Here is a 44,153-nt window from a genome sequence, read left to right on the forward strand (position 1 = left end):
CCAACTCGTCGAGAAGCGGCAGGGAAGCAAGGCGGAGGCGGCGTTCTTGCAGTCTTTTGAGACTGGCTTGACTCTGGTCGATCTGACTGATCGAGATCTCATGCGGATGAGCGCCTTGGTGGAGGCGTACGCGAGTCTCCCTCTCGGTGCGGTGGACGCGTCCGTGATCGCCATCGCCGAACGGCTGGGTGTCTACGAGGCGGCGACCCTCGATCGCCGCCACTTCACGGTCGTCCGCCCCCGGCACACCGGCAGCCTCACACTGCTGCCCGAACGACTCTAGGGGGCCCGTCCCACGAGTCGGCGGGTCACTGGAGGGTGGGGCGGGTGGGTTTGTAGAGCCAGGCGTCGAAGAGGGGGGTGAGGGTTCTGCCGCTGAGCTTCTCGGCGAGCTTGATGAACTCGTCGGTGGTGACGCCGCCGTACCTGTGCTGGTCGGTCCAGGTGCGCAGCAGCAGGAAGAAGGTGTCGTCGCCGATCTTACGGCGCAGTGCCTGCAGGGTCATGGCGCCGCGCACGTACACCGAGTTGTTGAACAGGTCGTCGCGCTGGGCCGCGCCCGGGGGATATTTCCACATCGGGGCGTCCTTGGCCGAGTAGTAGTCCTCGAAGGTCTTCTGAGGGCTCGTCCCGCCGGTGTGCTCGGCCCACAGCCACTCGGCGTAGGTCGCGAAGCCCTCGTTGAGCCACAAATCCTTCCAGCGGGTGATGCTCAGGCTGTCGCCGAACCACTGGTGGGCCAGTTCGTGGGCGATGATGCTCTGATCGGGCTGGAAGCCGCCGTACATGGGCTTGGTCTGGTTCTCCAGCGCGTAGCCGGCGGAGAAGTCGTCGATGACCCCGCCCGTCGAGGAGAACGGGTAAGGCCCGAAGACCGTGGACCAGTAGTCGGTGACCTTGGCCGACGTGGAGTACAGCATGCCGAGGCCGTCGCGGAACGCCGGGTCGGTGGCGGCGTACACCGGGATGCCGCCGGCGGACTGGCCGGTCTTGACCGTGAACTTCCCGAGCGTGATCGTCGCCAGGTAGGTCGCCATGGGGTGCGCCTCGCGCCAGGAGAACGTCGAGCGGCCGCCGGAGGTGACCGGCGCGCCGCGCATCTCGCCGTTGGCGACGACCGTGACGCCGCTCGGGACCGTGACGTCGAAGTCGAACGTCGCCTTGTCGGCGGGATGGTCGTTGCTGGGGAACCAGGTGCGGGCGCCGTTGGGCTCGCTGGTGACGAACGCGCCGTCCTTGGTGGGGATGAAGCCGTAGGTGCCGAGGTTGGAGGAGTTGCGGACGGGGTCGGGCCGGCCGCCGTAGTCGACGGTGACCTTGAACACCGCGCCCTTGGCGAGCGCCCCGGCCGGGTGGATGACCAGCTCGTCGCCCTGTCGGCTGAACTTGGCGGGCCTGTCGTCCACGCTGACCTTGCGGACGGTGAACCCGTGCAGGTCGAGGTCGAAGCGGGACAGGGGCTGCGCGGCGCGGGCCCTGACGTCGGCGGTGCCCGAGAGGTTCTTCGACGTCGGGTCGTAGGACAGCTTCAGCCCGTAGTGCTCGACGTCGTAGCCGCCGTTGCCGTCGGTGGGGAAGTCGGGATCGCCGATGCCGGCCGCGCCGATCGTGCTGCTCTGCGCCTCGGGGGCGCCGGGCGCCGCGCTGGGTGCCGTCGCTCCGTTCGAGGCCGAGCAGGCGTTGAGGGCGAGGACCGTGACCGACAGCAGGGCGGTCGTCGTCCGCCGTGCACCCTTGAACCGCATGTCAGGCAGCCTACGTGAAGAACCGCAGGTCATCAGGCGTCCACCACAATGGTGGAGGCGGCTTTGTCGTGGAGGGCCTGCTTTTTTCCGTCGAACAGGATCCACAGCAGGTCGGCCACGCCGAGGCAGCACACCACGCCGAAGACGCCGTAGACGATCTCGCGGACCGCAGCCTGCCCGGCCGTGACGGCTTCTTGGGTGGGGAACTGCACGACCCGCAGGCGAAACAGCCTCTTACCCAGGGTCTGGCCGTTCCAGAAGGCCGTGAGCAGCCAGAAGTACAGGAACCAGATGACCGCGACGCCCACGCCGTTGACGGTGCGGACGGCCTCGATGGAGCCGTCGGCGGCCCGCTCGGTGACGGTGGCCGAGAACGGCGAGGTGAGCACGCCGACGATCAGGATGTCCACCAGGCCGGCGAACAGCCTGCGCCACCGCCCGCCGAGCGGCGCGCCCCAGGGCCCGTACGGCGGCCCGCCCTGGTCGTACCCTTCCCAGGGCCGCGCGCCGTACGGCTGTCCGCCGCCCGGCCCGTACAAGGGGCCATCCTGCGGACCGTACGGCTGTCCGCCTCCCGGTCCGTACGAGGGGTCGCCCTGCGGACCGTACGGCTGCCCGGCGTGCGGCCGGTACGGCGGCCCCTCGTGCGGTCGGTGGGGCGGCTCGTACGGCGGTCCCTCGTGCGGCTCGTGCGGCTCGTCCGGGGGACCGCCGTACGGCGGCTCGCCTCCTGGTGATCTCATGCGTGACTGATCGCCAGGAAGCGGTGACGCCAAACCGGGCCGGGGGCGGGCCCGGTCGGGCGCCGGTCACGGTCGTGCGGGGGCCACGGCCGTGACGGAGGCACGGCCACGTGGGGGGTTGCGTGGCCGTGCGAGGAGGGTCAGAGGTTGCCGCGCCGGGCCTGCTCGCGCTCGATGGCCTCGAAGAGCGCCTTGAAGTTGCCCTTGCCGAAGCCGAGGGAGCCGTGCCGCTCGATGAACTCGAAGAACACCGTGGGACGGTCCTGCACCGGCTTGGTGAAGATCTGCAGCAGGTAGCCGTCCTCGTCGCGGTCCACCAGGATGCGGTGCTTCTTGAGCTCCTCGATCGGCGCGCGGACCTCGCCGATGCGCGCGCGCAGCGCCGGGTCGTCGTAGTAGGAGTCGGGGGTGTCGAGGAACTCCACCCCGGCGGCGCGCATCCGCTCGACGGTGCGCACGATGTCGTTGGTGGCCAGCGCGATGTGCTGGACGCCCGGCCCGCCGTAGAACTCGAGGTACTCGTCGATCTGCGACTTCCTGCGGCTGACCGCCGGCTCGTTCAGCGGGAACTTGACCTTGCGGGTGCCGTTCGCGACGACCTTGGACATCAGCGCCGAGTACTCGGTGGCGATGTCGTCGCCGATGAACTCGGCCATGTTGGTGAAGCCCATGACGCGCTTGTAGAACTCCACCCACTCGTCCATCTTGCCGAGCTCGACGTTGCCGACGCAGTGGTCGACGGCCTGGAAGTACCTCTTGTCCGGCGGCTCGACCAGGGGCGCGGCGGGCGCGTAGCCCGGCAGGTACGTGCCGCTGTAGTTGGCGCGGTCGACCAGGGTGTGCCGGGTCTCGCCGTAGGTCGCGATGGCGGCCATGACGACCTTGCCGTGCTCGTCCTCGATGACGTGCGGTTCGGCCAGGCCCCGGGCGCCCGCGGCGACCGCGTGCGCGTAGGCGGCCTCCACGTCCGGCACGTCCAGCGCCAGGTCGATCACGCCGTCGCCGTGCTCGGCCACGTGGCGGGCGATCTCGGTGCCGGGGCGCACCGAGCCGCGCAGCTCGAAGCGCGCGCTGCCGGAGGTGAGCACGTACGCCACCTCGTCACGGCTCCCCGTCTCGGGTCCCTTGTAGGCGACCAGGCGCATCCCGAAGGCCGAGGAGTAGTAGTGGGCCGCCTGCTTGGCGTTGCCCACGGCGAACACCACCGCGTCCATGCCGTGTACGGGAAATACATCGCTCATGGGGCCACTTTCGGATGGAATGGCCTGAATGTGCAAGTGTTACCAGATTCGATGGGCAGATTGCCTAGCGGAGGCGGGCGGACACCGGTGATGCTGTACAGCATGACGATCGACGACCTGGACGCGCGGCTGATCGCGCTGCTCGCCCGCGAGCCGCGCGTGGGCATCCTGGAGGCGTCCCGACGGCTCGGCGTGGCGCGCGGCACGGTGCAGGCCAGGCTCGACCGGCTGACGGCGAACGGCGTGATCACCGGCTTCGGGCCGGACATCGACCCCGCCGCGCTGGGCTACCAGGTGACCGCGTTCGTCACCCTGCAGATCCGGCAGGTCAGCGGCCATGAGCCGGTGGGCGTGCTGCTCGCTTCCATTCCAGAAGTGCTGGAGGTGCACACGATCACCGGCGGTGGTGACATGCTGTGCCGTGTGGTCGCACTGAGTAACGCCGACCTGCAGCGGGTCATCGACCTGATCGTGGACGTCGAGGGGGTGGTGCGCACGTCGTCGGTGATCGCGCTCGACACGCCGGTCGCCTACAGGGTGCTGCCCTTGGTCGCGGACGTTCCCCGTCACCGCGGCCGCTAGGGTGCGCCGCACCGCCCGCACCGCCGGCAAGCCCGCACCGCCCGCATCGACGGCGCCGCCGGCGCCGCGGAGCCGGTGGGCCTCCGGTTCGCCGGGTCGGCCGGGGTCCGGTTCGCCGTGAGGCGGGTCGGACGGCCGCGGAGGGGTGCGGCACGTCGTCCCGCCACCCGGGCTCGACGGGCGACGCACCGTTACGTATCGTTTGCCGTAGACGATCCGCCCAGCTCGCGGGGGTAGCTGAGCCGTAGATCGGGGGTTGCGCCGTGCGGGACGCAGACAGCAAGCGCCGGTTCGGACGGCGCCTCCTCCGCCGTTTCGTGATCGTCGGCGGCATCGTCGTGCTCGGCCTGGCCGCCGTCTTCGCCGTAGTGTGGGTGCTCACTCCCATCCCCGACACCACGCAGAAGCTCGCCACCGCCCAGGGCTCGCTGATCTACTACCGCGACGGCAAGACCGTGCTCGCCCGGCAGGGCGTCAACCGCAAGAACGTCCCGATCGACAAGGTGCCCCAGGTCGTGCGCGACGCGGTCATCTCCGTTGAGAACCGCACCTTCTACCAGGACCAGGGCGTGTCGATCGGGGGCACGGCCCGCGCCATGTGGTCGACCGTCACCGGCAACCAGATCCAGGGCGGCTCGACGATCACCCAGCAGCTCGTCCGCAACTACTACAGCGGGCTCAGCCAAGAGCGGTCGGCCACGCGCAAGCTCAAAGAGATCATGATCTCGCTGAAGGTCGACCAGTCCAGGTCCAAGTCCTGGGTGCTGGAGCAGTACCTCAACACCATCTACTTCGGCCGGGGGGCGTACGGCATCCAGGCCGCCGCGCAGGCGTACTTCGGCAAGGACGTGAACAAGCTGACCACCGCCCAGGGCGCCTACCTGGCGGCGGTGATCCAGCAGCCGTCCCGGTTCGCCGCCCCGCGGGGCACCGACCTGGACGCCGCCAGGGCCCGCTGGCAGGACGTCGTCAGGGCCATGGTCGAGACGCGCGCGCTCGGCCCCGCCGAGGCCGCGACGCTGACCTTCCCCACGCTCGCCAAGCTCAAGAACCCGCTCTCGCTCACCGGGCAGAAGGGGTACGTCCTCGCCCAGGTGCGGGCCGAGCTGAACCGGCGCGGATACACCGACGAGGACATCCAGCAGGGCGGCCTCAAGATCACCACGACGCTCGACAAGAAGCTCATGGCCGCGGCCGAGCGCGCCGTCGAAGAGACCCTGCCCGAGGACACCTCGCACAAGGTGCGCACCGGGCTCGCGGCCGTCGCGCCGGACACCGGCGAGGTCGTCGCCTTCTACGGCGGCAGAGATTACGCCGCGAACCAGTACGACAACGCCTTCTCGGCGAAGGTCCAGGCAGGGTCGACCTTCAAGCCGTACACGCTGGCCGCCGCCCTGCAGAACGGCCTCGACCTCAACACCAGGGTCGAGGGCAACTCGCCGATCAGGGTCGCCTCGGCCAAGCAGCCCATCCCCAACTCGGGCGGCACGTCCTACGGCGCCGCCATCGACCTGGTGGAGGCCACGCGCAACTCGGTGAACACCGCGTTCGTCGACCTCGGGCAGAAGGTCGGGCTGGCGAAGGTCGCCAAGGCCGCCGAGGCGGCGGGCATCCCCGCCGACCAGATCGTCAAGCAGAAGGACTACCCGACCTTCCCGCTCGGCACGGCGTCGGTGAGCGCCGTCCAGCAGGCGTCCGGGTTCGCCACTTTCGCCGCCGACGGCGTCCACAGGGAGGCGCACGTCATCCGCTCGGTGACCAGCGCCAAGGGCGTCACCAGGAAGGTCACGGTCCCCGGCGTCCGGGCCTTCAGCGAGAGCACCGCCGCCGACGCGACGTTCGCGATGGAACAGGTCGTCCAGAGCGGCACGGGAACGGCGGCCCGCCTGTACGACCGCCCGGCGGCGGGCAAGACCGGCACCAGCGACTCCTCCGGCGCCGTGTGGTTCGTGGGGTACACCCCGCAGCTGTCCACCGCCGTGAACATGTTCCGCGACGACAACAAGACCGTGAGCGTCCCCGGGTACGGCGCGTTGTTCGGCGGGTCGCTGCCGGCGCAGGTGTGGCGGGCGTTCATGGCGGAGGCGATGGCGGGCAAGCCGGTGAAGGACTTCCCCGGCTCGGCGACCTACGACCCCTACCACGGCGGGTGGGGCGGCGACGGCCGCGACGCCCGCGACGGATGGGGCGGCTGGGGCGACACCGGCTGGGAGGGCGGCCCCGACGGCGGCGCCCCGCCCGACGAGCAGCCCACCGCAGGGCCGAACGGGCAGCCGGACGGCACCCCACCCGGCCGGGACCCGGACGGCCCGAACGGGGGCGGCCCCGAGGGCGGCGGCCCCGACGGCGGCCCGAACGCGGGTGACCCCAACGGCGGCGGCCCCGATGGGGACCCGAACAACGCGGACCCGCCGGCTCCCGACGATCTCCCGGTGGAGGCCCCGCCCCCACCGGGCTGACCCCGGAACGGCCCCAGTACGGAGCCCCAGTACGGAGCTCCAGTACGGAGCTCCGGTGCGGAGCCCCGGTACGGAGCCTCAGTACGGAGCTCCGGTGCGGAGCCTCGGCATGGTCTCCGGCGAAGGCGGCCTGCCGGTGGAGACCTCCGGCGTCCGCCCTCGCCTCCGCTGACCACGGGTCGCGGCGGGCGTGTGGGTCTCAGGAGGCGGGGGCCGCGCGGAGTTCTTTGGCGAGGTCGGCGGGGGTGGTGACCGGGGCCCGGCAGGTGAAGTGGCGGCACACGTAGGCGGCGGGCCGGCCGCCGACCAGGCCGCGGCCCTCCATCAGCGGCACCCCGCCGTCCCCGAGCGCGATCACCGTGCCGGGAGTCCCGGCCATGAGCGCGGTGCGGTGCAGGGCGATGGTGCGCGGGTCGTCGAGCGCGCCGGTGATCGCGACCTCGACCGGCCCCGCCAGGGCGGCCTCGGCCACGGCCAGGCCCCACCCGGCGAACCGCGCGTGCCGGTCGGCGAGCGTCGTCACGGTGCCCAGGGCGGCCTCGGCGGCCTCCCTGTGGCGCGAGGACCCGGTCAGCGCCCCGTACGACAGCAGGGCCCCGGCCGCGGCGAACTGCCCGGACGGCGTGGCCCCGTCGGTCGGATCCTGGGGCCGCTGGAACAGCCGCTCGCCGTCGTCGGCCGTGTCGTAGAAGCCGCCGCGCCCGTCGGGGAACCGGTCGAGCACCGTGTCCAGCAGGTCGCCGGCCCGGTCGAACCACCGGCTCTCCCCGGTGACCCCGTACAGGGCCAGCAGCCCCTCGGCGACGTCGGCGTAGTCCTCCAGCACCCCCGCGTTGGCGCCGACCCGGCCGTCCCGCGAGGTGCGGGCCAGGCGGGAGCCGTCCAGGTGCACCCGGACGAGCAGTTCGGCGGCGGAGCGCGCGGCGCCCACCAGGTCGCGCCGATCGAACAGCGCCCCCACCTCGGCCATGGCGGCGATGGCGAGCCCGTTCCACGCGGCCACCACCTTGTCGTCCCGGCCGGGGCGCACCCGGGCCGAGCGGGCCTTGAGCAGGTCTCTGCGCACGTCGGTGAGCACCGCCTGGTCGACCGGGTCGGACAGGAGCTGGAGCACCGAGGTCCCGTGCTCGAAGGTCCCTTCCTCGGTCACCGAGAACACCGAGGCCGCCCAGGCGCCGTGCTCGTCGCCGAGCGCCTCGCGCAGGCCCGCGGGCGTCCAGACGTAGAACCTGCCCTCCTCGCCCTCGCTGTCGGCGTCCAGCGCCGAGGCGAAGCCGCCCTCCTGGGTGCTCATCTCGCGCAGCAGCCACTCGGCCGTCTCGATGGCGACGCGCTTGGCCAGAGGGGAGCCGGAGGCGCGCCACCAGTGGGCGTAGACCCGCATCAGCAGGGCGTTGTCGTAGAGCATCTTCTCGAAGTGGGGGACGACCCAGCCGGCGTCCACGCTGTAGCGGGCGAACCCCCCGCCGATCTGGTCGTACATGCCGCCGCGCGCCATCGCGTCCAGCGTCTTCTCGGCCATCGAGAGCGCCCGCGGGGTGCCGTGCCTGAGCAGGAACGAAAGCACCATGGACGGCGGGAACTTCGGCGCCCCCCCGAACCCGCCGCGGGCGGGGTCGAAGGTGCGGGAAAGGTCTTCGACGGCCCGTTCGAGCACCTCGGGCGTCGGCGACGCGCCGCGCGGCAGGTCGGACCCCTGGCTCAGCGCCTCCACCACCTTGGTCCCCTGCGCGAGCACCTCGTCCCGCTGCCGGGTCCACGCCTGCGCCACTCCGGTCAGCAACTGCTGGAACCGCTGCCGCGGGAAGTAGGTGCCGGTGTAGAAGGGGTGGCCCTCGGGGGTGGCGAACACGGTCATCGGCCAGCCGCCCTGCCCGGTCATGGCGGTGGTGGCGTTCATGTAGACGGCGTCCACGTCGGGGCGTTCCTCGCGGTCGACCTTGACGTTGACGAACAGCTCGTTCATCATCCGCGCCGTCCCGGGGTCCTCGAAGGACTCGTGGGCCATGACGTGGCACCAGTGGCAGGCGGAGTAGCCGACCGAGATCAGCAGCGGCACGTCGCGCCTGCGCGCCTCGGCGAAGGCGTCATCGCCCCATTGGTACCAGTGGACTGGATTGTCCGCATGCTGCAACAGGTACGGACTCGTGGCGTCCTTCAGCCGGTTCATCAGACCTCTCCCGCGTCGGCGGAGCATGCGTCCTGTGCGGGGCCGGCCGGGCAGCGTGCCTCGCCGTTTCTCCCGCGCGACCCGTCACACAGTAGAGGGGCGCGTGTCGGCCGCCACGGGCGGTGTGCCCGCCGCGCGGTCCGTCCCTGCTCTCCTGACATCAGTGCCCCGGCCGGGCACGCATTCACCTCACCGGGCGGACGAACAGAATGTGCTCACCCCGAAGGCAGGGCCGGCCGGAGGCGGGAGCCTCGGGCGAAGGACGGCGGGAGGCGCTCAGGCGCCGTTCATCGCGGGCAGGGCCGCGCCGGGGAAGCCGGATGTGCGCCAGGTGTCGCCCGAGGCCGTCACCGCGAACGCCTCCACCCCGTCCAGTCCTTCCACCCATTTCCTGGCCGCGCGGCCCATGGCGAACGCGGCCGTGGCGTACGCGTCGATCATGGTCAGGTTCTCGCCGGTGAGGGTGATCGAGGCCAGTTCCGCCGCGGGCCGGCCGGTGTGCGGGTCGATGATGTGCGGCCCGCGCTCCGCCGTTCCCGAGGTCGCCACGGCGAACCTGGCGGCCGGGCCGGCCACGGCGAGCCCCGGGCGTCCCCCCGCCGTGACGGGCCGGACGGACGGAGGTCCCACCACCGTGGCGAGCCGGCCCGGGCGCAGGGGGTCGGCGACGCCCACCCGCCACGGGCGCCCGGGCGCCGCGGCCCCGGCGAGCTGGACGTCGCCGCCGCCGTTGACGCAGTGGTTCACGGCTCCGGCCCGCGTGAGCATGCGCGAGACCCGCTCGATGGCCCAGCCTTTGACCATGGCCGAGGGGTCCAGGCGCCCGCCGGGGCAGGCCGTGAAGTATCCGCGAGAGGCTTCCGCGGCCTCGGCGCACAGGCCGAGGATCTCCGTGACCTCCGGCGGGCAGTCAGCGAGTCCGATCTCGCCGCGGCCCAGCCTGCTGACCGGGCTGCCCGGCTTGTACGTCGAGAAGGTCTCGTCCACCCAGTGGAGCCACGCCACGGCCTCCGCGACGGCCCGCCGGACGCTCTCCTCCGCGACGGTCTCCTCCGCGACGGCCCGCTCGGCGTGCCCGTGGGCCTGCTCGGCGCGGCCGGCGTCGCTTCGCGTGTGCGCCCGGGCCGGCGCCTGGTCCGGTGTCCGGGCCGCGGCGAGGGGGGCGCGTACGTCCAGGGAGAAGACCGTGCCCATGGCGTGCTCGACGTGGCGCGTCACAGGCCCGCCTTGTCCAGGGCGCTCTGCAGCGACCGGATGTACCCGTCGCTGGTGTAGGTGGCGCCGGACACGGTGTCGATCTGGGCGGACTGCGCGGTGAGCGCCTCCTGCGTGAGGATGGGGAGCGCCCGCTCGTTGATGACGATGTCCCGCCGGTTGCCGTCGGGCGACTGGAGCACCTTGATCGCCGTCACCTTGCGACCCGAGAGCGTGACCTGCACCTGCACGGGGCCCCAGCGGGTGTCGGCGGCGTCCCCGGTGACCGCCTTGCCGCCGCCGGCGCCCGCGTTGGCGTCCTGACCGGCGCCGGGCCGCGCGGTGGGCTCAGGCGGCGCCTGCGTCGCGAGGCCGAGGCCGCCATCGTCGTCATCGTCCTGTTCGCCGTCGCCCTCGTCGTCCCCGCGGGTCGTGACGCCGCCGGGATCGCTCGCCTGATCGTCGCCCGCGCTGCCGCCGCCGTCTTGGACGCCGTCTCCCCGGGGGGCGCCGCCGCTCTGGGACAGCGCGGCCGGGCGGTCGGCCACGGCGGTCATCGCGTGCGGCTTGAAGGACAGCAGCAGCACCAGGCCCACTGCGGTGACGAGCACGGCCAATATCGCTCTGCGCATGGAGATCCTCTAGAACTCGAAAGATTCGTGGTGGATGCGCCGTTTGTGCACCCCGGCGGCGCGGAGGGCCGCGATCACGTCCCCGGTCATGCCGGTGGGTCCGCACACGTAGACGTCGTGGTGGGGGAGGTGGGGGACGAGCGCGGTGAGGGTCTCGGGGGTGAACGGCTCGCCGATCTGGTCGCGGGGGCCGACGGAGTAGTGCAGAGCCGCGCCCCGCTGGACGGCGATCGCCTCCAGCTCCGCTCGGAACGCCAGGTCATCGGCGTGCCTTGCCCGATACAGCAGGGTGAGGTCGCCGGGCTCGGCCGGGATCGACTCGAACAGGGCGCGCAGCGGCGTGATGCCCACTCCTCCCGCGATGAGCAGCACCTTGCGGCCCTTGCGGCGGGCGGGGGTGAACGCGCCGTACGGCCCTTCGGCGAGCACGCGGGTGCCGGGGCGCAGGCGGGCGATCTCACGGCTGTGGTCGCCCAGGTCCTTGACGGTGATCCGCAACCGGTCGTGCCGGGGCGCCGACGACAGCGAGTACGGGTTGGGCGACCACCACAGGTTCCTGGTCAGGAACCGCCACCGGAAGAACTGGCCGGGCTCGGCCCGCAGCAGGTCCAGCCGGCGTCCGGTGATGTGCACCGAGAAGATGCCCGGCCCTTCCTCGACGACGTCGCCGACCCTCAGCCGGTGCCGGAACGACTGCCGCAGCGGCGTGAGGAACCGGTACCAGACCAGCAGGACGGCGACTCCGACGTAGAGCGCGTACCAGGCCGCCTGGGCGAGCCGGGACGACATGAACTCCTCGCCGGTCGCGAGCTGGTGCCCGAAGGCGAGGTAGGCGGCCAGGTAGGTGTAGAAGTGCAGGTGGAACCAGGTCTCGTACCGCATCCGCGGCCGGACGGCGCGCGCCGAGACGATCCCGACGCCGATGAGCAGCAGCAGGGCCACGGTGGCCTTGAGCACGTCGGGATAGCTCAGGTTCAGCGTCACCGTCTCGCTGACCACACCGGTGCCGTCCGTCACCGCGTATCCCCAGATGATCAGCAGCATGTGGGCGGCGCACAGCCAGACGACGTACCGGCCGCCCATGGAGTGCCAGCGGGCCAGCCGGTCGGAACCCACCCCGCGCTCCAGCGCCGGGACGCGGGCCATGAGCGCGAGCAGCACCGCGATCGCGTACCCGGCCAGCAGCCCGGTGATCCGGCCGGCGCCGGTGAGCGTGTCGGCCGGCCCGGTGACGCCCGGGGTGTTCCCCCACCACAGTGCGAGCACGGCGACCGCGCCCGCGGCGATGACCGCCAGGACGGCCGCCGGGTGCGCGCGGGCGCCGCTGGGCGGAACGCCCTGGTACCTGCCCGTCGTGGTCCGCTCGGCGAAGGTGGCGCCCACGGAGTCTCCTTTCGTCCGATCCGTGACACACCGTGCCAGCCGAACTTCTCAATTCCCTCTGAACCCGAGCACACCAGGACGATTCATAGGATTCTCAGAGGTGGTTGAGAGGGACGGCGACGGTGACCGGGAGGACGCTGGTACCACTATGCGCGCGACTTCCCGTGATCTTCCTGAGCTGCTGCGCCCGGACGGGACGCCCGTCCGCGTGCTCGTCGTCGACGACGAGCCCGATCTGGCCGAGGTGCTCGGCGCGGTGCTCCGCTACGAGGGCTGGGAGGTGCGCACGGCGGCCGACGGCGCCGCCGCGGTGGCCACGGCCCGCGAGTTCTGCCCCGACGCGGTGGTGCTCGACGTCATGCTGCCCGACATCGACGGCCTTGAGGTGCTGCGCCGCCTGCGCGCCGAGGCGCCCCGCGTGTGCGTGCTGTTCCTCACCGCCAAGGACGCCGTGGAGGACCGCATCGCCGGGATCACGGCGGGCGGCGACGACTATGTGACCAAGCCGTTCAGCCTGGAGGAGGTGCTCGCCCGGCTGCGCGGGCTGCTGCGCCGCGCCGGCGTGGCAAGGACCGCCGAAGGCGACCGGCTGGTCGTCGGCGACCTGGCCATGGACGAGGACGCGCGGGAGGTCACCCGGGGCGGCGTGCTGGTCGAGCTCACCCCGACCGAGTTCGAGCTGCTGCGCTTCCTGATGCGCAACCCGCGCCGGGTGGTCAGCAAGGCGCAGATCCTCGACCGGGTCTGGTCCTACGACTTCGGCGGGCAGGCCCACGTCGTCGAGCTGTACATCAGCTACCTCCGCAAGAAGATCGACGCGGGCAGGCCGCCGCTGATCCACACCGTCCGGGGCGTCGGATACGTCCTGAAGCCATGAGCGGGCTGTTGCCGCACACGCTCCGGGCGCGCCTGGTCGTCGGCGCTCTGGCGCTGCTCGCGCTCGCCTGCGCCACCATCGGTGTGGCGACCTCGATCGCCCTGGACCGCTTCATGGTGGAGCGGGTGGACGAGCAGCTGACGCTGACCGCCGGCCGGTTCGCCGCCAGCCTGGAGCACCGGGAGGACTACGGCGAGCACGGCGACAGCCGGGGACAGGCGCCTGGCACGCTCGGGGCACGCCTGCTGGACGGCCGGGTGACCGACTCCGCCGTGGTGGCGCCCGACCACGCCGGTCTCACTCTGTCCGCGGGGGACGCGGCCGTGCTGGCGGGCGTCCCCGCGGACGGGCGGGGCCACACCGTCGAGCTGCCCACCCTGGACGACTACCGGGTCATGGCCATCGCGGGCGCCGACGGCGACGTCCTGGTCAACGGCCTGCCGCTGGAGGGCGTCAACACCACCGTGCACCGGCTGCAGCTCGCCGAGCTGGTGGTCTTCGCCGCGGTGATGCTGGTCGCCGGGGTATCGGGCACGATCGGGGTGCGGCTGTCGCTGCGCTCCCTGGAACGGGTGGCCGCCACCGCACGGCGGGTCAGCACGCTCCCGCTCGCCAGCGGCGAGGTCACCCTGCCCGGCGGCGTGCCCGACGAGGACCCGCGCACCGAGGTCGGCCAGGTGGGGGCCGCGTTCAACCGCATGCTCGGCCACGTGGGGGAGGCCCTCGCCGAGCGCCACGCCAGCGAGCAGCGGATGCGGACCTTCGCCGCCGACGCCAGCCACGAGCTGCGCACGCCTCTGGCCACGGTCCGGGCCCACGTCGAGCTGGCCCGGCGCAACCCCGGCGAGGTGCCCGAGCAGGTGCGGCACTCCCTCGAGCGCATCGAGGCCGAGTCGGCCCGCATGGGCAAGCTCGTCGACGACCTGCTGCTGCTGGCCCGGCTCGACGCCGGACGGCCGCTGGCCCGCGACCAGGTGGACCTCACCCGCGTGGTGATCGACGCGACGGGAGACGCCCGCGTGTCGGCCCCTGCCCACCGGTGGAGGCTGGAGCTCCCCGAAGAGCCGGTCACGCTGGTCGGCGACGCCGACCGCCTGCACCAGGTGGTCGCGAACCTTCTGGGCAACGCCCGCTCCCACACGCCGCCGGGCACCACCGTCACCGTCTCGGTCCGCGATCCCGGACCCGGCAAGGCCGAGCTCATCGTCGCCGACGACGGGCCCGGCATCCCCGAGGAGATCCGCGGCGAGCTGTTCGAGCGGTTCGTCCGCGCCGACAAGGCCCGTTCCCGCGCCTCGGGCGGCAGCGGCCTGGGCCTGGCCATCGTCAAGGCCGTGGTGGCCGCGCACGGCGGCACGGTGACCGTCGACACCAGGCCAGGTCACACCGCCGTCCACGTCCTGCTCCCCACCGCCTGAACGCCGCGTGTCCCTGGCGTGAACGCGTCACGGCACCATCCCGCCGTCCGGCGATATTGAAGATCTTGCTTGGATCCACGAGTTTCAGCTCCGAAGATTCACCGATCTCCGCCGCCCGCCGCCAGGCCGGCGGCACCCCCTGGAGAGCAGGAGCCGCCCCCTTTGCGTACCTGGACAAGACCACTACCGCGGCCGTGGCCGGGACGAGGAAAGGGCCGCCGTCGGGTGGCTCTTCTCACGGCCGCCGTCATGGCGGCGTTCACGTTCGCCGCGCAGCCCGCCTCCGCCGCTGGGGCGCCGCCCCGCGCCGCGGCGCAAGCCGCACCGACCCCCGCCCCGGCCGCGGTGGCGCCCTCCACCTCCGCCCCGGCCGCAGTGGCGTCTTCCTCATCTGACCCGGCCCCGGCCGCGGAGGCCCCTTCCACCCCTCAACCGGCCGGAGCGCCCGACCCCGCCGACGCGGCGGAGGCGGCCAAGGCGGCGGACTCGGCGCAGCCGTTGTGCGACGCCCCCGCGGAGGGCAGGTTCAGCTGCTTCGCCATGCGCCGCGGCCGGCCGGAAGGGGCCGCGCGCCGCATGGGCCCGATGGCCGCCGGGGCGACCCCCGAGGGGCACGGGCCCGCGGACCTGCTCGACGCCTACGACCTGCCGGCGGACGGCGGCGCGGGCGAGACCATCGCGGTCGTGGCCGCCTTCGACGCGCCGACCGCCGAGGCCGACCTCGCGGTGTACCGGGCCCAGTACGGCCTGCCGCCGTGCACGACCGCGAACGGCTGCTTCCGCAAGGTGGACCAGCGCGGCGGCACCGACTACCCGAAGGCCGACGGCGGCTGGGCCGGTGAGATCGCCCTGGACCTGGACATGGTCTCGGCGATCGCCCCTCGGGCGAACCTGCTGCTCGTCGAGGCCGACACCAACTACCCCGAAGACCTCGGTGCCGCGGTGGACCAGGCCGTCGCGCTGGGCGCCAGGTTCGTCAACAACTCCTACGGCACCGACCGCGAGTATCCCGACCAGGGAACGCTGGACGTGCACTACGACCATCCCGGCGTGGCCGTCGTGGCGGCCTCGGGCGACTTCGGCTACGGGGTCTCCTACCCGGCCGCCTCGGCGTACGTGACCTCGGTCGGCGGAACCTCGCTGGTGCGCGACCCCGGCGCCGGGCGCGGATGGTCCGAGACGGTCTGGAACTCCACCTGGAAGTCCGCCAACGGGATCGACCGATGGGGCGCCCCCGGTTCGGGCTGTTCGCAGTACGCGGTCAAGCCGGCCTTCCAGTCCGACACCGGCTGCGCGGGGCGGACCGTCGCCGACGTCGCCGCCGTCGGCGACCCGGTGACCGGCGTCGCGGTGTACAACAGCTACTCCGACACCGGATGGGCCGTCTACGGCGGCACCAGCGCCGCCTCCCCGATCATCACCGGTGTCTACGCGCTGGCGGGCACCCCGCAGGAGGGCACCGACGCCAACTCCTACCCCTACGCCGCGCACGACGCGCTCTACGACGTGACCAAGGGCGACAACGCCAGCTGCCCCGCGGGGCTGTGCGGATTCGGCTCCGAGCCCTCCTGCGAGCCCGCCTACCTGTGCGTGGCGGGCGAGGGATACGACGGGCCCACCGGGCTCGGCACCCCGAAGGGCGTCGCGGCCTTCCGCGGCGGCCCGCACGGGACGATCTCCGGCAAGGTGACCGACGCGGCCGCCAAGACCCCGCTGAAGGGGGCGCTGGTCCGGTACGGCGACTACACGGCGACCTCCGGACCCGACGGCGGTTACCGCCTGGCCATCCCGACCGGCACCTACACCGGCACCGTCAGCGCCTACGGGTACGGGCAGGCGTCGTTCGACGGCGTGACGCTGGAGGACGGCGCCGCCCTCACGCGGGACGTCGCGCTCACCCCGCTGCCCTCGCAGACCGTCTCGGGCGTCGTCACCGACGGCGGCGGCCACGGCTGGCCGCTCTACGCCAAGATCGTCGTTGACGGCGTGCCCGGCGCGCCCGTCCACACCGACCCGGCCACCGGCCGCTACAGCGTGAGGCTGCCGCAGAACGCGGCCTACAAGCTGACGGTCACGGCGAACTACCCCGGCTACCTGCCCGTCACGCGGACGGTGACGCTCGGATCCGCCCCGGTGACCGCGAATGTCGCCGTGCCGGTGGACGCCGCCAAGGGGAACGCCCCCGGGTACACCCTGGGTTACCACGGCGGGTCGATCCAGGACTTCGAGGGCCGGACGGCTCCCACCGGCTGGACGGTGAAGAACAACACCGGCAACGGCGGCTGGGACTTCGACGACCCGCTCGGCCGGTCCAACCAGACCGGTGGCGGCGGCGGTTTCGCGATCGTCGACGACTTCCACCACGGCTGGGGCGAACTGGACACCGAGCTGCGCAGCCCGTCCTTCGACCTGTCGGCGGAGAAGACGCCGGTGGTGGAGTTCGACACCCACTTCCCGCCGGCCCAGCGAATCAACGTCCCGACGGCCGACATGGACGTCAGCTTCGACGGCGGTGCGAACTGGTACACGCTGTGGCGCACGCCGCCGGGCATCGTCGGGCCCGAGCACGTGACGGTGTCCCTGGCGCCGTTCGCCGGCAAGCGCGACGTGCGGATCCGCTTCCACTACGTGGGCAGCCTCGGCAACATCTGGGAGGTCGACAAGGTCGCCGTCGGCACGCGCACCTTCGCCCCCGCGCAGGGCGGCCTGCTCGTCGGCAAGGTGACCGACGCCAACACCGGCGCGGGCGTCACCGGCGCCACCGTCTCGGTGGCGGGCACGGCGGCCCTCGCCACCAGCGTGGCCGCGCCGGAGGACCCGGCACTCGGCGACGGACTGTACTGGCTGTTCTCCCCGAAGACCGGCGAGCGGCGGATCACCGCCGAGAAGGCGGCGTTCCACTACCCGGCGACGACCACGCGGACGAAGGTCACCACCGGCGTCACCCGCGCGGACTTCCCGCTGAAGGCGGGACGGCTCGCGGTGTCCCCGGCGGAGCTGTCGGCCTCGGTCACCTGGGGCGCTGACAAGAAGCTGAAGTTCACCGTGCGCAACACCGGCACGGCGCCGGCCACGGTGAAGCTCGGCGAGCGGCCCGGACCCGTGTCCGACGCCTCGCCGCAGGCGGCAGGAGCGCCGCTCAACCGGGTGAAGGTCCCCCGCGACCAGATCACGCCGGACGGCAAGGCGGGCGCCACGGTTCCCGGCGCGGTCACCGCGAAGGGCGGCGGCGCCTGGCAGGCCGTCACCGACATGCCCCAGCCGTCCACCGGCATGGTCGCCGGCGCCTATGACGGCAAGCTGTACGCCGGCCTGGGCAGGATCCCGGAGACCACCAACTTCTCCGACCACTGGCTGTCCTACACCCCGAAGACCGGCGAGTGGACCACGCTGGCCGCTCCGGTGTACCGGCGGTCGACGGCGGTCGGCGGCTTCATCGACGGGCGTTTCTACCTCACCTCCGGACGTAACGGCATGGGTGGCACCGTCGAGTCCACGGAGGTCTACGACCCCAAGACCGACACCTGGCGGACCCTCGCCGCGAATCCGGCCGCGTACGGCTCCTCGGGCGCCGCGACGCTCGACGGCAAGCTGTACGTCGTCGGCGGCTGCCGCATGACCGACGGAGGCGCGGAGAGCTGCGACAACAGCGACGTCATGGTCTATGATCCGGCGGCCGACCGCTGGAGCAGGGCCGCGTCCTACCCCTACGGCGTCGCGGGCCTGTCGTGCGGCGGGATCGACGGCAAGCTGTACTGTGCCGGCGGCTTCAGCCGCGAGGGCACCCTGGCCAAGGGGCACGTCTACGACCCGGCCGCCAACGCATGGTCGCCGATCGCGGACATGCCGGTGGACCTGGCGACCTCGGCGTACGCCGTGGCGAACGGCATGCTGCTGGTCTCCACCGGCTACAGCATGAGCCTGGGCGCCGTCACCAACGAGGGGTACGCCTACGACCCGGCGGCCGGCGCCTGGAAGGCGCTGCCGAACGCCACGACGACGGCCGCCTACGCCGCGGGCGCGCCCGGGTTCTACCTGGTCGGCGGTCTCGACGTCGCGACCGGCCGGCCCAGCGCCCAGGTGGTGAGGCTCCCCGGATACGACCGGCCGTACGCCGACGTCCCGTGGCTGTCGGCGCGGGCGGCCACGACCCGGCTGGAACCGGGCCGCAGCACCACGGTGACCGTGGAGCTGGACGCCGGTGAGCGCGTCACCTCCGCGCTCACCGACTACACGGCCGCGGTGACGGTCGGGGGAGACACCCCCTACCCGTCGGCGTCCGTGCCGGTGAAGATGCGGGTGGAGCCGCCGAAGTCCTGGGGACGCCTCTCGGGCGCCGTGCACCGGCCCGACGGCACGCCTCTGCCAGGGGCGACGGTCCGCCTGGACACCGCGCAAGGCAGGCACACCCTCACCACCGACGCCTCCGGGCGGTACGAGGCGTGGCTGGACCGGGGCGCCGACCCGGTGCGGATCACGGTGACGGCCGCGGGCTACCGGACGGCCACCGCGGAGGCACGGATCAGCGCCGGCGCGGCCGTCGTCCGTGACTTCACCCTCCAGCCCGGCCAGAGCTGACCGGCCCGCGGCCGGACCGGCCCTCATGACCGGCCGGTCCCCGGAGGACACCACTCCGTCCCCGGGGACCGGCCCACCACACCGCCGGCGGCCGGCCCGGACGCCTTCCGGGCCCTACGTCGCGCCGGGGGGCCCGGCGGATGGTGGTGAAGAACGTCTCAATCGTGCGCGTCGGGGTCCCACCAGCCGCGGCGGGCGGCGAGGATGCCGGCCTGGAAGCGGCTGGTGGCCGACAGCCGCACCATGAGCGCCTGGATCCGGCGCTGGACGGTGCGGTGGCCCATGTCGAGCTGGCGGGCGATCGCCTCGTCCGGCAGGCCCAGAGCCAGCAGAGAGATGATGCGCCGCTCCTCCTTGCTGAGCGGCGGCTCCCCGTCGGCGCCCGCCGAGCCGGCCGCGGCCGCCCCGTCCGCGGCGTCCTGACCGAGCAGGAACGGCTGCGCCTGCCGCCACAGCATCTCGAACAGCGTCGACAGAGCGTCCAGCAGCGAGGAGGGATGCACCAGGATGCACGAGTCGAGCACCCGGGGAGTCGCCCGCAGCGGGATGAGCCCGAGGTCGTCGTCGGCGAGGATCATCTTCATCGGCACGTTCGCGAGGACGCGGACCTCTTCCCCGGCCGCGAGGCTCGCTTCGATGTGCCGGGTCTGGCCGGCCATCATCAGGGTGCCGTGCTCGTGGATGAAGCGCCGCCGCACCGTCCGCTCCAGCACGTTGACGTGCGAGGACACCCGCTCGCCGTCGATCGCCCGCGCGTACGGCGGGGCGTCGATGCCGCGGATGGTCTTCTGGGCCCTGCGCAGCAGCTGCTGGCCCGACCTGGCGACCGCGTCCGGTCCCGAGATGACCTCGATCAGCTCGGCCGCGTCCTGCCCGGAGCGGGCCGTGCGGTGCCGTTCGCCCAGGTGGTGCGCGAGCGCGCGGACGCGCTTGATGTCGCGTTCGCGTGACAGCAGCAGCACCTCGATCGCGGTCTCCGGCGGCAGCGCGGCGTAGCGCACCGGGTGTCCGGGGACCCGGCAGACCAGCCCGCGGTCCTCCAGCCGCTGGAGCACCGCGCCCAGCAGGTCCCGGCCGACGGTCGTGACGCCGGCGAGCTCGTCGGCGGTGAGCGGGTCGCCGTCGATCAGCGCGAGGTACGCTTCCTCACTCCAGTGGTCGACCCCGAGAATTTCGAGCACTGTGACACCTCGCTCGCGTGCTCACAAGCCACCGTCCGTGACGACGTCGCGCGGACCGCCGCCCACGAGCGCAGACGGCCCGCCCGGTCTGGGCGGAGCCGTCTCGAAGGGGGGAACGGGAGGTCAGGCGGTCGCGGTCACCAGCAGGGCGATGCCGAGCAGCACCACTATCGGGATGAGCCACATCACGGCCTCGATCGCGAATTCCTTGTACATGCGTCGTCCTCTCCATGCGGATGGTCGGTTGCGCCGTGAATGGCTCGCCGTGCAGCTTAACCGGACAATACGCGAGCTCCGACCGCCGGGAGCGGTCATCCGCCGTGCGTGTCCTCCGCGCGCGAGACGCACGCCCGCGCACGCCGATGCCGCGCGACTCCGGCGGCGGGCGTCCCCCGCGCGCGGCGCGCTCCGCGGGCGGGCGTCCCCCGCGCGCGGCGCGCTCCGCGGCGGCGGCGCGTCCGGTGACCGGGCGGGTGGACAAGGGCTGGACGAGGTCTTGACGAGGGGCGGCGGGAGATTCACAGTCGGAGAGCAGTGGCCACTGATCAGCAAGCACACCCCCGACGTCCGCTCCTTACTTCAGGATGTGCCATGACGCTTGCCGAGTCCGCAGAGAGCAGCCACCAGATCCCGTTAGAGGGCGACGTACCACCTCATCGAGGCCGCCTTATCGTGCTGAGCGTCCTCGCCGGCGCGGCGCTCGCCGCACTCTGGTCCTTCCACTTCGTCGACAGCGTGATCGGGGACAACGTCGCCAACACGCTGCTCGGGTACGACGCCAAGGGCACCGCGATCACCGGCGTGGTGGCCGGAGCGGTGTTCGCGTTCGTCTCCGGACTGGCCGGCACGTTCACGGCCTGCAACGTCGCCGCCTTCGGCGCGGTGGTGCCGCTCGTGCGCGAGGGCCTCTCGTGGCGTGACCGGCTCCGCGAGACGCTTCGCCCGCTCGGCCGGCTCGCGCTCGGCATGGTCGTGGTCAGCGGCGTGTACGGCGCCGTCGGCGCCCTCATCGGCAAGAACCTGCCGCAGTTGTCGACCGCGACCGTGGGCGACGGTCTGCCCGTACGGCTGATCCAGGCGAGCGTGGTCTTCGGGATCATCGGCCTGGCCTTCGTCTGGCTCGGCCTGGCCGCGCTGCGCGTCGTGCCCGACCCGCTGGCTCCGCTGGAGCGGCGCTTCCCGCACGCGCGCCTGGTCGTCCTAGGCGCGCTGGTGGGGGGCTTCCTCATCGGACGCCCGTTCCCGCTGTTCCACAAGCTGTTCACCTACGCCGCCGAGACCCACAACCCGTTCTACGGCGCGGGGGTCTTCATCTTGCAGTCGCTCGGCAACATCGTGGTGATGGCGGTGCTGTTCGCCCTGCTCATGCTGGTGGGCCGCGGCGGCTTCGCCCGGTGGCTGGCCGCGAGGCCGGGGCGCCTGGTGACGGTCACCGCCGTCGCCTTCATCGTCGCGGGCGCGTTCACCGTGCTCTATTGGGACGTGCGCCTGCCCGCGATGTTCGGCTACGGCTGGTATCCCACGGTCCCCTGGTGATCCCGGGGCCGCCCGGCCCCGGAAGGGTCAGCGGGTGAACAGGTGGGCGTTGACCTCGCGGGCGGCGGGGGCGAGGCCGGGGTGTTCGACGACCTCGACGCCGGCGTCGCGCAGGGTCTCGGCGCCGGTGCAGTCGACGAAGAGGTCGGGCTCGCGCCAGGCGAAGACGACGCGGGGGACGCCCGCCGCGATGATCAGCTCGGTGCAGCTCCTCGGACGTGACGCCCGCCGGGTGCAGGGTTCGAGCGAGCTGTAGACGGTCGCCGAGGCCAGCCGGGGGTCACCCGAGGCGATCTTGGCCAGGGCGGCCTCCTCGGCGTGGTCGTGCGGATCGCCCTCGCGGGAGTGGCCGGTGGCCAGGACGGTGCCGTCGCCGGCCACGACGACGGCGCCGACGGCGAACGCGGTGGTCGAGACCGGGCAGCGGCGCGAGAGCGCGATGGTCTCCGCGAGCCACAGCTGATCGGTCTCGGCCGGCGAGAGCGGGGTCTCAGGCATCGGAACGCTCCGGTGGGAGGTAGCGAAGGAGGACGACGTCGCCGATGGGCCGTGCCTCGGCGAGGCGCATGCGCCGGTCGCGGCCGTACGGGAACGGCGCGGCGCCCACGAAGCGGGGAGCGTCCCCGGCGCCGACGAAGACAGGGGCGATCACCACGTGCAGCTCGTCCACCAGCCCGGAGGCCAGGAACAGGGTGTGGACGGCGGTGCCGCCCTCGACCATGAGCCGCCGCACCCCCCGCGCCGACAGGTCGGCGAGAACGCCGGGGAGGTCGAGCGGGTCGCCGGCGTCGACGACCGTGGCCACGCCGGACAGGGTCTCGCGGACCCGCTTCGCGCCGGGGCCGGCCGCGTACACGATCTTCTCGACGTCGCCGAGCGCGAAGAAGCGCCGTGACGGGTCGAGGTCGCCGCCACCGGTGAGCGTGACCTTCAGCGGGGTCTCGCCGAGCCCTCGCCGCACGCGGGCGGCGCGGCGGGCGGGCGAGCGGACCAGGAGCCGCGGATCGTCGGCGCGGATGGTGCCCGCGCCGACCAGGATGGCGTCGCACCCGGCGCGGACCTCGTCCACGCGGTCGAAGTCGGCCTCGTTGGACAGGGCCAGCGGCTCGTCCGAGGTGTCGTCGATGAAGCCGTCGATCGACATCGCGACCGACGCCAGCACGTAGGGCCGCTCACCCATCGTCAATCTCCACGCCTCAATCATGGCGGGTGGCACAGGCGGCCCGTGAACGGGCGAGGCGGACCGGCGGGAGGCCGGTCCTGGGCGTCACCTGAACCGGCGGGCGGCCGGTTCCGGCATCACCTGGACCGGCGGGAGGCAGGTCCGAGCCGTACGCGGACCGGCGGACGGCCGGTCCGGCAGGCGGTGTTCCGGCGGGAGGCCGGTGCGGGCGGGTCAGGCGGCTTCGGGCAGGGCCTTCTCCACCCAGTTCTGGACGAGGCGGATGACGAGGGCCTCAACGAGTATCACGGCCGCCTTGGCGAGCACGGTGGCAAGGAAGTTGTACACCTGAACCTCACAGATAGGGGCTTTGACTGCTTTATACATGATTAGGCATGTATGTAGCTAGATGTCCGTCTGTGAGTGTACACAAGGTGAACGTTCAGTGACCTCCGTCGCCCGAGTCCCGCGGCGGCTCGATCATCCGTCCCACCAGCCCCGCCGCCGCGCCGCTGCCCAGGCCGATGGCCCAGCCGAACGGGCCCACGGGCCGGCAGCCGAACAGCCGGCTGAGCCCCGGCGTCGACACGGCGAGGACCAGGCACACCAGTGAGGCCGAGGCGGCCAGGATGACCGTGCGGTCGCGCCCGCCCACCGCCATGGTCTGCACGAGCTGCGCCGACACCAGGCCGATGAGCCCCACGGTGTCGGCCCGCTGCTGCGTGCCGGTGGGCCGCGCGAGCAGCCAGGCCGCCGTCGCCGCCGCGGCCGTGGTCGCGGCGCGGACGTAGATGTCGCGGGTCAGCGCGGCCCCGAGCGACGCCTCGGGTCCCTCCTTGAGCAGCCTCTCAGGGCTGGTCGCGCTCGGCGGCCGGACGGCGATCGCGAGGGCGGGCAGCATGTCGGTGAGCAGGTTGACCAGCAGGAGCTGCCGGGCGTTCAGGGTGTTGCGCCCGGCGATCAGGTTGGACCCGACGGTGAAGATGATCTCGCCGAGGTTGCCGCCGAGCAGGATGCCGAGCGCGTCCCGCACCGACCTCCACATGGCCCGGCCCTCGACGATCGCCTCGACGATCGTCTCGATGCGGTCGTCGGTGACCACCACGTCGGCGGCGGCGCGCGCGGCCGGGGTGGCGCGCGAGCCGAGCGCCACCCCGACGTCGGCCAGCCGGATGGCGGGCGCGTCGTTGGCGCCGTCACCGGTGACGGCCACCACCTTGCCCGCCTTCTGCAGGCCCTCGACGATGCGCGCCTTGTGCGCGGGAGTGACCCGCGCGAAGATCGACACCTCGGGCAGCACGTCGGCGAGCTCTGCGCCGTCGATGTGATCCAGCTCGGGCCCGGTCATGATGCGCATGCCGTTCAGCACGTTGAGCTCCGCGCCGATCGCCTCGGCGGTGCTCGGATGGTCGCCCGTGATCATGACGACGCGCACGCCCGCGCGCGCCAGCCGGTCGACGCTGCGCGCGGCGGTCGGCCGCACCGGGTCGGCCAGCCCGAGGAACCCCAGGAAGCAGAGCTCTCCGATGCGGGCCTCGTCCAGGTCGCCGCGGTCGGAGGCGCGGCGCTCGGCGACCGCGAGCACGCGGTAGCCCTGCTGGGCCAGCCGGTCGACCTCCTTGATCAGGGACTGCGCCGCCTCCTCGTCCATGGGCAGCACCTCCCCGTCGCTGAGCAGGGTGCGGCATCTGGTGAGCACCACCTCGGGGGCGCCCTTCACGCTGAGCAGGTGGGAGGTCCCCGCCGGGTCGGTCGTGCCGAGGACGGCGTGGTAGCCCCGGGCCGGCTCGAACGGCAGCTCGTCGACGCGGTGCCAGGCGGAGAGATCCTCCTCCGGCGAGACGCCCGCCTTGCTCGCCCCCTCCAGCACCGCGCGGTCGGTGAGGTGGGGGACGGCCCGCTCGCCGTCGATCTTGGGGCTCGCGCGCAGGGCCGCCGCGAGGATCCGCCGGAAGTCCGCCGGCAGCTCGCCCACGGGATGGTCCACCCGCCCGTCGGAGACGCGGCTGAGCGTGATGTGCCCCTCGGTGAGCGTGCCCGTCTTGTCGAAGCACAGCACGTCGACCCGGCCGAGAGCCTCGATGGTCGAGGGGTTGCGCACCAGCGTCTCGCGGGTGGAGAGCCGCCGGGCCGCCGCGAGCTCGGCGACGGTGGCGATGAACGGCAGGCCCTCGGGGACGGCGGCCACGGCGAGGCTCACCGCGGGGGCGACGGCGGCGGCCAGCGGGGTGCGGCGCAGCAGGTTGGTCGCCATCAGCACGACGCCGGACCCGAGGGCGGCCGGCATGATCTGGCGGCTCAGCGCACGCAGCCGCAGCTCCACGCCGGTCGGCGGGGCCTCCTGGTCGCCCAGCTCGGCCGTCCGCCCCGCTTCGGTGGCCATGCCGGTGGACACCACCACCGCCAGGCAGGAGCCCGCGGCCACGGTGGTGCCCTGGTAGACCATGGAGCTGCGGTCGGCCACCGCCAGCGCGGCGGTCGCCGCCGCCGACTTGGCGACGAGCTGCGACTCGCCGGTGAGCGGCGCCTCGTCGACCTCCAGGCCGCGCGCCTTGAGCACCCGGCAGTCCGCGGGCACCGCGTCGCCCGCCCGCAGCTCGATGACGTCGCCTCGCACCAGGTCATCGGCGGTGGCGTCCACCGGCCCCTCCGGGCGGCGCAACCGCACGGGGACCGCCGTGGCGTCGGTCAGCCGGGTGAGCGCCCGGTCGGCGTTGGTCCGCTGCGCGCCGCCGATCAGCCCGTTGACGCCGAGCACCCCGGCGATGAGCACGGCGTCCAGGGCCGAGCCGACGGCGGCCGACAGCCCGGCCGCGGCGGCGAGCACCGGGGTCAGCGGGTTGGCCAGCTCCTCGACGGTCGCGCGCAGCAGGGACGGCGCCGTGACGGCCTCCTCGGGGCCGGGCCCGTAGCGGCGGCGCGCGGCCTCCGCCCCGGTGAGCCCGGCCGCGGTGGAGGACACCCGCTCCAGCACGTCGTGCACCGGCAGCGCGTGCCAGGGAGTGCGGTCCACGCGCATCGGAAGCCCGCCACGGCCGAGGTTCCTGCCGGACCACACGCCCATGACCAGGGACGCGAGCGAGGTGCAGTCGCTGACGAGCTGCACGCGGCTCACCGAACCGGTGGTCGCGCCGACGACGGTGAGCCCGGTGCCGAGGGCGGCCCCACCGGCGGACACCTTCACACTGCGGCTGCTGGCCCTCCTCGCCACGGTCAGAGACCGCAGCAGCAGGTGCGTCACCTCGGGCCCGCCGATCACGTCGGCGTCCCACGGAGGACGCCCACGGGGGGACAGCACGCCGATGCCGAGGTCGGCCTCGCCGAGGCCGCAGGCCGGCCGCGCGCTCACCAGGGCGACGCCGTGCCCCTCCACCTGGAGTTCGCGTACGGCGGCCGCCAGCCGGTCGCCTCCCTCGACGCGCCGCCGAACGCCCAGCCGCGACGTCAGCCCGGCGTCGCCGCCCGCGATGACGACCTCGCACGCGGCCGCGGCGGCGCCGAGGAGCGCCTCGGCGTAGGAACGCGGCTCGGGCACCATGCCGACCACGGCGACCGTCTCGCCCCGGTAGGTGACGGAGACGGGGTGCACGCCCTTCTCCCGCCAGTCGGACGCCTGCGCGGGCGGCGCCGCGGCCGGTTCGGCGGCCCAGTCGCCCTGCTCGCGGCGCCTGGTGATGTCCGCGCCTTCCAGAAGGGTGTAGACGCGGGCGTGCAGCTCGTCGGCGTCCACGCCGGAGTCGCGGCTGAGCGCGATCACCTCGTGGAGGGTCCAGGACGGCATCGTCAGGACCTCGGCGTCGAACACGACCGTGCCGACGCGGTCCATGGCCCGGACCGCGTCGCGGTGCAGGATCAGGCCGCCGCGCCGGGCGACGGCCCGCCCGATCGCGCTGACGAAGGCGTCGCGGCCCAGCCTGGCGGCCTTGGGCGTCTGCGCGATCAGCATCGCCAGCGCGCGCTCCTGGTCGCGGCTGATGATCGAGGTCGCCCCGTAGGAGGCCAGCGCGCCCACGCTCAGCCCGTCCGCGTAGCGTTCGATCGGCCCGTACGGCATGGGCACGGGCCGCTGGGAGACGTCGCTCCTGATGTGGTGGTAGACGCCGTCCTGCCGGGCGAACTCCTCTTCCCTGGCCCGCCACGCGCGGCGGCCGGCCGTGGCCTCCGCCACGCGGCCGGCGGCGGACAGCGAGTCGATGAGCAGGCCGATGGGGCGCAGGGCGAGCGTCTGCGCGGTGAAGCGCGTGTAGGCCCAGATCACATCGGCGGTCGGCCGCCCGACGCGGCGCTCCAGTTCGTGCCGGACGCGGGGCGTGGACTCGGCGAGCTGCAGCAGGGCGGGAAGGGCGGAGGGCACCCGCGCGACGTGCGCCACCTGGCCGACCAGGGTCACGCCGGCGCCGAGCAGTCCCGCGCCGAGCTCCAGGACCGCGCGCGCCTGGTGCTCCACCGCGTGCCGGGCCGTGCGTCCCTCGCCGCCGCGCTCGGCGACGTCGTACTCGGCGACGATGTCCAGGATCTTGCCGAGGTCGGAGGTCTTCCGGTCACAGGCGATGTAGACGAAGCCCAGGGCGCCGTTGACCTCGGCCCGTTCCGCGCCGGTGATCTCGCACAGGCGCTCCTCCAGAAGGCGCGCCTCCTCGGAGGTGCCCGGCGCGCCGACGTGGCGCAACTCGACGCGGACGCCTCCGGCGCAGTCGTGGACCTGCCTCGGACAGGGCAGCACCCCTCGCACCGTTTCCGGCAGCAGAGACGCCAGCAGTCCCGCCGGACCCCTGAGCTCACGAAGCAGGAACACAACGCCTCCAGGGCCCCCGTGCCGATACGCGGATCAGGCCGCCACGGTGTGTGCGGCCTGATCATTCGACCGTAAGTATGCCCAGGTCAGGCGGTTGAATCCCCTCTGGGACGCTTTGCGATTTCCTGGTGGAGCGCTCGCGCGGGCGGCCTCAGGCCGAGCTGCTCTGCGCGCCTCCGGTGGACCTCTGCGCCGCCGTCCCCGTGCGCGAGGTGGAGCGGGTGGAGGTCCGGGTCGAACGGGTGGAGGGGGTGGTCGCGCGCGCCCGGGTGGAGGTGGTGGCCGTGCGCGCCCGGGTGGTCCTGGGCGCCGCGGGCTCGGAGTCCGTCTTGGACTGCGTTCGTGACCGCGACATCTGGCCCCGCTCGGCCATGTCGCCCTGCCGCTGCTTGCTGGCGCGCGCCGCGACGATGGTGCCGGCGCCGACCACGACGGCGATCGGCCACTCGATCATGCCGAGGGCCGCGAGCAGGCCGAGCCCGCCGTAGTAAAGGAGACGGTCGGGCGGAGGAAGGAAGGTCCTGGCCGTTTCCATGGCCATGTTCATCTCCTGCCCGCGCGGGGTGGACTGGCGGGACATGCCGGGCATGCGCGGCATCTTCGGCATGTGCGGACGGTGGACGTGGAGGCTGACGACCGGTGTGTCCAGCTGGATGAGATCACCGTTCGCGCTGGATTTCGATGGCGTGGCACGGCTCTCCCGCGACGTCTGGCTCACTGTCATGGCCCCTCCTAGGGTCGGAAGCAATCTCCTCTTTTCACCCCTTGCCCACTTCGGCGGCACTCACTAGGGACTTTCGTCACCTTCATCGCTTATTGTCCTATTCATTTGGTTAGGCTCCCAGCGCATGACCAAAAGGCGTACCGCGCAAAGACCGGCGGTGCCCGGTTCGGGAGAACGGTCGTGCTGTCGCCTCGCCGCAGGGGGGCGTAGGCTCACGGGACGTGACAGCCGATCTGGACTCCGTCTGCGAACACGCAGGTAGGCCCGCGGCCCGCCTCACCCGGCGGGACGTCGCCCGGGCGTTGCTCGCCATCCCGAGCGGGCAGGCGCTGGTGGCGATCCCCGACCTCCGCCGCGCGATGCTGGCGGAGGGCAACCCTCTGTCGGCCGCGTTCTGGGACTCCGCGAAGGCCACGCTCGCCGGCATCGAGAACGGCGTGGCGACGGTCGGCGACGTCCAGAGATGGCTGGAGGCGACCGGCACCGAGCCCATACTGATCACCCGCGGCTACTTCATCTGGCCCGAGGAGGGCGAACGCGGCCCGGTGGCGACCGAACTGCACGACCGGCTGGTCGCCCACCTCGAAGAGCGCGTCGAGAGCGGCGAGATCGACCCCGACCGGCTGGCGGCCGGCGACACGGAGGCCCGCGAGGTCTACGAGCGCGTCCAGGACCACTGGCTGGCCACACCCCTGCCCGACGGCCGGGTGCCCAGCGCCGTCGTCGGCGAAGAGCTGGACGAGGAGCTGTTCGCCACCTGGGACGAGGAGGAGGCCTTCGCGCTCGGCGAGCTGCGCCGGGTGCTGGCCGACCTGCCCGAGCCGTCCTTCCCCGCGGCCGAGCTCGAGGCCGCCGCCCGGCGGCTGCGCGCCCTGCTGGCCGAGCCCGGGTACCCCGGCAACGTGCTGCGCGCGTGCGCCGGCCTGGACGGCGAACCGCTGCCCGAGAGCGACACCGAGCTGTGGCTCATGGTCGCCGCCGGGGTCGCCTCGCCCGTCTCCGACCTGCAGGACGACGACGAGCACCAGTTCTGGGACCTCGAAGGCGAGCTGAGCGAGGAGGACGCCGCGCTGGCCGCCCTCTGCACCATCCACCACGCCGACTGGCTCGCCACCGTGGCCGCCCTCGCCCGGCGCGGCCCGGGAGTGCTGGCCTCGCCCGAGCGCATCGCCCGGCTCGTCGCCGAGTCCGACGACATCGACGTCGACATGGACGACCCGGAGGACCTGGAGACCACCGAGACGCTGTTCACCTCGGTCACGCCGCTGTGGCAGCAGCTCGGCATCGTGGACGACAAGGCCATCCTCACCCGGCTCGGCTGGTGGGGCCTGCCCAAGTCCCTGGAACGGGCGTGGGCCCCCGAGTGAGACGAGCGCGCCCTACGGCGCGCGGATCCCTGGCCGGACCGGTCTCGCGACACGACTCAGAGCCGTGGCCTGGTCTGAGGGCCGAGGCCTGGTCGCACGGACGGGCGGGCAGGGCTCTCAGTTACCGGGCTCCGCCGGTTCGGCGGGATGCACGGGCGCGGCGGACGCCGCCTTCGCGACCAGGTCGCCGTACTCGGGGTGGTGCTCGATGTAGCGGGCCACGAACGGGCAGATCGGCACGACGGAGGCGCCCGCGGCCCGCGCGCCGTCCAGGGCGCCGCGGATCAGGCGGCTGCCGAGGCCCTGCCCCTCGAACTCGCCGCCGATCTCGGTGTGGGTGAAGACCAGCCGGTCGGCCCTGTGGTGGTACTCGGCGAAGCCGGCGAGCCTGCCGCCCACCGTGATCTCGTAGCGTCCGGCGGCAGGGTTGTCGGTCACCTCGACCGTCTCGTTCATGCGGGGCGTCCTTCTCGCGAGGGCGACGGTCAGCGGGACCCGTTGGCCCGCGGCTCGGTGCCCGTGGTGTCGGCGCGGTCGGCCTTGTCCAGATCGGCCTCGTACGGAACCTCGATCTTGGACATCTGCTTGTTCATGGACTTCACCAGGAAGTACAACGCGACACCGATGGCGGCCACCACGAGGAAGCCGATGAGGCCGGGCCCGACCGGGGTGGCCGGGGCGGCGACGGCCCCCTGGACGGCGGTTGCGTGTGCGGCGAAATCAGTCACGGGTCAAGTCTGCCACCTGGGGGCCGCCCCCTTCTCAGCGGTTGGCGTGTGTCACCTCGTCGGCGTGGATGCCCGCGAACAGGTCGTCCTCGGGAAGCCCGGCGTCGACCAGCGACCGCGCGAGGTGGTAGTCCTCGGTCGGCCAGATCTCCTCCTGCAGGTCGCGCGGGCACACGAACCAGAAACCGTCGGGGTCGACCTGGGTGGCGTGGGCGAGCAGCGCCCTGTCGCGGGTCTCGAAGTAGTCGCCGCACGGGACCCGCGTGGTGACCTCCCACTTCTGCGGGCGGTCCTCCCAGCGGGCGATCCAGTCGCCGTAGGGGGAGCCGATGCCGCGCTCGGTCATCGCCTGGTGCAGCGCCTCGAAGCGCGCCCGGGTGAAGCCCATGTGGTAGTAGAGCTTGAGCGGCTGCCACGGCTCGCCGTGACCGACGTAGCGGTCGGGGTCGCCCGCCGCGTCGAAGGCCTCCACCGACACCTTGTTGGTCATGATGTGGTCGGGGTGCGGGTAGCCGCCGTCGTCGTCGTACGTCAAGATCACATGCGGCCTGAACGCCCGGACGGCCGCGACGAGCGGGGCGGCGGCCACCTCCAGCGGCTGCACCGCGAAACAACCCTCGGGCAGCGGCTCGGTCTCGTCCTCCGGCAGGCCGGAGTCGATGAACCCCAGGAAGCTCTGCCGGACGCCGAGGATCTCGCGCGCCCGCTCCATCTCCTGGCGGCGCACCTCGGTGATGTTCTCAAGGATGTCCGGCAGCTCCATCTTGGGATTCAAGATCGAACCACGCTCGCCACCGGTGAGGGTGCAGACGAGGACGTCGGCGCCTTCTGCCACATAGCGTGCCATCGTGGCGGCGCCCTTGCTCGACTCGTCGTCGGGGTGGGCGTGAACGGCCATCAATCTCAGTGGTGCACTCACGGGTCGGTTCTCCTCAAGTGTCCAGGCCGGGCTCCCCCGGAGGGGCTGTTCCGGGGGCGGCGCGTAGAGCGGAGCCTCCGCAGGGGACAATTGTCTCGTGCAACGACAAGGGACCGCTGGGAGATTCCACCATGGCCGATAGAGTCGTTGGTTCGCACGTCGACCAGCCGATCCTAGGGACCCCAGACTCCTTTCCGGAGCGTCGCCCCACTTCTGGGCGCACCGGACGAACCATTGCCTACGTCGTCATCGGGATCTTTATCGCGATCGCGATGGGCGGCTGGGGCTACGTCATGATGACCGCGCGCGGAAATCCGGACATCCTCACGATCGCTTTCACGGTCGACGGCCCGAGCTCCGTCACGATAACCTTCCAGGCGCACAAGCCCGCCGACCGCGCGGCGGTGTGCAGGCTCCGGGCCACCGACGTGGATCACGTCGAGGTGGGCACCCGTGACGTCACGATCCCCCCCGGGGAGGAGGACGTCCGGCTGACCGAGCGCGTCGACACCAGCGCGCGAGCCACATCCGGCCACGTGCAGTACTGCTATCTCGTACAATGAGACTTTTGGGAAAGCGTCCGGCCGGGTTAATTTGTTAGTCTCCCGGAATTCGGACGCTCGCAACTCAGACGAGTACGCAAGGAGAACCCGTGGTCGACTCCCGCGAAGAGAACGTCACCTGGCTGACCCAGGAGGCGTACGACCGCCTGAAGGCGGAGTTCGAGTATCTCTCGGGGCCCGGGCGCGTCGACATCGCCAAGAAGATCGAAGCCGCCCGCGAAGAAGGCGACCTCAAGGAGAACGGCGGGTACCACGCGGCCAAGGAGGAGCAGGGCAAGATGGAGGGCCGCATCCTCCAGCTCCGCCAGCTCCTCGACCAGGCGAGGGTCGGCGAGGCGCCCCGCGCCGAAGGCGTCGTGGGCCCTGGCATGACCGTGACCATCCGGTTCGACGGTGACGACGACGAGGTCACCTTCCTGCTGGCCTCCCGCGAGGAGAGCGGCGCGCCGATCGATGTCTACTCGCCCCGCTCCCCGCTGGGCGCCGCCATCAACGGCAAGAAGATCGGAGAGAGGGCCACGTACACCCTGCCCAACGGCCGGCAGAACACCGTGGAGATCCTCGAAGCCGTCCCCTACATCGGCAACTGATCCCGCCCGCCGTCCCCACCGGAGGACGCCTCGCCGCACACCCAGATCCGCCGGAGCCCGGCTCCGGCGGATCACGACTGTCCGGGCCGCCCATGGTGTCCGTGACGCCTGGCGGCGAATCGCCGGACATCCGGCGGTGGCTCAGGGACAATCAGGCACTGACGGGGACGACCGACGTGTGATCCACCCGGAACCGCCTGGACGTTCCGGCCGACATACGGCACGCTCGTTGGTGCTCGACCGCGAAGACTTTGAGCTCGACCACGCAGATGACGCGAAAAGGGGGAGAAGGTGCTCGATCGGCGACCGCGTGGCTCGACCGCCGTCCGAGCGAACCTCACCCGCGGCGTGGGCGCCGTCCAGGGGTACCTGGGCGGCGCGCTGGCCGAGGTCCGCGAAGACCTCAGCTATCACCCGCGCATCCCGCGCCGGCGCCGCGCCGTGGCGCGGGTGCAGCGCCGCACGGTCGCGGTCATCGCCACCGGGCTGGTCGCCGTGCTCGCCGTCGACCTCATGGTCTTCGGTGAGCTGAGCAAGAGGGAGGCGCAGAGCGCGGCGGCGGCCCGCGGGCGGGACACCGCCGAACGCGGCGCGGGGTACGTCGCGGCCACCCGCGATCTCGCCGTCACCCGCGGCCTGAAGGTCACGCGCGCCCCCGCGGCCGCGGGAGCCCCGGTCACCGCCCCTCCGGTCGCCTCGGAGGGGTCGTCCACCGCTCCGGACGCCAAGGGAGGTCCCGCCACCGCGGGTCCGGCGGCCACGGGCGGCACGTCGACGACGGGCGGCACGGCGACCGCCGGCGGGTCCTCCGCCCACCAGAGGCCTCCGGCCGGTGATCCTCCGCAGTCGACCACGCGCTCGCAGGTCGCGCCGCTGGCCGAACTGCGCAAACCGCACCTGTTCGTCGTCACGCCCCGCCCGCTGACCGCCGCCGCCGTCCATCGGGTCCGGGCGAGCAGCGGGGTCAAGTCCGCCGAGGTCGTGGATGCCGCCGACGTCATGATGGGCGGCAAGCGCGTGCAGACCATGGGCGTGAACCCCTCGACTTTCCGTGCCTACACGCCGCGCGCCACCGCCCGCTCCGACGTCTTGTGGAACAGCGTCGCGGCCGGGGACGTCGCGGTGTCCTTCGTCCTCGGCAACGACGGCGGCGTGCCCCTGGGCTCCATGGTGAGCGGGGGTGGCCGCGACCTCCGTGTGGGCGCGTACGCCACCATGGGCATGGGCATGATCAACGCGGTCGTCTCCCGCGACGTGGCCAGGTCTCTCGGCATCCCGCGGAACAACGCGCTGGTCGTCAGCGCACCCGGCGCCGACTCGACCCGGCTGCGCCTCCGTCTGCTCAAGGTCCTGCCCAAGGGCAGCCAGGTCGCCCTGATCAACCCCGTGCTCACCCCGCCCTCCCAGACGCGCACGAACTGGCCGGCCAGCTCTTTCATGTCCACCGAACAGCTCCGCGTCGCCCTGACGGCCGCCGTGAGCAAGCTCGGCCGCCCGTACGTCTGGGGCGCCGAGGGGCCGGACACCTTCGACTGCTCCGGGCTCGTGCAGTGGGCGTTCGGCCAGGCGGGTGTGCGGATGCCGCGGGTGACCCACCAGCAGTGGGTGACCGGGCCGCAGATCCCCCTGTCGCAGGCGCAGCCGGGCGACCTGCTGTTCTGGCGCAGCGACCCGACGAACCCGGGCTACATCTCCCACGTGGCCATCTACTGGGGAGACGGCAAGATGCTGCAGGCTCCTCGCACCGGCGACGTCGTCAAGATCTCCCCCGTCTCCACCAGAAACCTCGCCGGCGTCGTCCGCGTGAGCCCCAACGTAGCCGCCCGCGTCCGCTGACCGGGCACAGTGTCTGGTACGGCCACCGCGAGGCGTTCGTGGCCGTCTGGAGGGGGTGGAGGTGGGGGTTGGGGGAGCGGAGGCTTTCGTCCGCGGACGACAAATGACCCGCACCATGACGCGAGACATGCTCACACGCCACAGCACAGGTCCATTTTCACGAGGTCAAGCTGAGGATCAGCTCTTGTCGCGGATCACATCGTAGTCGACGAAGGCGATCGTGCCTTCGCACAGCTCGGCCATTCGCGCGGTGAACTGGTCGGTCTCCGGCAGCTTGTTGCTGCGCTGAGCGTCCTCGTAGGTGGGGAATTCGAGGATGGCCATGTAGTGGTCGGACCGGGCGTGGTGCTTTGCCACGATCTCGTGCTTCACAGGGCTCTTGCTCTGCGTCTGCGTACGCCACTCGTTCATGAGTGTCTCGACTTCGCCGGCGCGCTTGGTGTCGTATTCGAGGATCTGTACAACGCTCATAAAATGCCTTCCTTTTCGGGGGTACATCTCTTACTAGATACCCTGACGGGCTAAATAGCAAGAAAATGCGCCAAAAATCGGGTGATTCCCCTGTCGGCGTAAGCCGGAAAAGCGGCGGCGCGTCGCGTGAGGGTGAGGTGAAAGCGGGGTCTTCGATACGACGACTCGCAGGTGGAGCGGAGTTTTCCGGGCTGAAATCCGGGGCGAGTGCGAGGGCTTGACCGGCGAAACCGGGACCCTGACTCCATTATCGCCGAACGAGCTGAATATCGGTTTTCCGGAATCTCGCCTATACTCACACGACTTACGCGGCACCTTGCGTATAACGTGCGCGCGAAGCGCGAACGGCGCAGGGCCGGGTGGCCCTGCGCCGGACGCGCTCCTCGGTCAGCCGGCCAGGCGGCAGCCGTCGGTGGTCTTGCCGTTGTTGCAGTGATTCAGCTGGAGACTGTCCAGAAGGTAGGCGAACGTCTGCCCCGAGGGGCTCACCACCGACAACTGGACGCTGGTGGCGCCGGTGGGCGCGAGTGCCGAGACGGCGTATTCCTGCCAGCTCGAGGTGAGGGCGTTGAGGGGGCCGTCGGTCGAGGAGAGCAGCGTGTTGGAGGAGTTGTACCAGGACAGGCGCAGTTTCACGTTGCCGGAGGTGCCGGTCGTCAGGCGGGCGAAGAACTTGTACCGCTGCCCGGCCGTCACCGAAGGCTTGCGGGTGACCGAGACGAGCCCCTCGGCGTGCGACTGCACGTTCATGGTCAGCGACCGGCGCCCGTCGTAGTACCTGGCCGACACCTGGGCGTCCGTCCCCGGCGGCGTGACCTGCATCCAGCCGCCGCCCGAGGGGGTGAAGGCCGACGGGTATCCGTACGGAGCCTCGGCCTCGATCGTGCGTTCCTGAGCGGTCAGCAGGTCGTTGCTGTACCCCACGTCGCAACATGTGGGCGTGGTGAAGAACGACCAGGCGGCGACGTTGCGCAGGCGGGTGTCGGGATAGTTGGAGGTGTAGAACGTGGCCGAGGTCTCGCTCGGGTCGTAGTAGTTGTTGAACTCCTGGTCCATCTGCCAGTCGTTGTACTGGCTGGTCATGAGGTCGTTCACCGCCAGGGTGTCCGGCACCTCGCTGACCTTCGCGTGGTCCACGTCGTTCAGGTGGACCAGCTCGTGCATCGCGGTGCCGCTGTCCCACTCATCGGCGGCCGCCACGCACACGGCGCCGCAGTAGGCCTGACTGGTTCCGTCGAAGTCCTCGAACACCACGTACTTGCGGTTGGCGTCGTCGTACCCCGCCGCCGCGAGGTCGGCCGCGACGACGTCCGCCGCCGTCTCACCGCCGATCACGCCGGCCTCGATCTTCTCCGGTATCACGAGCGCCTGCGCGTATCCGCTGTAGGTGCTGGTGTTGTACCCGGTCCTGCAACCGAGGTTGATGTGCTGGTCGTAATTCGTGGACTCGTCGAGCAGCCAGTCCATCCGGTCGACGATCTTGGCGATCCGGTCGACATAGGCCGCGTAGTTGTTCCCGTTCTCCTCATGCCAGGCGTAGATCACCTGCACCGCCGGGATGCCGGCCGCCGCGTTCTTGGGATCCGACAGCGTGACGGCACAGCCCCGCTTGGGGACGTTGGCGTCCACCGGCTGCGCGTAGGGCGCGGTCGGCTCTGTGCTGATGGGATCGAAGGCGGCGTGCGCCGGGCTCGCCACTATGAGGCTGATAAGCCCCATTGCCACTAAAGCGGACACGAAACGCCTGAAGTGTAAATACAAAGTGCTCCTCCCGTTGACTGCAATGAAGCCATGCGAAATGGATCATGCAGTTACGGCGAGGTTACACCTATACCAAATTTGTCGCAAAAAATAGGATCTCGTAAATTTTTCCCCTCGCGGCCGGATATTCGAACGCTAGAAGGCCCCCGAGATTTCGCCGCCAAGCTCGCGGTGTGACATGTCGAAAAACGACCGCTCACGGGTTACGGCCGATGTGTGATATGCGGTCTTCATCTCGGGTCGGGAAATCCATGGCCGCCACGCCGATCAACCTGCACGTCGAGGGCCGATTCAGTGAGAATGCGCCCGGGTTCGACTTCTTCGATGAACCTCGCGATCGGTGCTTCACGGCGACAACGCGACACGTCGACCTGTCCTACGCCGGCCGCCGTCACCCCTCGTGATTCCTCCTGATCGAGTCGGTCTTCGGCGAGGGCGGAAAGTCCTCCGGCTCCGGCCGCGCCATCGGGCCTCCGGCGTCCTGGTCATGGCCCGTGGGGCCACATCTCGTGGCAGGCGGACGAAGGCGCGCTCACGCGAGCCAACTGTGGGGGTGACCTTCCGGCGCGTAAAAGGGATGAACCTCGCCCGGTTCGGTGCGAGGGTGGGCCGGTGAGCGACACGCGAACCGTGGTCCTGGTCGAAGGAGTCAGTGACAGGTCGGCCATCGAAGCGCTGGCCGAGCGCCGTGGCCGGAACCTCGCGGCCGAGGGCATCTCCCTTGTGGCGATGGGCGGCGCCACGAACGTCGGAACGTACATCGGCCGGTTCGGGCCCCTCGGTCACGATCTCCGGCTGGCCGGTCTGTGCGACGTCGGAGAGGAACGTCACTTCCGGCGAGGTCTCGAGCGCGCCGGCCTCGGATCCGACCTCAGCCGCGGCGGTCTGGAGGCGCTCGGGTTCTTCGTCTGCGTCGCCGACCTCGAAGACGAGCTGATCCGCGCCCTCGGCACCGCCACGGTCGAGCGCGTCGTCGACGCCGCGGGCGAGCTCGGCTCGTTCCGCACGCTCCAGAGGCAACCCGCATGGCGCGCGGGCACCACCCACGACCAGCTGCGCCGCTTCATGGGATCAGGCAGCGGCCGCAAGATCCGCCTCGCCGGCCCGCTCGTCGCGGCACTCGACCTCGATCACGTGCCCCGGCCCCTGGACATGCTCCTGTCCCACCTGTCAGCCACCCGAAGATAGCGTTCGCGCCGCCTCTGCCCCGCGTGCGCCTCTGGACCGCGCGTGTCTCCGGACTACGCGTGTCTCCGGACTGCGCGCGCGTTTCCGCCGTCGGAGACTTTGCGTGGGGGTGGCGCGGTCACACGTCGCGTCCCATGGCGGCTGCGGCCGCCGGGAGGTTGACGTAGTCGCGCAGACGTACGATCTGCCCATCGCGCACGGTGAGCACGACGATGTTGGGAAGCGCGAACTCGCCGGTGGACGCGCTGGTCCCGAGGGCCTCCTGCTCGACGATGATCGTTTTCGGGTCGCCGGTGTCGTGGACGGCGAGAGTGCGGTAACGCTCGTACTTCAGCGGGCCGGCCTTCCAGCCCGCGGCCATCCAGTTCACGATCTCCTCTCGGCCCTCAAGCCGGGACGGCAGGCCGGGGGCGGTGAACGGGAACTCATGGACCGCGTCGACCGCGTACAGACGGCTCATGCCGTCGGCGGACTGGCTGATGGCGGCCTGGCGCCACCGTTCCAGAACCTCGCGCGGGCCGGCTGCTCGCCCATCGAGCGCCGCAACCTCGCGCGGGCCGGCTTCCTGCCCGCCGAGCGCCGCTCGCCTGGCGGTCACCTTGCGGTAGCTGATCTTCCAGCCGTCGGGCCGGCGCGTGAGGACGTCGTCGTAGACGACGCTGCCGGCCGTTCCGTCCGCCATGATGCCGATGCCCTTGGATCGGACGCGCGCGGAGTGGTCGTCCACCTGAGTGATCACGATGTTGGTGACGTGATGGCCGACCGGGTTGGCGTCGCCCAGCGCGAGCGCCGCGTCGCGTATGGCCTCGGTCCCTCGTAAGGAGCCGAGACCGAGGTCGTCCACGTCGTAGGTGATGTCCGGGGTGAGCAGTTCGAGCGCATCCTCCAGCTTGCCCGCGTCCGTGAGGTGGCCGTGCAGATTGATCAGGTCGTTGATGTCGATCCGGTCTTGTGCCGACAGCGCCATAGGGGTGATCCTCCATGCTCTGAGACGAGTCATGCCATTAAGATGAGGCATGGTCCGGTTAGATGAGGACGGTACCGGACTGTGTCCCCGGTTAGCAAGGGTGTGGTGATCACGCTGGCAGGCCACGAATCGCGGCCGCGTGCCGGACGTCCGAAGCGCGCGGACGCGCGGCGCAACTACGATCAGTTGATCGAGCAGGCGAAACTCGCGTTCGCCGAGTTCGGCGTGGACGCCTCCTTGGACGAGATCGCCCGGCGGGCAGGGGTGGCCAGCGGGACGCTGTACCGGCATTTCCCCACTCGGCTGGACCTCATCGAGGCGGTGCTCGGCGAGCAGATAGCCGAGCTGGTCGACCTCGGCCGCGGGCTGCTGACGGCCGACGACGCGTTCGACGCGCTGTTCGCCTGGTTGCGCGCCGCGATCACGCATTCCCTGACCTACCGGGGTCTCGCGGCCGCCGTGATGAACTCGGCGCTCAATCGCGAGAACGGCCTGGTGTCGACCTGGCATGCGGAGATGTTCGAGGTGGGAGCCGCGTTGCTGACGCGTGCGCGCCGATCGGGTGTGGTCGTCGCGGACGCGGACGAAGCGGATGTGCTGAAGATGATCGGCGCCATCGCCTGGGCCGCCCAGGACGCCTCGGACGGTCCGGCCCAAGCCGACCGCCTGCTCACTCTCCTCATGAACGGCCTGCGCCACGGCGGTGTCCAGCGGTGACCAGGCCGTCTCTCCCGCCGGAACTTCAACGGACGTTCTGCGGACCTTCTGTGACCCGCGCCTGATGCGACATGGTGGCGGCCGGGGAGAATCGGGCGATCGTCACCTATGGTGCAAATCCCCGTAAATGGTCCATCGATTCGTGGTCTGTTGTGTGGAAACCTCCACGTCCGGGGCTTCGCGACAGGATCACGTGCGGTGCCTGTTTCCGGATGGCCGACAATCGGAGGCCGCGTAGATGCTGCTGAATTGTTAGCTCGATTACGGCGGTGACGGGATTTGATGGAACGTACCAATGGCCGGCGGCTGGAGGACGTGTGACCACTCAGAAGATTCCCACCATGGAAGACGCCCTGGCGGTCGTCCAGCGAGATCAGCCGGTCGACCGGACGCTGGATCTCCCGCCGCTCCAGGTCAACGCCAAGCATGGTGACGTGCTCGGTCTCAGCGACCAGGAAGTGACGGTCCGGCTCGCGAGCATCTACCGGATCGCCGGTCACGACCCCGCTCTCGCCCAGCGGTTGACCGACACGCAACTGCGCCTCTGGCTGCTGTACGCGGTGAATCTGCTGGCGGTGAACCGCGAGGCCGTCCCCGGGTTCGACTTCAAGGGGGCGCTGACGTGGCTGGTGAACAACATGCCCGCCGAGCCGGTGATGCCCGCCCCGAACCGCCGCGAGTTCGAGTTACAGGTGCTCGGCCGCACGCGATGGCTGCGGACGGCGCTGAAGGCGAAGGTGGCCCGGCTTCCCGATCAGGTGCGGCAGCAGGCCGCCGCCTGCTACGGTCCTCCGCCCTCGAACCCCAATGTCCCGAGCGGGCCCGGGGCTTCCAGCGAACAGACGCCGCCGCTCGACAAGGACCTTCTCCGCAAAGAGCTCCTGCCGAAGCTGCAGAACCTCCTGCTGAACCATGTCGTGCAGTGGAGCCGGCCGTCGGGGCGGGAACCCAGATTCCAGCAATGGGAAGATCTCGGCCTGATCGCGCGACTCGCCCAGACCGTGGCCTGGCAGACGCTCCAGCCGTACGCGGCGGCGCGCGAGGACGGCCCCTTCTTCACAGGGTTCGACTACTTCTCGAAGATCTACGACAAGACGAGGACGTTGCCGACCGAGCAGGATCTCGTCAAGCATCTGATGAACCGGGCCTACGTGGCCGGCGAGGACACCTCGGCGGGCAAGTCGGTGTTCACCCTCGCCGGATACGACTCCATGCGCTCGGATGACAGGGTCTTCCTGTTCAAGACGCTCGGCCAGTGGATCGCCGAACAGCCCTCGGTGCGCAGGCTCGCGATCTACTTCTTCCAGCACATCGGCTCCAGCACCCACGCGGGTACGGATGGCGGCGGCGTCGGCCTGGTCACCGAGTTCAGGACCGACCGGCCTGAGTCGCAGGCACGCTGGGAGACCATCGAGACGATCGTCCACGAGATGGCGCACAACCTCATCCACCCGAATCTCCTCGCGCAGGTGGACAAGGTGCGCAGGCCCATGGTGATCAAGGAGGGCTTCATCGAGGTGGTCACCAGGGAGGTGTTCAACTGGATGATCGACAACGGGAGCGAGGCGTCCACGAAACGGCTGATGATGGGAGTGGAGGGGCAACTGGTGCCGCCGGTCAGGAAGACCACGCTGGGCTACGCCGAGAGCGGTGTGTACGCGGACCAGATCTTCCAGCTCGTCGGCCGCGAGCGGTTCCTCACGGCCTTCTTCACGGGGGACATCGAGCTGGTCGGCCTGTCACCGAGCTGATCACGGGGTCTGCGAGCCCGAGGCCGGAGGCCGAACGGCTTCCGGCCTCGGCGCTTCTCGTACCGACCGCCGCCCCGCGACGTCGCCGCACGTTGCCGATGCGTGCCCGTTCACTCGTGGCCATGCGTGCGCGTCTGGTCCCCGGGAGGGCTACTCGCTGGTGAGTTCGGCGCCCTTCAGGCTGCGGACGAAGGTGTGCCACTCGTCGGAGGTGAAGCGCAGCATGGGCCCGGCCGGGTTCTTGCTGTCTCGTACCGCCAAGCCACCGGTGAGGGACGCGACCTCCACGCAGGCGCCGCCGTTGCCGCTGCTGTACGACGACTTGCGCCAGTGCAGGTTGGTCACTTCCATGTCTCTGCCACCTTTGTCATCAGCTCGATGGATTGTCGTGCCGGAAGCGCTTCGGCTCGCAGGGATTCCCACAGGCATTTCAGAGCCGCTACGTCGGGGGCGTGCTCGATGACGTCGCCGCTCAGCGCATTGTCCACGTAGACGACCTCGCGTCCCTCGAAAGTCGTGACGACGAGGGGTCCGGCGAGGCCAGGATAAGCACCGGCATCGAGGGGCACAATCTGTATTACGACCCGGGGACGCTTCGCGACTTCCAGCAGATGCGTGATCTGGTCGAGCATCACCTGAGGCCCGCCGATCGGGCGGCGCAGCACCCCCTCGTCCAAGACGATGACGAACATGGGCGGTGCATCTCCGTTCAGGATTCGCTGGCGGGCCAGTCGCGCCTCCACCTGGTCGTCGACATCGAACTGCCTCCCCGACTTTGTGATCACTTCGCGGGCGTATGGCTCGATTTGCAGCAGCCCGGGCACGAGCAGTGGCTCGTACCAGAGCAGAGACGTCGCCCTCCCCTCGATCAGCAACCACTTGCCGACCCACTCGGGGGGCATGGCCTTGCAGACGAGGTCCTGGGCGAGGCGGGTGAGGATGCCGCCGGTTTCCAGGGTGCGGTCGCAGCGTTCGGCGAAGTCCGGTTTGGGGACTCTGCGGGCGGTCTCGACCATGGCGACGAAGGACGGCGAGTAGCCGACGATCGCGGTGGCGAGCTGTGCCTGGCTGAGGCCGGCGGCCTCGCGGGCCTGCCGCAATTCCCTGGCGAAGAATTCGAGCGGTGTCATGCGGTTGCCGTTCACGATCCCCTCACAGACGTTCACGGAATTGTCGCCCCGGTCACCCTTTCGAGGTGCGCCCGGCGCCTTTGGTCGGACCCTAGGACGCTGGTCGGGAACATGGAAGGGGTGAGGGGTTCTTGTGGAATTCCGTCGTACGGGAGAACGGCCCGGATGTCTTTCCGGCTTCACGGCGCCGTATGCATTCCAGTCGAATATGTCGATCCGTCGATAGAACGCCTGTTTTGTACGTGCAGACGATACGCGCGCCGTCCCCTACGTCCCACCGTCACTACAACGGCAAGGAGTGCCGATGCCGGAGACGTCGCAAGGTCTTCGTACCGCCTGCTGGGAAATCGCGGGCGACGCCTCGATCGTGGGCGGGGTCCGCGCCCTGGTGAGGGAGACTCTCGGCGGTTGGGGGCTGTCCCTGCTCGCGGACGACGTCGTTCTCGTCGTCGGAGAGTTGCTGGCGAACGCGCTCTCTCACGGCGAGCCTCCGATCAGGGTCTCGATGTGGGCCGGGGACGGCGACCTGTTCGTGTGGGTCACCGATCACGGCGCCGGGCTGCCGTATCGGCCGGTCCTCGGGCTGGACTCCACGCACGGGCGCGGCCTGGCCATCGTCGCGGCTCTCGCCCACGGTCACGGCGTCACTCCGCTGACCGGCGCCACAGGGAAGACCGTCTGGGCCCGCTGGGGCCACTCGGGGCACGACGACACCACGATCGCCCCGGGGAGGGAAGAGGGGAACTTCCCCCGGGATGCGGTCGTCTAGCGGACGACGGGGCGTGACCACGGCCGGGTAGGGCCGGCTCACAAGGGCAGGCCCTCTTCCAGGAGGCCGAGGACGCGGTCCATCAGGTCGGCCAGGGAATCGGTGCCCTCGGACTCGATCCACTGCTCGATGGCGGCAATCCACGCGCCCACGACGGCGCCGGTGAACACGCGCAGGCGGAAGTCGTCCTCAGGGACACCGGTGCGCTCGGCGATGGCCTCCCTGAGCATGGACATGGTGGCGATCTGCCCCTCCACCTGGCGGGCGCGCAGAGCGGGGATCGACCAGACGAGCTCGATGCGCCGCAGGATCGTCTCCTGCTCGTGGGGGAACACCTCGGCGAAGACCTGGCGGATCGCCGCGCGCATCGCGGCCAGCGGCGTGAGCGTGGCGGGCTGCGCGATGAACGCGGCGGCGATCATGGGGTCGTAGTCGTCCTGGATCACCACGTCTTCCTTGGTGGGGAAGTAGCGGAAGAAAGTGCTCGGCGACACCTCGGCGGCCTCGGCGATCTGCTCGATCGTGGTGGTGTCGTAGCCCTGCTCGACGAACAGCCGCATGGCGTGTTCCTGGATCGTCCGCCGGGTCTTGGCCTTCTTGCGTTCGCGGAGGCCGGGATGCTGCGGGGCGTTCGCGGGAGAGCTCATCTTCCAATTCTCGCGTGAGCGCGCCGGGTGTTCGCCGCGCATGGGCGCCGGGTTCGCCGTACTCCCTTCTCGCCGCCGCGGCGCCTGTCGAGGAGGCGGACGTGGGTGCGGGGGAGGGAGTGCGGGCGGGGTGGGGCGTGCGGGGGGTCGCGGGGGTGGTGGGTCGTGGGGTTGGGGTGGTCGGTCTCGAGTGTGCCGGGTGTCGGCCGCACTTGGGCGCCGGGTCGCCGTATCCCCTTCTCGCCGCCGCGGCGCCTGTCGAGGAGGCGGACGTGGGTGCGGGGGAGGGAGTGCGGGCGGGGTGGGGCAGGTTTGTGGTCAGAGGGGGG

Annotated in this window: 36 protein-coding genes (1 of these 36 running past the window's edge); 15 read left to right on the forward strand and 21 right to left on the reverse strand. The window is 71.3% G+C overall.

Annotated features, from left to right (window positions below; genetic code table 11):
- A protein-coding gene (locus ACFO60_RS26335) for a type II toxin-antitoxin system VapC family toxin (RefSeq protein ID WP_380844776.1) crosses the window boundary here: on the forward strand, positions 1-283 show its 3' portion. 128 nt of this gene lie to the left of the window's left edge; only the last 283 of its 411 coding nucleotides appear in the window; the start codon falls outside the window, past its left edge; it ends in the stop codon at positions 281-283.
- A 25-nt stretch (positions 284-308) separates the two neighbouring features.
- On the opposite strand, the gene ACFO60_RS26340 is transcribed toward ACFO60_RS26335, so the two are convergent.
- The 3 genes from ACFO60_RS26340 to hppD all read right to left on the reverse strand — a co-directional run bounded on the left by ACFO60_RS26340 (position 309) and on the right by hppD (position 3,729).
- Entirely contained in the window at positions 309-1,745 is a 1,437-nt protein-coding gene (locus ACFO60_RS26340) for a M1 family metallopeptidase (protein WP_380844647.1), read from the reverse strand.
- A 32-nt stretch (positions 1,746-1,777) separates the two neighbouring features.
- Positions 1,778-2,488 carry an RDD family protein gene (locus ACFO60_RS26345; protein ID WP_380844649.1) on the reverse strand — a complete coding sequence of 237 codons (711 nt, stop codon included), beginning with the start codon at positions 2,486-2,488 and terminating at the stop codon, positions 1,778-1,780.
- Between the two features lie 140 nt (positions 2,489-2,628).
- Positions 2,629-3,729, reverse strand: a complete 1,101-nt coding sequence (gene hppD / locus ACFO60_RS26350) for a 4-hydroxyphenylpyruvate dioxygenase (protein ID WP_380844652.1) — start codon at positions 3,727-3,729, stop codon at positions 2,629-2,631.
- A gap of 102 nt (positions 3,730-3,831) precedes the next feature.
- On the opposite strand from hppD, the gene ACFO60_RS26355 reads away from it, so the two are divergent.
- Together ACFO60_RS26355 and ACFO60_RS26360 are read left to right on the forward strand one after the other, a co-directional pair.
- Positions 3,832-4,311, forward strand: a complete 480-nt coding sequence (locus ACFO60_RS26355) for an Lrp/AsnC family transcriptional regulator (protein ID WP_380844655.1) — start codon at positions 3,832-3,834, stop codon at positions 4,309-4,311.
- A gap of 263 nt (positions 4,312-4,574) precedes the next feature.
- A complete protein-coding gene (locus ACFO60_RS26360; protein WP_380844658.1) occupies positions 4,575-6,770 on the forward strand; it encodes a transglycosylase domain-containing protein in 2,196 nt (731 codons plus the stop codon).
- A gap of 199 nt (positions 6,771-6,969) precedes the next feature.
- Here ACFO60_RS26360 and ACFO60_RS26365 read toward each other — a convergent pair whose 3' ends face one another.
- From ACFO60_RS26365 to ACFO60_RS26380, 4 genes are all read right to left on the reverse strand, one after another.
- On the reverse strand, positions 6,970-8,940 hold the full coding sequence (locus ACFO60_RS26365) for a thioredoxin domain-containing protein (protein WP_380844661.1): 1,971 nt from the start codon (positions 8,938-8,940) through the stop codon (positions 6,970-6,972).
- 276 nt (positions 8,941-9,216) lie between these two features.
- A complete protein-coding gene (locus ACFO60_RS26370) occupies positions 9,217-10,158 on the reverse strand; it encodes an FAD:protein FMN transferase (protein ID WP_380844664.1) in 942 nt (313 codons plus the stop codon).
- Positions 10,155-10,766 carry an FMN-binding protein gene (locus ACFO60_RS26375; protein ID WP_380844667.1) on the reverse strand — a complete coding sequence of 204 codons (612 nt, stop codon included), beginning with the start codon at positions 10,764-10,766 and terminating at the stop codon, positions 10,155-10,157. The genes ACFO60_RS26370 and ACFO60_RS26375 overlap by 4 nt, the downstream gene beginning before the upstream one ends.
- Before the next feature lie 9 nt (positions 10,767-10,775).
- On the reverse strand, positions 10,776-12,149 hold the full coding sequence (locus ACFO60_RS26380; RefSeq protein ID WP_380844670.1) for a ferredoxin reductase family protein: 1,374 nt from the start codon (positions 12,147-12,149) through the stop codon (positions 10,776-10,778).
- Positions 12,150-12,297: 148 nt separating this feature from the next.
- On the opposite strand from ACFO60_RS26380, the gene ACFO60_RS26385 reads away from it, so the two are divergent.
- The 3 genes from ACFO60_RS26385 to ACFO60_RS26395 all read left to right on the forward strand — a co-directional run bounded on the left by ACFO60_RS26385 (position 12,298) and on the right by ACFO60_RS26395 (position 19,022).
- Complete coding sequence (locus ACFO60_RS26385; protein ID WP_380844673.1) at positions 12,298-13,026, forward strand: response regulator transcription factor; 729 nt, start codon at positions 12,298-12,300, stop codon at positions 13,024-13,026.
- Positions 13,023-14,444 (forward strand): sensor histidine kinase, encoded by a 1,422-nt coding sequence (locus ACFO60_RS26390; protein ID WP_380844676.1) that lies wholly within the window; start codon positions 13,023-13,025, stop codon positions 14,442-14,444. The genes ACFO60_RS26385 and ACFO60_RS26390 overlap by 4 nt, the downstream gene beginning before the upstream one ends.
- Positions 14,445-14,669: 225 nt before the next feature.
- Entirely contained in the window at positions 14,670-19,022 is a 4,353-nt protein-coding gene (locus tag ACFO60_RS26395) for a carboxypeptidase regulatory-like domain-containing protein (protein ID WP_380844679.1), read from the forward strand.
- Between the two features lie 158 nt (positions 19,023-19,180).
- Here the strand turns inward: ACFO60_RS26395 and ACFO60_RS26400 are convergent, their stop codons facing one another.
- Entirely contained in the window at positions 19,181-20,203 is a 1,023-nt protein-coding gene (locus tag ACFO60_RS26400; RefSeq protein ID WP_380844682.1) for a helix-turn-helix domain-containing protein, read from the reverse strand.
- A 591-nt stretch (positions 20,204-20,794) separates the two neighbouring features.
- On the opposite strand from ACFO60_RS26400, the gene ACFO60_RS26405 reads away from it, so the two are divergent.
- On the forward strand, positions 20,795-21,739 hold the full coding sequence (locus ACFO60_RS26405) for a hypothetical protein (protein ID WP_380844685.1): 945 nt from the start codon (positions 20,795-20,797) through the stop codon (positions 21,737-21,739).
- 27 nt (positions 21,740-21,766) lie between these two features.
- Here ACFO60_RS26405 and ACFO60_RS26410 read toward each other — a convergent pair whose 3' ends face one another.
- The 4 genes from ACFO60_RS26410 to ACFO60_RS26425 all read right to left on the reverse strand — a co-directional run bounded on the left by ACFO60_RS26410 (position 21,767) and on the right by ACFO60_RS26425 (position 28,420).
- On the reverse strand, positions 21,767-22,237 hold the full coding sequence (locus tag ACFO60_RS26410; protein ID WP_380844688.1) for a deaminase: 471 nt from the start codon (positions 22,235-22,237) through the stop codon (positions 21,767-21,769).
- Positions 22,230-22,919 carry a RibD family protein gene (locus tag ACFO60_RS26415; protein ID WP_380844691.1) on the reverse strand — a complete coding sequence of 230 codons (690 nt, stop codon included), beginning with the start codon at positions 22,917-22,919 and terminating at the stop codon, positions 22,230-22,232. The genes ACFO60_RS26410 and ACFO60_RS26415 overlap by 8 nt, the downstream gene beginning before the upstream one ends.
- 424 nt (positions 22,920-23,343) lie before the next feature.
- A complete protein-coding gene (locus ACFO60_RS26420; protein WP_380844694.1) occupies positions 23,344-27,696 on the reverse strand; it encodes a cation-translocating P-type ATPase in 4,353 nt (1,450 codons plus the stop codon).
- A gap of 151 nt (positions 27,697-27,847) precedes the next feature.
- Complete coding sequence (locus ACFO60_RS26425) at positions 27,848-28,420, reverse strand: hypothetical protein (protein ID WP_380844697.1); 573 nt, start codon at positions 28,418-28,420, stop codon at positions 27,848-27,850.
- Between the two features lie 221 nt (positions 28,421-28,641).
- Here ACFO60_RS26425 and ACFO60_RS26430 point away from each other — a divergent pair, with 221 nt between their 5' ends.
- Positions 28,642-29,787, forward strand: a complete 1,146-nt coding sequence (locus ACFO60_RS26430) for a hypothetical protein (protein ID WP_380844700.1) — start codon at positions 28,642-28,644, stop codon at positions 29,785-29,787.
- A gap of 117 nt (positions 29,788-29,904) precedes the next feature.
- Here the strand turns inward: ACFO60_RS26430 and ACFO60_RS26435 are convergent, their stop codons facing one another.
- The 3 genes from ACFO60_RS26435 to mca are packed head-to-tail and all read right to left on the reverse strand — an operon-like array spanning position 29,905 to position 31,434.
- Positions 29,905-30,243 (reverse strand): GNAT family N-acetyltransferase, encoded by a 339-nt coding sequence (locus tag ACFO60_RS26435; protein WP_380844703.1) that lies wholly within the window; start codon positions 30,241-30,243, stop codon positions 29,905-29,907.
- Between the two features lie 29 nt (positions 30,244-30,272).
- The gene (locus ACFO60_RS26440; protein ID WP_380844706.1) at positions 30,273-30,515 is read right to left on the reverse strand and encodes a hypothetical protein; all 243 of its coding nucleotides are present in this window, start codon (positions 30,513-30,515) and stop codon (positions 30,273-30,275) included.
- A gap of 34 nt (positions 30,516-30,549) precedes the next feature.
- The gene (mca, locus tag ACFO60_RS26445; protein WP_380844709.1) at positions 30,550-31,434 is read right to left on the reverse strand and encodes a mycothiol conjugate amidase Mca; all 885 of its coding nucleotides are present in this window, start codon (positions 31,432-31,434) and stop codon (positions 30,550-30,552) included.
- Between the two features lie 131 nt (positions 31,435-31,565).
- Between mca and ACFO60_RS26450 the strand changes: the two genes are divergently transcribed.
- From ACFO60_RS26450 to ACFO60_RS26460, 3 genes are all read left to right on the forward strand, one after another.
- Complete coding sequence (locus tag ACFO60_RS26450; RefSeq protein WP_380844712.1) at positions 31,566-31,997, forward strand: DUF4307 domain-containing protein; 432 nt, start codon at positions 31,566-31,568, stop codon at positions 31,995-31,997.
- A gap of 89 nt (positions 31,998-32,086) precedes the next feature.
- The gene (gene greA, locus ACFO60_RS26455) at positions 32,087-32,587 is read left to right on the forward strand and encodes a transcription elongation factor GreA (RefSeq protein ID WP_380844715.1); all 501 of its coding nucleotides are present in this window, start codon (positions 32,087-32,089) and stop codon (positions 32,585-32,587) included.
- 291 nt (positions 32,588-32,878) lie between these two features.
- Positions 32,879-34,423 (forward strand): C40 family peptidase, encoded by a 1,545-nt coding sequence (locus tag ACFO60_RS26460; protein ID WP_380844718.1) that lies wholly within the window; start codon positions 32,879-32,881, stop codon positions 34,421-34,423.
- Positions 34,424-34,600: 177 nt separating this feature from the next.
- On the opposite strand, the gene ACFO60_RS26465 is transcribed toward ACFO60_RS26460, so the two are convergent.
- Entirely contained in the window at positions 34,601-34,894 is a 294-nt protein-coding gene (locus ACFO60_RS26465; RefSeq protein WP_380844721.1) for a hypothetical protein, read from the reverse strand.
- Between the two features lie 387 nt (positions 34,895-35,281).
- Positions 35,282-36,592: a hypothetical protein gene (locus ACFO60_RS26470; protein WP_380844724.1), complete on the reverse strand. Its 1,311-nt coding sequence runs from the start codon at positions 36,590-36,592 to the stop codon at positions 35,282-35,284.
- Positions 36,593-37,267: 675 nt separating this feature from the next.
- Between ACFO60_RS26470 and ACFO60_RS26475 the strand changes: the two genes are divergently transcribed.
- Positions 37,268-37,843, forward strand: a complete 576-nt coding sequence (locus ACFO60_RS26475; protein WP_380844727.1) for a TOPRIM nucleotidyl transferase/hydrolase domain-containing protein — start codon at positions 37,268-37,270, stop codon at positions 37,841-37,843.
- A gap of 118 nt (positions 37,844-37,961) precedes the next feature.
- Here the strand turns inward: ACFO60_RS26475 and ACFO60_RS26480 are convergent, their stop codons facing one another.
- Entirely contained in the window at positions 37,962-38,810 is an 849-nt protein-coding gene (locus tag ACFO60_RS26480; RefSeq protein WP_380844730.1) for a nuclear transport factor 2 family protein, read from the reverse strand.
- Between the two features lie 102 nt (positions 38,811-38,912).
- On the opposite strand from ACFO60_RS26480, the gene ACFO60_RS26485 reads away from it, so the two are divergent.
- Entirely contained in the window at positions 38,913-39,527 is a 615-nt protein-coding gene (locus ACFO60_RS26485) for a TetR/AcrR family transcriptional regulator (protein WP_380844733.1), read from the forward strand.
- A 317-nt stretch (positions 39,528-39,844) separates the two neighbouring features.
- Positions 39,845-41,278, forward strand: coding sequence for a hypothetical protein (locus tag ACFO60_RS26490; protein WP_380844736.1), 1,434 nt, complete (start codon positions 39,845-39,847; stop codon positions 41,276-41,278).
- Between the two features lie 150 nt (positions 41,279-41,428).
- Here ACFO60_RS26490 and ACFO60_RS26495 read toward each other — a convergent pair whose 3' ends face one another.
- Together ACFO60_RS26495 and ACFO60_RS26500 are read right to left on the reverse strand one after the other, a co-directional pair.
- Positions 41,429-41,629 (reverse strand): DUF397 domain-containing protein, encoded by a 201-nt coding sequence (locus ACFO60_RS26495; RefSeq protein WP_380844739.1) that lies wholly within the window; start codon positions 41,627-41,629, stop codon positions 41,429-41,431.
- Entirely contained in the window at positions 41,620-42,423 is an 804-nt protein-coding gene (locus tag ACFO60_RS26500) for a helix-turn-helix domain-containing protein (protein WP_380844741.1), read from the reverse strand. The genes ACFO60_RS26495 and ACFO60_RS26500 overlap by 10 nt, the downstream gene beginning before the upstream one ends.
- A gap of 289 nt (positions 42,424-42,712) precedes the next feature.
- Here ACFO60_RS26500 and ACFO60_RS26505 point away from each other — a divergent pair, with 289 nt between their 5' ends.
- On the forward strand, positions 42,713-43,177 hold the full coding sequence (locus ACFO60_RS26505) for an ATP-binding protein (RefSeq protein WP_380844744.1): 465 nt from the start codon (positions 42,713-42,715) through the stop codon (positions 43,175-43,177).
- Positions 43,178-43,215: 38 nt separating this feature from the next.
- Here the strand turns inward: ACFO60_RS26505 and ACFO60_RS26510 are convergent, their stop codons facing one another.
- Positions 43,216-43,824 (reverse strand): acyl-CoA-like ligand-binding transcription factor, encoded by a 609-nt coding sequence (locus ACFO60_RS26510; RefSeq protein WP_380844747.1) that lies wholly within the window; start codon positions 43,822-43,824, stop codon positions 43,216-43,218.
- Positions 43,825-44,153 lie beyond the last annotated feature (329 nt).

Source organism: Sphaerisporangium dianthi, assembly GCF_042654065.1.
GTDB classification, from domain to species: Bacteria; Actinomycetota; Actinomycetes; order Streptosporangiales; family Streptosporangiaceae; genus Sphaerisporangium; species Sphaerisporangium dianthi.

Coding starts and splice junctions, on each gene's coding strand:
- ACFO60_RS26340 (WP_380844647.1), bottom strand. CDS start 1,745: ATGCGGTTCAAGGGTGCACGGCGGACGACGACCGCCCTGCTGTCGGTC.
- ACFO60_RS26345 (WP_380844649.1), bottom strand. CDS start 2,488: ATGAGATCACCAGGAGGCGAGCCGCCGTACGGCGGTCCCCCGGACGAG.
- hppD (WP_380844652.1), bottom strand. CDS start 3,729: ATGAGCGATGTATTTCCCGTACACGGCATGGACGCGGTGGTGTTCGCC.
- ACFO60_RS26355 (WP_380844655.1), top strand. CDS start 3,832: ATGACGATCGACGACCTGGACGCGCGGCTGATCGCGCTGCTCGCCCGC.
- ACFO60_RS26365 (WP_380844661.1), bottom strand. CDS start 8,940: ATGAACCGGCTGAAGGACGCCACGAGTCCGTACCTGTTGCAGCATGCG.
- ACFO60_RS26375 (WP_380844667.1), bottom strand. CDS start 10,766: ATGCGCAGAGCGATATTGGCCGTGCTCGTCACCGCAGTGGGCCTGGTG.
- ACFO60_RS26385 (WP_380844673.1), top strand. CDS start 12,298: ATGCGCGCGACTTCCCGTGATCTTCCTGAGCTGCTGCGCCCGGACGGG.
- ACFO60_RS26390 (WP_380844676.1), top strand. CDS start 13,023: ATGAGCGGGCTGTTGCCGCACACGCTCCGGGCGCGCCTGGTCGTCGGC.
- ACFO60_RS26405 (WP_380844685.1), top strand. CDS start 20,795: ATGACGCTTGCCGAGTCCGCAGAGAGCAGCCACCAGATCCCGTTAGAG.
- ACFO60_RS26410 (WP_380844688.1), bottom strand. CDS start 22,237: ATGCCTGAGACCCCGCTCTCGCCGGCCGAGACCGATCAGCTGTGGCTC.
- ACFO60_RS26415 (WP_380844691.1), bottom strand. CDS start 22,919: ATGGGTGAGCGGCCCTACGTGCTGGCGTCGGTCGCGATGTCGATCGAC.
- ACFO60_RS26425 (WP_380844697.1), bottom strand. CDS start 28,420: ATGACAGTGAGCCAGACGTCGCGGGAGAGCCGTGCCACGCCATCGAAA.
- ACFO60_RS26435 (WP_380844703.1), bottom strand. CDS start 30,243: ATGAACGAGACGGTCGAGGTGACCGACAACCCTGCCGCCGGACGCTAC.
- ACFO60_RS26450 (WP_380844712.1), top strand. CDS start 31,566: ATGGCCGATAGAGTCGTTGGTTCGCACGTCGACCAGCCGATCCTAGGG.
- ACFO60_RS26465 (WP_380844721.1), bottom strand. CDS start 34,894: ATGAGCGTTGTACAGATCCTCGAATACGACACCAAGCGCGCCGGCGAA.
- ACFO60_RS26480 (WP_380844730.1), bottom strand. CDS start 38,810: ATGGCGCTGTCGGCACAAGACCGGATCGACATCAACGACCTGATCAAT.
- ACFO60_RS26495 (WP_380844739.1), bottom strand. CDS start 41,629: ATGGAAGTGACCAACCTGCACTGGCGCAAGTCGTCGTACAGCAGCGGC.
- ACFO60_RS26505 (WP_380844744.1), top strand. CDS start 42,713: ATGCCGGAGACGTCGCAAGGTCTTCGTACCGCCTGCTGGGAAATCGCG.
- ACFO60_RS26510 (WP_380844747.1), bottom strand. CDS start 43,824: ATGAGCTCTCCCGCGAACGCCCCGCAGCATCCCGGCCTCCGCGAACGC.